We start from the raw sequence: 45398 nt of genomic DNA on the forward strand, positions 1-45398 counted from the left end.
TCCCAAGACTTCTCCCAATCGTGGTTCTCTCACAATCAGGAGCATCTAATATGGTACAAGTTCTCGTGCCAATTTCCGCATGGCAAGCAGCGGATGACGACGAGCGGCAGTATTACACTTACATCAACGAATCAGACTATCCAGGAGCGAATCGGTTTAACGTTGGCGATAAAGTTCAGATTAATCATGTTGACCTATTCAGTGAAAAGTATAGCCATACAGTTGAATTTGTGAACTTGGATTTATCTACTAAACAATGGATATATTATGTTGGGTTTGACCTTTCTTTTTCATCGTCTAATCCAAAAGTTCAGGCATGGCTTGAGGATATGAGTGATGACCCTCGTCACCGTGGGGGCTGGTTTTCTCAGGAATGGCTTACTGAAGTCTATAATACCACTGTACACTCGTACAATGCTGTCGCTTAAGGATTTACAAGACATCTCATAAGTCGCTAATCCCCATTAAGTAAAATGCACTTTTCTTAGACCACCCATAGACCAGTCAAGGTACAATAATGGGATGATATGGCAGTTTTAGCTTATCCCTGTAGCTCAAGTGGCAGAGGATGCCATTGGTAAGGTGTGAGAGAGGGTGTTCAAAAGAAGCCCGTGACGAGGATTGAACTCGTGACCTCACCCTTACCAAGGGTGTGCTCTACCACTGAGCTACACGGGCAGTTCATTGACTAAACTTTTAGTTCTAACTGCATGTTAGAAGAGGCGGTGATGGGCCGAGCTGGATTTGAACCAGCGTAGGCATAGCCAGCGGATTTACAGTCCGCCCCCATTAACCACTCGGGCATCGACCCTTTTGCTCACTGACTTCCTAATTTAGCATAAGGTTTAGTCAAAACACAACCCCCTGGGAAGTTTTTTTTTTGAGATGGAGGTTTATCGATCCAGGAAATTCTCATGAGATGCTGGTGAGCGGGGCGATCGCGCCCTTCCTGGTAAGCCTGGAATCCATCGGCGATCTTTGGGGGGTTTTGCTGTGCGTCCGGGACGGAGGGGACGATGGGGAAAGTCACTTTCATCATAAATTTCACCCACTAACTCTTCTAAGACATCTTCGAGAGTGACAAGTCCTACAGTTCCCCCATACTCATCCACAACGATCGCCAAATGAATCCGACTTTGGAGCATTTCCTTCAACAGATCGCTCACCCCTTTCACCTCAGGCACATAGACAGGCGAATCCATTCCGGCGGTCACTGGGGCTAAATTACGCTCTCCTGGGGGGAGATTTTTCAGGGTTTGGAGGGCGCGTTTGAGGTGAACTACGCCGAGGATTTGATCTTTTGACTCTTCCTGAACCGGAATTCGGGAAAACCCGGTTTCTAAACAGAGATTCACCAACTCTTGTAACGTGGCTTCATGGGAAATAGTACGCATATCGATGCGGGGTTTAACCACATCTTTCGCGGTCAATTCATCGAGCATCAAGGCTTTATTGAGCAACTCATGCTTATAGAAATCCAATTTTCCTTTACCGCCCAAAATCTCAATCATCAGTTGCAAATCTTGCAGGGAAGCGTCATCCTGGGTGGTATTACCCTGGAAAAAGCGAATTGCACTTTGGGCGATCCATTCCAGAAAATCAATAATGCCGATCGCCGATAAGGCGCGAGATAGCCAATAAATGGGTCGCACCACCGCCTTAAAAAAGGCCAACACATTATTGATCGCCAGGGACTTCGGCGTGATTTCGCCAAAAATTAGCACCAGAAAGGTAATGACTGCGGTTGCCACCCCTAACCCGGCATTGCCTAGCCAGAGGGCAAACAGGTTGCTGGTGAGGACAGCGGAAAAATTGTTAATCAGGTTATTGCCAACGAGGAGAGTGGTAATGAACCTTGTCCGTTGCTCTAGAACCAGGCGAAAAATCCCTTGGGGGTCTCCCTGCTCCTTAATTAGGGCGCGGAGTTTGAAATTATCGAGGGCAGTAATGGCTGTTTCTGAGCCAGAGAAGCAGGCTGAGAGGACTAACATGACCATTAAGACTGTTGCATCTAGCCAGATGGAGCCAAGCAAAGGGCCACTTTCAGCCGCTGCCAGCAGATGGGAAGTAAGAGGGTGGGGAATCACCAGAATGTTGGATAAGAAAGCAATACTTAATTATGGATGATTCATGATGCCATTCAAGGGGGATTTCGGCAACGTTTTTAAGTATTACATCGATCGCCGATAGAGTAACCAGACAAACAGAGGGGAACCCAGAAGAGCCGTGACTGCACCAACCGGTAATTCTACAGCGCCTAGCCGGGAGAGTAAGTCCGCGAAGGTTAGCACCCAAGCGCCTCCCAGAGCAGAGAGGGGAATAATCAAACGGTAATCATTACCACCGATCAGTAAGCGAATACCATGGGGGACAATGAGACCGACAAAACCGATTAACCCGGCAATACTGACGGCTCCAGCAGCCAGCAGGGTGGCAATAGAGCCGATGAGGAGACGCGATCGCCCCAAGGATACGCCTAATCCTACCGCTAAATCATCGCCTAAATTCAGGACATTGAGCGATCGGGCTAAGAGAATAGCGCCTATCAACGCCAAAATTAAATAGGGAGCCGCCACTTGTACTTCTGCCCATCCCCGACCATTCAAGCTGCCTACCAACCAATTGAGCGCTTGCTGAATGCGGCTATCTGCGGATAATAACAGCAATGTGGTCTGTACTGCCCCAAACAGGGAAGAGACCGCCACACCCCCTAAAATTAAGCGCTCTACGGAGATGCCATTCACACTGCGAGCCAACCCATAAACGAGAGTCGTGGTTAAAACCGCACCCAACCAAGCCCCTAAGGGTATCCAACTTTGGGCAACTCCCAACGTCACCATAGCAACGGAGACTAAACCTGCACCGGCAGAAATACCGAGTAAAAAAGGGGTAGCTAAGGGATTGCGTAACATGCCTTGCAATAAAGCGCCAGAGGTTCCCAAAGCCGATCCCACACAAACAGCAGCGACGACTCTGGGCAGTCGCAACTGCCAAATAATGGTTTGATTCACTGTATCTCCCTGATGCCAGAGGGCTTCCCAGAGTTCGGTTTGAGTCAGGGAAACAGCACCAAATGAGAGGGACAGAGCTAAGGTTAAGCCTAAGCCAACGGCGATCAGCAAGAGGATGGAGAAGACACGAATAGGAGTCACGAGCGTCAAGACTCAATCAAGAATGAGTAATATAACAATTGAACAATTGATGTTATCCCAGTATCGATGAATATCACCCGCAAATGGTCAGCCAAACAGCAAAAAGCTAGAGAAATCCTGATCCGGCTGAAGCGTTTGTATCCCGATGCCACCTGTACGTTAACTTATGAAACGCCGGTACAGTTGCTGGTAGCGACCATTTTATCCGCCCAATGCACGGATGAGCGCGTGAATCAAGTGACTCCAGAATTATTCCGACGCTATCCGGATGCCCCTGGGTTAGCAGATGCACCGTTAGAGGAATTGGAGGCTTTGGTGCGATCGACTGGATTCTATCGCAATAAAGCCAAAAATATTAAAGGCGCTTGTTATATGATTGTGCAAGATTTTGGGGGTAAAGTGCCTCAAAGAATGGAAGAATTGCTCAAACTGCCAGGGGTGGCTCGTAAAACGGCTAATGTTGTCCTCGCTCACGGTTTCGGCATTCATATGGGCGTAACTGTTGATACTCATGTCAAGCGTTTAAGCGATCGCCTAGGCTTAACCGAACACAAAGACCCCATTCGCATAGAGCGAGACTTAATGCGCCTCCTGCCCCAACCCGACTGGGAGAATTGGTCAATCCGCTTAATTTACCATGGTCGTGCCATTTGTCAGGCGAAAAAACCAGATTGTGGAAATTGTGTTTTAGCTGATGTATGTCGATTTAATCAAAATTGATCAAACTGATACCATTTCTTTATGAAATTGGGCTTAATAGTGCCTCGATTAAGTAGTCCCATCCAGTCAGAGAGGCGATCTTTGTACTCCTCCCATTTCAATCCTACATCATTTATCTAAACCTAGGAAATACCAAGATTACCAGGAAGTACAAAGTTAGCAGCTATGGGGCTACTAGGATTACCGCTATGTAACTTTAACTACTTCAATTGAAGTAGTTGGCCCGCCGGTAATAGTTCCAATAAAGTTAGCAGCAGTAAAGTCACCTGGGTTTAATCCTAGGAAGGTTGCTACAGCAATATCTCCATCAACTCCATCTGTAAAACCATTTAATTTATCCCGTTCAAGATACAGAAGAGTTCCACCCGTAATAGGTGTCAAGTTAAGGTGACCAACAAGAGAGTTAGTACTACTCAGATTAATTTGTCTGCCAAATACTATATCTTGTGGATCAACAGAGTCCCAATAATCGATAACTGAATAGGTCTGACGGACAATTTCAATCTCATCTTGATTGGGATCGAAGTCTGTAATGAAATCCGCTTCAGATGGACTAAGTGATGCAGGAAGATTGGCTAACTTATAGGGAAATAAAGAAAAGGGAAATCCGATATTCGGAGGATACTGAATTTGAGTATTGCCTGGGCCGAGAAGTTCTGCAAAATTGAAAACAAAGCGGTCTGTTCCATCTCCTCCACTTGAGCCATCAAAACCACTGAGAGTGTCGCTACCAAAACCTCCTTCAATGGTATCTTGGCCATTTCCACCAAGGATACTATCATTGCCATCAACACCCTCAATGAAGTCGTTGCCATCATCCCCACTAATGGTGTCATTACCATCACCAAATCCTCCAGAGAGATAATCATCATCACTCCCCCCTCGGATAGAGTCATCCAGAACGCCACCATAGAAGGTATCGTTACCTGCACCACCAGCTATAGTGCTACTTAAACCACCCGAAACAAAATCATTTCCATCTCCTGCATTGATGGTAGCAATGGTGAAGGCTTCAAATACGGCATTGTCATTACCTGCTCCAAAATCAATATAATGAGTACCTGCATTGGTAATAACAGAATCATCTCCGTCACCTGTCAAAATAGTATTGTTTCCACCAATAGCAAGAATGCTATCGTTGCCATTCCCACTATCAGCAAAATCATTACCCCCACCGATTGTAATTACATCATCTCCGTCTCCTCCTAAAACTGAATCATCACCTTGTCCTCCTGCTTCAATGGTATCGTTCCCACCGCCTCCGATAAGGGTATCTCCAACAGTATTAGCCCCTTGGTTTCCACCTTGGATACTGTCATTGCCTTCTCCACCGTCGTAGTAGTCTACTCCAGTCGCTCCTACCGCAGAACCCAAGCGACCAATAGTATCATTACCATATCCACCACGCACAGTGTCATTGCCTTGAACAGCATCATCACTGGCAGGAATGATGGAATTGACTAGACTCGCGTCAACGTCCAGGTAATCATCGCCGTTGCCTCCAAAGATACTATCGTCATCACGGCCACCGATAACCGTATCACTACCACCAACCGTATCATCAGTATAAACACCTCCAGTACCTGCAAAGATGCTGTCATTTCCATCTCCACCTTGAATCGTATCGCGACCCAATACTCCTCCAACCAACAGGTCGTTACCTGCTAGTCCATCAAGGTTGAGGTCAAAGTTTAGGATTACTCTGGCTAAGTTAGAGGTCTGGTTTGTGGTTGTATCTTTGACTGTGTAATCAAAGACCCCCGGATATAGGATATTGGGAATGAAAGAGATCGTGTCGCCAGATAAAGTAACAGAGTGACCGAATGGATTACTCACTTCCTCAACTACCAGGTTATTGTTCGGAGAGTCATTAGCTAAGATATCGGCCGTATTGATGGTGATGGGAACAGTATTACTTTGATTAGCTTGGTCAGGTAGAGAATCATCACCTGATGTTCCCGTTACTGTCGCTACCAAGCCGCTACTTAATGTATCTGAATTAGCCATTGGTGCAGTAGCCGGAGCCATTTGCAAGATTGCCTCCGCTAAAGCGAACATATTGACTCGCTGGTAACTAGCATTTGTACTGGTGACATTATCATCTTCATCAAAGGTAGTATCATCTCCATCATCCCCGTCAAAGATGGTATCGCCAGTGTCTTTGAGCATTTGTTCAAATTCATCAGGAGTTAGCAGCCTTCCTATAGTTTGCTGTGCCAACTGTTGTGCTAAAGCTACCATTCCTGCTACATGAGGCGCTGCTTGGGATGTACCTGATTGCGGATTGAATTGAGTTCCAGTAGGATTCGCTCCATGAACAAAACCTCCTGGCGCAAAAACCGTTGTCAGGTCAGGATGACGTTGGGAAAATGCTGTTATGTCATCGGGTTTGGCTGTATAACTAGCTGCCGCTTTATCATCTTGCAGTTCATCGAGTTCAATTGTACCATTTTCGTTTAGATCTTCATATAGCCCGATTGGACTATTATAAGTAGCATCGTAAACTGCTCCAATTGATAAGGAATTAGGATCGGCAGCAGGGTAACCTACTCCAGGCGTACTGTTATTTTCATAGAAATCGTTACCAGAAGAAGATACAACAATAATACCTTTATCTCTTAAAATCTTGAGTTTCTCATCAAGACCAAGATCGGGTAAAGTATCTCCTGGCTGATAGTTAGCACCAATGTCGGCTATGTCATCACCATTTGTATCAAGGGTTTGGCCAAGAGACATGTTGACACTAACAATCGGCTTAGTGTTAGCGTAGCTATCAGCATTTGCTATTACCCAGTTTAATGCCTTTTCCGTCATGCCAAAATTACCCTTGCCATCATCTCTAAAAACTTTGAGGTGAATAATATCCACTCCTGGAGCTACTCCAGGATAGGTACTGTCGGAAGAAGCGATAATACTGGATACATGGGAGCCGTGGCCGTCAACATCAGAAGCATCTGTATCGTTATCACCGAAATCTTCACTGTAAACAATCCGACCGCCAAAAGCGGGATGGTCTTTGTTGATTCCCGTGTCGAGAACAACAACAGTGTAACCGCTACCATCTATGGTGCTGCCATCTGGAGCTTTAAAGCGGTTATCTGCTCTGAACGTATCGACCTTCATCAGAGGGAGAGACTCAGATGTAGTAGTTTGAATGGGTACGTCTGATGCAGTTATGGTAATACCAGGAAGCTGAGGAGTGATGCGGGTATTGAGCAGGTAATTGGTAGGAGCATCGCTAGTTACGCGGAGACGGTATTGTCCTCCAGGGAGTTCTCCGGAGATGACGGAGGTGTTGTTGCTCAGTTGTCCGTTGAGGACGACGTTACCTTGTTCGTCTAAGACATCGACGGTGGCTAAGGCGGTAAGTCCGGTTAGGGATAACTCGAAGGTGTTGGTTGCACCGAGGCTGAATTTGTAGTAGTCGGCAACATCGCTACCGCCGACGCTTTGGGAGAAGGTTCGGGTATTGGAGGCGAGGGAGATGCTGCTGGCGGTTTCTAGGGTGTTGCCGGGATCGGTTTCTATGGAGGTAACTTCAGCCGCAGGTGGCAGGATGGAAAGGCTGGGTGCGGGAGCAGGAGAGGATGAGGGAATGTCGGGTAGGGAAGGCAGGGGTGAGGGAGTAGGGATATTGAGGAGGGTGCTGGTGAATTGGGATGACTCAAGACTGGTTGCATCGATACCTTGGAAGATGCCGATAATGGCTCCGGTGGCGCGATCGCTCACCACACTATCTTCTCCCTGTTGACTCACCTGTAGACTATCAAACGTTACTCCTGGAGCCAGTCCTACTCGATCCTGTCCTGGGGTGAAGTCAAGGATGACATCTTCTCCGCTACCTAAGACAAAGATATCTTGTCCGGGGCCGCCCACTAGGGTATTGTCGCCTAAGTCACCGTAGAGGATATCGTTGCCGCGATCGCCAGCCACCCAATCATTCCCCTGTCCACCCCGTACGCAGTCATCGCCTTGACCACCATGTACCGTATCATTGCCCAAATTTCCATTTGCATAATCTTCCTGTGGATTTCCGACGATCAAATCATCATCAAGTCCTCCCCAAATGCGATCGGCACCCGTGCCACCTAAAAGTACATCATTTCCCGGGTTACCGTAGAGTTCATCATTACCGGCATTACTGGCAATAATATCTGCACCTGCTAATCCCCAAATAATATCATTTTCTTGGGTTTCAACGATTAAATCATTCTCTGTTGTTCCGAAGCGAATCATCGGTATTGCCTCCTGATTAGGTTAATGAAAAGCCTTTGAAGTGTGAGGAATAGAGAAAAAAAGAGGGGAAATCAGATGGATTCTGATTTCATTTCCTCTTAGAGTTGTGTCTTTGTGTCTCTGCACTAATTGATTTATTCTAACGCAAAAAGTATCTTTAAATCAAATTTAATCTATTTTTTTATATATTTTCAAAGAACATAAATGCAATACATACAGGAAATTGAATCCCTAAAAACAAGTCAATTTTAGCCTTTATTATGGACTTCAGCTCGAGTCCTGTTCAACCCCTGTCATTGCCACCCGAAGGAAGCAATCATAAAGACGATCGAGGGTGTTGAGATTGCTTCCTTCAACTTCACTCCATTCTGGATAACCATAACTTGGATAAATGGGTCTTGAGTGTTAAGTTAACCGCGATGATACAGGAGTGACTAATAATGTGATATTTTGTCGTTGAATAACCTTTACTTCCTGACCGGTAAGCAAGGTGGTCTCTTCCGTGCAGGTGGCCGGCCACCATGACCCTCGGTAATATACGCGGCCCTTTCCATAGGGAGGGATGGGCTGGTCAACCACTCCTTCCCCTTCAAGAAAAACTACAGGGTCAGAGGTTGTCCAGTAGGGCAATAGGGGAGTCGCAACTTTAGGCGATGATGGTGCAAACACACCGCGAAGCGATTGCCACAGGTTAGCCCTAGGAGGGGGGGGTTGATGCCAATTCATGGACATATCTCCTATGTGAGTTTTTGTCACTTATAGTGACATAACTATTGATACTGAACTTTTCCCAACTTGTCAAGAGGTTTAGGTCTAGATTTACACAAAACGTTACAAATTCTTGTTCCAGGTAGAGGTAATGGCTGACTTCTACCTGGAACCTCGATCGCCCAATACTCTTGGCTAACTAACGGCCTTCCCCTTAGAGGGCTTGGGTTCGACATTAGTTGGAACAATGGGATCTTCAGCGATCGCGGCGTTTCTTGACCAAGCAGACTTGACCAATAACTGGCTAGATGAAGAGGCGATCGCCAAAAAAGTGAATAGGGGTAAACTTAACAAGATAAAGCTTTTCATCGGATTATGTTCAGCAACATTAAAGAACAAAGCTAAACCAAATCAGTTTTTGATTAGCCTTACTTTTACCGTGACTAATTTTGCATTTACCTACCAGATCAGCTAAGATCGCTAACAAGCTGATCTAAAATTGATCTTGACAAAAAACAATATCAATATGCAGACTCTTAGAGCTTCTAAAAATGGACTCACGCAAATCAAAAAGGCTAGAGACCAAAAAGGCTGGACTGTTGATAGTGATAAATGGCTTCAAGAAGCAACCAAAATTCTTGAGCCTAATCGTAAGGATGGCCATCCTTTTGCTGAAGGGATTTCTGAGGGAACGTGGAAACGTTTTCTTGCTGGAAAACGCTCCATTAATGCCAATGCCTTCCGCGCTTACTGCCAAGTTTTATCCCTGAATTGGGAAGAAGTGATTGATAAAACGAATTCTGAAGATCGGACAGGAATCTGGATACCCAACCTTCGTTGTCGGAGAGTCTGGGGTCGAGAAATTCTCACGACTGAAGTGCTCAATTATCTTAGAGATCCTCAACAGCCTTTGATTTTATCATTGAACGGCACAGCAGGCTATGGGAAAACAGAGGCTGCTTGTCAAATTGCCCAGACAGCCCTCGAACAGCATCTTTTTGCTGATGTTCTTTGGGTAACCGCTAGGCAAAGTGAATTTGTTGATGGAACCCTTAGCCAAACTAATCAGGACGACACTTTAACTTGGAACCAGTTTATTAATCAGATAGCCCATCAACTGAGCTGTACTCAGCAGAAAATTCAGGAAAAATTAAGAGAGAAAAAAACACTTATAGTGTTGGATAATGCTGAGACCTCAAATATTGAAGAAATCCTACCTCGGTTGGTCAAAATGCTTAATCCTAGTCGTGCTCTACTCACCAGTCGCATTGAAAAGAAAGTTCCCTATCTCGGATTAAAGCATGTCCCAGGATTAGAACAAAGATGGTCTTATGCCCTTTTGCAAGACGAGGCAAAAATCAATCATATTCCTGCTTTGTTAAACGCTAGTGAATGTAATTTACAAAGAATATATGAGTTATCTTGTGGTGCACCACTAGCCTTACATTTTATCGTCGGTCGTGTTTGGTATGATGAAGATTTAGAACCGGTTTTATCAGCCTTAGAAGAAGCGAGTGGAGAAGTGGAAAACTTCTATAAGTTTTCTCTCGAAACTGCATGGAAACATTTGAATAATTCAGCTAAAAATGTATTGCGTTATATGGGTCAACAAGCGGATGCTGGTATAACTTTAGATGAATTATTAGGGACTCAAAAAATCGAGCGGTCAGATTGGTGTGTAGCAAAACGGGAGCTAAAGCAGTGGTATTTGATTCAAAATGTCACAGATGTTGAAGGGAATCATCGCTATGATTTGCATCCTTGGGTGAGGAGAAGTTTGAGAAGTGGCTTAGTGGATAACTGGCAACCCGATTTACAAGACTTAGAAAATATTGCTCAATGGAAACTGGGTATCAATTGGTAAGGTTAATCTTTTATTTAAGGAGTAAAGAGATTTGTTGTCCATAGACATACATGTTTTAGAAGAAAGAAAGAACTTGTTTAATTTGCTCCGAAGTTTAGAGGAAAAGTGTTTACTAGAAAATGAAGATAGGGAACGAGCTTTTTCTGTTTTCATGAAGGTTTGGAATGCGCTGACAGATCCTTTGTTCGAGTATGGCTATTGGCATGATTTTAATGATTTTAGTAATGTGGTCATCAGAGTCGCACAAAAGCTGAACAAGGTGCCAGAAGAAGCACAGTCCCTGAATGAAATTGGATGGGTTAACATGGAATGGGGAAACTTTGAGATTGCAGAAAACAATTTTCTCCAAGCATTGCAAAGGTACGAATCCTTAAAAGATACTCAGAAGCAGTGTAGAACTTTACGTTATTTGGGCGTTTTGTATTCTCAAAAAGAAAAAATGGAAATGGCATTGAACTACTATGGAAATGCTTTGCGTATAGCGATTGAAGAACGAACAAAAATATCTCGAGAAGATCGAGATCGTTGGAATCTTTGGACTTGTTCAGAAGCAGAATTGCATAATCTCTTGGGTATATATTATCTCAATGAAAATGAGTTCGCTAGTAGCTGCCGAGAGCTGACTTTGTCAATAGAGCTTTTAGGTTCCATTGACGATCCGTATTACGACTATTACTTAACCGATCCTCTGATTAATTCGGGGCAATGGTATTTTGTGCAACAAGATTATGAGAATGCCAAAAAATATTATCAAGAGTCGATCGATCTGAGTACCAAGATTAATCGAACTGATACGATCGCCAGGGGTTTACTGGCTTTGGCCAAAGTGGCTGAAGGTGAAGGGGATAAGCTCCAGGCAATCGAATTGGCAACCAAGGCAGAACGGACGGCTGGTATTGAAATTCCTTTAACTAGAGAAGAGGCAGCCTGTTTTAAGGAGAAAATTTTGGCACAACAGATAGAACGATCTGCGATCGCGCAGAGAACAGGTGTTGGTAATGGGTAATAGGTAAAAAGATAGGATATGAATCAAGAAGAGTTTGAACAAGTCTACAGTAAATTAACCCATCGCCGTCAACAAGTCCTCAATGGTATTCTCTCCGGTGAGGCAGACGCGCAGATCGCTGAGGCTCTCGGCATTGGCGAACCCGCTATCCGCAAGCATGTGGAGCGCATTGTCGATCAATTCGGTTTAGCCAATTCTGAGTCACAGAACGGACAGCGCCGCTCCAAGCGCTCCGATCTAGTTTCCTTGGTGGCTCGATATAAGCCCGAACTGCTGAAAAACCGATTACCCAGTCAAAATAGAGAGGGCAACAGTATCCTAGATTTACTGCAAGAGATCCAGCCTATTGAGGCGATTCACAAGAATCTAGAACTGAAACTGCAACTCTGGCAAGACAGTAGTGACAGGAGCCAAAAGAAGCAAATCGGCGATCGCCTCAAAAATACCGGATACGACACCTATATGCAAGGCGACTTCCCAGGAACTGTATTCTACCTGCAATGGGCGCTCAAATTCGAGATCGACTCTCCCGCCGTCCACTACAACCTGGCTTCAGCCTACGAAAAACTCAGCGATTTTCCCAACGCCTACCATCACTATAATCGAGCAGCTCAAGCCCAAACTCATGCTGCCCATGCTGCCATCAGCAACCTCTCCCGCCTAGATATTTTGAGCCATAATCCGGATACTGCCATTGAACGCATTATCCCCATCCTTGACCAAGTGAAAAATCAAGCCGTTCTATCTACGCTCTATAAAAATTTGGGATGGGCTTACTTCCTGAAAAAAAAACTGTCCCAAGCCGAAACCTGGTTACGAAAATCTGTAGGATTAAATAGCGATCGCGCCGCTCCCCACTGTCTCCTGGCTCAAGTCCTCGAAGCCCAAGACAAACCCCTTGAAGCCAGCGAGTATTGGCAAAAATGCCGAGACTGTGACTCCCATCAAACCCGTTCTATCCATGCTCCCTGGCGATCGCCAGAACTTGACCTTTGGCAGCTAGAAGCTCGGCAACATCTAGACACCAACCTAGATACTCATTCCTTAATCCAAGGATTACACACAGACTCTGAATCTATCTCCCTACCCCACTAGGGCAATAAATAATGAACAATGAATAACGAACAATGAGTCAGGGAGATTGTGGCACAGATGAACATTCAGACACCAGACTGGGTAAAACACGCCGTTTTCTATCAAATTTTTCCCGATCGCCTCGCCAAAGGCAACCCACCCCCAGGCACTACTTATCCCCATCTCCCCCTCGAACCCTGGGACTCTCCCCCAACCGTGCAAGGTTATAAAGGGGGAAACCTTTGGGGTGTGATTGAAACCCTGGATTATTTACAAGATTTGGGCATTACAGCCATTTACTTTACCCCCATCTTTCAATCGGCTTGTAATCACCGTTACCATACCCATGACTATTATCAAGTCGATCCCATGCTGGGCGGAAATCCAGCCTTTTTTGCCCTTCTCGAAGCTGCCCATCAACGCCAGATTAAAATTGTCTTAGATGGAGTCTTTAATCATGCCAGTCGCGGCTTTTTTCACTTCAATGACATCCTAGAAAATGGCCCCCATTCCCCTTGGGTAGACTGGTTTAAAATCCAAGATTGGCCCCTATCCGCCTATGATGGCAGTAAACCGGCGAACTATATCGGTTGGGCAAATAATCGTGCCTTACCTGAATTTAATCACCAGAATCCAGACGTGCGAGAATATATTATGCAAATTGCCGAATATTGGATTCGCTTAGGAGTCGATGGTTGGCGATTAGATGTACCCTTTTGTATTAACGTGGAAGGCTTTTGGCAAGAATTTAGGCAACGAGTCAAGGCCATTAACCCAGAAGCCTATATTGTCGGCGAAATTTGGACAAATGCCCTGCAATGGCTGGATGGAACCCAGTTTGATGGAGTCATGAACTATTTATTTACTGCTCCAACGATCGCCTTTACTGCTGGCGATCGCGTCAATCTCGATCTGGTTCATCATTCTGCCTATGAACCCTATCCTGCCCTCAATGCTACCAGTTATGCCAGTAAAATCGAATCCCTCCTGCATCTCTATGACTGGGAAATTCAACTAGCACAACTCAATCTCCTCGATTCCCATGATACCGCCCGCTTAGTCACCATCGCTCAAGGCGATCGCCCCAGCGTTGAATTAGCCACTCTCCTGCTCATGACCTTCCCTGGAGCGCCTAGCATCTATTATGGCGACGAAATCGGATTAGAAGGAGCGATCGATCCGGACTGTCGGCGCAGTTTTCCCTCTCCAGAAGAGCGTGATAAAAGTATCCTAAGCTACCATCATAAACTCATCGCCCTCAGACACCAGTATCGCGCCCTACGAGTCGGAACCTATCACGTTATTTTTGCTCAAGGACTTGTTTATATCTTCGCCCGTCAAGAAACCGATCAAACCCTGATTATCGCCCTCAATGCAGGAGAAGAAGCGATTACCGTACGCTGCTTTCCCAGAAACTTAAATCACATCCCCAAAACCCTGGTTTATGGACAAGCAGAAATCGAATGGTTAGACAATGGCGATCTCCAGCTCCAACTCCCCCCTCGCCAAGGCTGTATACTTGCCCCCATAGACTGACACGAGGACGGGGTGGGCGTGGGGACACGGAGAATGAGAGGATTTCCTCTTCGGTCATTTTTGGAGATGGCAATCTCTCTATCCCCTATAGAGAGACGCATTTGGCGGTTTGATCGCAGATTCTAGGTCAAACACAATGTCTAGCCCCTTGCCTATTGCCTCTTGTCCTCTTAACCTTCCTTGAAGAGAGATTAATCTTAAGCTGTTACCCTAGGTGAGAATAGACGGTCTTAGCCAGCAATATTCTATGAACTCAAGTCTCTCTCGAACCAAAGTCGTTGCTACCATCGGCCCTGCCAGCAATAAGCTAGAAGTGCTGCGAGAATTAGTCCAAGCAGGAATGAGAGTTGCTCGTCTTAATTTCTCCCATGGAAGTTATGACGATCATGCTAAAGTCGTCTCGCGACTGCGACAAGTTTCCGAAGAATTAGATATTCCAGTTACCTTATTGCAAGATTTGCAAGGGCCCAAAATTCGGGTGGGACGATTTCCCGAAGGTGAACTAGAGCTAATTCCAGGAGCATCAGTTACCTTGGTTCCCGAAACTGAATATAACGGCCAAGAACAAACCATCCCCATTGATTATCCCTTTTTAGCCGAAGAAGCTCAATCGGGGGCACAAGTCTTGCTTGATGATGGTTTATTAGAACTCAAGATTATGTCCATCCAGGGCAACCAAGTAGAATGTAAGGTTATGGAAGGGGGTATCCTGAAAAATCGCAAAGGGGTGAATTTGCCCTCTTTAAGTCTGCGTTTGCCTTCCATGACGGAGAAAGATAAACAGGATTTAACCTTTGGGTTAGATCAAGGAATTGATTGGGTTTCCCTGAGTTTTGTTCGTAGTGCTGAGGATATTATCACGCTCAGAGAATTTCTGCATGAACATGAAGCTGACCATGTTCAGGTGATGGCTAAAATTGAAAAACCCCAAGCCGTTGAAAATTTAGAAGCCATTATGCAGCAATGTGATGGTTTGATGGTGGCACGGGGAGATTTAGGTGTAGAGATGAGTCCAGAGCGTGTCCCCAAGTTGCAAAAGCGGATTATCCAATTGTGTAATCAACAGGGAGTTCCGGTGATTACCGCCACCCAAATGTTGGATAGCATGATTCGCAATCCTCGGCCGACTCGTGCGGAAGCCTCGGATGTAGCCAATGCGATTATGGATGGTACGGATGCGGTAATGCTCTCAGGAGAATCTGCGGTGGGTGCATATCCGGTGAAAGCAGTGGAAATGTTGGTCAGAATTGCTCGGGATACCGAAAAGGAAGCTGAATTTGTTAATTATCCACCAGCAGAAATTGATGAAACCCATGCCTTAAGTGAGGCTCTGAATACGATTGATAAGATCCTGGATCTGCGCTGTATTGCCTGTTTTACGACGAGCGGTTATACCGCAACTCTAGCGGCAGCGGAACGTCCTAAAGCGCCTGTAGTCGCCTTTACTCCCCGCGATCGCGTTTATCATCGCTTAAACTTAGTCTGGGGAGTGAAACCCATGTTATTGGAGAATCCAGAAGATTCTTTGGAGCAGTTAATTGTCCAAATTAATGAGCAACTATTAGCTAAAAATTTAGCTGCTCCAGGGGATAAAATCTTGGTCTTAGGTGGCTCTCCCGTACAGAAAATTCGTGGGACTAATTTTATCAAGATTCACCGGATTCAGGGATGATTAAGTAAGGGTCACCCGTTAAGGCTGTAAGCCAGTTGTCTAACGGACAAGGGAACAGAGTATGAGCCTCCCCATCCCCCCACCTTGCTATTGTTCAAGATGAAAATAAAACAACCCCTCTCCCTAGGAAGAGGGGTTTGCGGAGAGGGAGACTTAACCCTTACAACGAAACCGGAATAAACCGATTGTTTAACTGCCCCGGAGTCGTGCGTTCCACAACACCCAGATATAACCCATTAAACAGAATTGCCGTATCCGATCCCGTCTGCAACAACTGGATATTCCCTTGATTGAGCCCATCGGTTAATCCAATCAGGTCCAATCCATTACCGAAGTCCCGAACTCGGTCAGCTTGGAAGACTGTAGTCACTGCGCCACTGGTTGATAAAACAAATATATCATTACTAGCGCCACCACTGAGTAAGTCTCTACCTGCTCCTCCTTCCAGGTAGTCATTTCCGAAATCTCCATTCAGGTTATCATTACCGGTACTACCACGCAGAGTGTCATTATCTTGACCACCAAAGAGGAAATCATTCCCGGCTGAACCCAAAAGAGAATCATTACCCTGATTACCGTTAATGAAATCATTGCCAGGACTACCAATCACAATATCATTGCCTTGCAGGGCAGAAATACTGCGGATATTTAACGCGCCCATGTCAATATTGTCATTACCGGGAGTTGCCCTTCCTGTTCCCGGTGAAGGAGAAGGTGCAGGACTCGGAGCAGGTGGTGGAGTTGGAGCAGGAGAGGGTGAGGGGAATCCTGGGAAAGTTGGGAAACTGGGGAAGGCGGGGAAACTGGGGAAACCCGGAGAGGGAGAAGGTGCAGGAGTTGGAGAAGGAGTTAAACCAGGGCGATTGGTATCGTTATCCAGAACGGTGAGTGTTACTGGGTTAATGGTTAAATTACCGTAATCTGTATCGGTAGAGGTAACTGAGAAGTTAATCCTGCTGCTGTGGTTTCCTTCCACAATGCGGTCATCAAAGCCAGTAATGCTAACCGTTTGCGCCTGATTAAAGTTATTTGGCGTAAACGTCAGCACTTGAGGGGTTACCAAGCTTTGTACATCCGGTTGAACGCTAATCACCACATTGGCACTCGGCCGACTTTGTAAAGAAGCGGTATATTGAATCGATGCCCCATCTTCACTGATTGTAGTTGAGCCACTGCTGGAATTAAAGTTCAAGCCAACTCGATCAATATCGTTATTAATCACCGCCACATTTTGTACGGGTACATTATTAAACCGTTGATCTGTACTAACCGTAGGCGTACTTAGAATCGTATAGGCTTGATTACCATCGACTATACCATCGGGAACCCCTCGAACTGTTATCCTTTGACGAACATTAAAGTTTTGGGCATTAAACACCAGGGAAGCATTTTCAGCAAAGGTTTGCCCATCCGCAGAAATCAAGCCTTCTCCTGTATCAGAGGTTCTAAAGTTAATCTGTACATTGGCCCGAGGCGCTTCACTAGTAGAGAGCACTACATCAAAAGTAGCCGTTGTTGCCTCTTCAGATGTCCTCAGACCCGTAACAGGGGTCACATTCACACCAAAGGTATCAATATCTAGGTTAAGGACATTAAATTCATTGGTTGTGGGTTGCCGTCCGCTATAGTTGGGGTCACTACTTTGGGCTGGGGAAACCGTCACCACGTAAGATTGGTTTCCGTCAATGATTGAATCAGGAACCCCAAGAATTTGTACGGTTTGCAGTTGAGTGGCATTTTGTGGCGTAAATGTCAGGCTTGCAGGAACTGCCCTCCCTTCTGTGGCATCACTAATTGTAATCGGGACAACTACATTGCTGGTAGGAATACTGCCTAATCGGGCAGAGAGATTAAACCCTGTACCATTTTCACTAGTCGTTCGTTCTCCACTGGGAACCGTTACAAAGATATCGGGTTGATCGTTATCTAAGATATTGGCAGTGAGGGTACTGCGCTGATTTTGCTCTTGGGTGAGAGGGGTATCATTGACCAGGATTGCGTTAGTGTTGTTAAACTGTCCATCTGGGCTAGTCACCGAGAGTTGCAATTGTCCCGTGTGGTTCCCTTCTTGAATCAGGTCATCAACTGCCCCCACGGTCACGGTTTGAGGATTACTCCAGAGATTTCGGGGATCGGTAGGACTGAAGGTGAGAGTAAAGGGAGTATTGCCTAAAGCATTGCCATTTGCACCAACGGTGAGTTGGGAATCTGGCGAGGCAACCACTTCCACTGTCGTATTCGGAGCTGGTTGTTGAGCCAATCGGATAGTGTAGGTATTAGTATTTCCATTTTCAGAGACGAGTAAACTCCTTGTCCTATTCGGTTGCTGGTTTTCCTCAACCAATACTCGGGTGTCGTTATCCGTGACATTGGCTGTCACTGAGGGAATGAAGATATTGTTATAGTTGGGGTCACCACTAAAGGTTTGGAAACTAATGGTACTCTGGTGCGCTCCTTCTACATCCCCATCATTAACAGCAATCACTTGTACCGCTTGGGGACGATTCCAGTTTTGTGGCGTGAACGTGACGGTATTGGGGGCAATGGTAGATTCGTTATCAGGAGTCAGAAGAATCGTAACGGGAGCAGTGGGGGGGGTTGCGAGTTCTAGGCCGATAAAATCAGTTACTCCACCTTCTACCAGGTCTATACTGCCTCCAAATTCAGTAACAATTACCCCTTCAAAGGAGAATTTTGTAACAAACGCATCGGGTTCATTAGCCACATTTAGAGTGCCAATTCGAGTTCTCGACCCAGGTACATTATTGGCAAAGAAGTCAATACTCCGTGCTGGACTAGGATCGCCAGTTTGATATCCAGGAGTTAAGACTTCAAATGTTCCGGGAGGGGGCAACTGGGGATTACGGTTAGCATTGAGATTACTAGAAACCGTTTGTCCAGTGGTATAAGCAGCACCTGCTGAATCTACTGCAATTCCATAGCCATAATCATCTCCATCTCCTCCATAAAATGAGGAGTAAATTACCCCAGAGGCATCCCGATTGAGTTTGGTTAAGAAAGCATCCGTTCGACCGCCAGCAAAATTTGGCTGTTCTGCATTTCTAATAGGAAAAGGATTAGCACTATTTTCTCTAGACGTGGTTGTACCGACAACATAAGCTTGTCCTGCTTGGTCTACACCAATACTCGACGCAGTTAGCGGTAAGAAAGCAACCCCTTCATTACCACTGCCGCCTAAGAATGTAGAGTAGGCTAAGGAACTGCCATTAGGATTAAACTTGGTGACAAAGGAATCAAACTGCCCTCCTTGATAGTTAGATTGGAACGTGGGTTGGGCAAAGTTGCGAATTTGTCCCGACTGGAGATTCTGGCCCGTAGGGAAGTCAGGGGAGGGAGTAATACCTGTCAGATAGGCTGCTCCAGCATTGTCCACCACAATACCACCGGCAACATCTCCGCCACCCCCACCAAGGTAGGAGAAATAGACTTGTTGGGTGGCATTGGCGTTAATTTTAGAGACAAATACATCACTAGAGCCCACTAAGTTCGTTTGATAAGCTCCGGAGGTCGCTAAACCAGTTGATTGGGTGGTTCCCGAAATATAGGCATTACCTGTACTGTCAATATCAATGCCAATGCCTTCTTCAAATCCAGGACCCCCCACATAGGTAAAATAAACTAACTGAGTCCCTGTCGCATTCACTTTAGCAATAAAGGCATCACTACCATTAGTGGCATTAGTATTTTGCTGGAACACTCCAGCGGTTCCCAGGCCAGTTGATGTAGTTTGTCCGGTAACATAGGCTGCTCCATTAGGATCTACAACAATGCTAGATCCTCGCTCAAAACCACTACCGCCGAGATAAGAAGCATAGTCAATCTGGGTTCCAGTCGGATTGAGTTTGAGAACAAAAGCGTCTTGGGAACCGCCAGCAAAGGCTTGGAAGGGTGTTGTAGTACGCCCTTGTTGTGATGGAAAGTCTGAAGATTCGGTTTCACCAACAATATAGGCATTCCCTGCCTGGTCTACAGCAATATCATTTGCTCGGTCTTTGTCTGCTCCTCCGATATAGGTAGAGTAAACTAAGCTGCCATCACTATTAATTTTGGAGATAAAGGCTTCTCGAACATCATTTCCAGGCCTAGGGTCGGGTAGGGGACGAGTAAAGGGGGCAAGAGTATCTTCAGATGGCTTTCTAGGAAAGTTAACAGAGAAGGTTTCCCCGGTAACGTAAGCCGCTCCAAACTGGTCTACGGTAATGGCATAACCCGCATCTTCCGCAGGGACAGGAGCGGTAACATTTGTTGCATTTGCAACAAATGTTCCATTTTGGAAGGTTACTGTAGCGATTTGTGTGTTGGTAATGGTAGTGGGAGGATTGGGGGGAACCCCTGGAATAGTCTGGGTTGTTGTTCGGGTTTCTAACCGGAAATCATTAAAGGGTTGGACATCTAGTGAAACGACTGAACTTCCACCCAAGTAGTTGGAGTATTCCAGGATGGGGTCAAGGACTAATTCATGGTTGGAGTCATAGCTGCCGACTTCAAAGCCAACTTGATTATTGCCGAGAAGTTTGTAGGCAACATCGACATCGATTTGCTGACCGTCAATAATTTGATAGGCGATGGGGGATTTCTCGGTTAGCTCTCCGGTGTCAGTAATCAGAGCAAGGGAGCCATCTTCGCGAATTTCAATATCATTGACGTTCTCGTATTCGATTACAACCGTGTCAACGCTTACACCGGGGGCAACATAGATATCCCGTTTAACTTGTCCGCTTTCACCAGAATATTTAACGTCAACACCTGCATAGACTTCTTCGTACCATACCCCCTCGAAGGTTGCGATGTTGGTGCGCCATTTCGAGGGGTCGTTGCCGATAAAGAAGTTGGCAATACCAGGGAGTTGCTCCCATCCCCTAATCTCGGCATTGGGGTTGGAGCCAACAAAGTTAGCTCGAATGACATCATCACCATTGGCAACAACGATTTCTTCTTGAGTAAAGAAAACTTCGCCCACGTCTCCATCCCGGACATGGAAGGATACGGAGTCATCCACTTGTCCATCATTCTGGATGAAGCTTAGGGGCCGTTGACTGGTGAACTCTGCCCTAGCTTCGGGAGAAACGGGCGCGTTAAGCGCTTGTGAAGCTAGGAGTACGTCGTCTTGTGCTGTTTGTGGAATGTTTGATGGCAGTTGACTATTAATTCCCATGTTGTCCTCACCCCATACCTCTTATACAGAACCAACTATAGCAAAGCTTACCCATTATTTTGATCTTTCTTGTCAATCCCATGAGTTTGTTTCGATCATAGCTTGGGGGTGGGGGGAATGGGAGGAAGAGGAAGAGGTGGATAGGGAAGTGGGTGAATGAGGGGATGCGGGGATAGACGATTACCCTAATTTTCAGTTTCTAACTTTTAATTTTTAATTGATCTAATGGATGATAGAGAGTAGATAATAAAATATTGATGGTTTAAGGGATAAATGCTTGTTGCGTTTGATTAAGTAAGTTTGAGTTGTTTTTTGGGTGGTTCTGGGCTTTTGTTTTTCTTAAGATTTAGAATTAACGAAGAGGCTGAAGTGGTCTTATGGATTTGGATCGGGGGGATCATGGGTTACAGGACTTTCAGTAAGGGAATCGAAGTAAAATTTTGTTATTATCGAGATTACAGCACCCTGTACTATAGGTTACAGGAAATTAAAAATAGCAAACCCTGAAGAAGTTTTTGTTAGGCTTTTATGACTTAAGAAGCTGCTTTCTTAGTATGAGTTCAAAAAACTATAAAAACAGTGAATTTTCGACATATTTTTTATTGGAAGCTGATGCAACATTCTTGGGGATTGACGGTAGAGTAAAGGTCGAATCTTCTAAATCGAAGGAATCAAACAAGGATTCACAAAGATTTACAAAGAAGTAACGTCAGATGAATTTAAGGAGATTAGATTATGGTTCAAACTCCGATTAAACCGATCGCCATTACCCCATCCGAAAGCAATAGCAGAGCGCCCCATCTACGTCCTCCTTACTACGGACTCGACGAACTCGGTTTTCGCAATATCCAACAGGTGTATCGAAATCTAGCAGTTCCCAAACTATTGGAACATGCCCTAGCCCGGAAAGAAGGGGTTTTGGCTGCCAACGGTGCATTTTGTGTAGAAACAGGCAAGTATACGGGGCGATCGCCCAATGACCGCTTTATCGTCGATGAACCCTTCATTCACGATGAAGTTCACTGGAACAAGGTCAATGTTGGTTTATCCCCCGAAAAATTTGACCTTCTCCACAAACGGGTTCTCGCTTACATTCAAGGCAAAGACCTCTACATCTTCGACGGTTATATTGGCTCAGATCCCAATTACCGGATGAGCGTGAGAATCATCAACGAACTAGCCTATCAAAATATGTTCGTGCATCAGATGTTCATCCGGCCCACCGCTCAAGAACTAGAAACTCATCACGCCGACTTCACGATTATTGCTGTTCCTGGTTTACAAGGCGATCCAGGTATTGACGGTATTAATAGTGAAGCTTTTATCGTTGTTAGTTTCGCGAAAAAACTAATCCTTGTAGGAGGTTCGTTTTACTCTGGCGAAATGAAAAAATCCGCCTTCTCCTTCATGAACTACTACATGACCAAGCGCGATGTGCTGCCGATGCACTGTAGTGCCAACATGGATGATGAAGGAAACACGGCTCTCTTCTTTGGTCTTTCCGGGACTGGAAAAACCACCCTTTCAGCCGATACCAGCCGTCGCCTGATCGGAGATGATGAACATGGATGGTCTTCTGATGGCATTTTCAACTTCGAGGGAGGATGCTATGCCAAAACCATTCGCCTATCACGAGAAAAAGAACCAGAAATTTGGGATGCCATGCGCTATGGTTCACTCCTAGAAAACGTTATCCTCGATGAAGAAACCCGTATTCCAGACTATGACGATGGGCGCTTAACCCAAAATACCCGTGGTGCTTACCCCATCAACTATATTCCCAACTGTGTAATTCCCGGTATTGGCGGCCCTCCTATAGCCGTCATCTTTTTAACTGCGGATGCATTTGGCGTATTGCCTCCCATTTCCAAGCTGACGACTGAGCAAGCCATTTATCATTTTATGTCTGGCTATACGAGCAAACTGGCAGGAACTGAACGGGGCATTACCGAACCCGAAGCCACCTTCTCCGCTTGTTTTGGGAAGCCATTCCTACCCCTGTCGGCTACGGTTTATGGGGAAATGCTGGCCAAACGTTTAGAAGAACATAAAGAGACCACCTCAGTGTATTTGATCAATACTGGATGGACGGGTGGCCCCTATGGCGTAGGTCAACGATTTGATATTCAAGATACCCGCTATATGGTTTGGGCTGCGTTGAATGGAAGTCTTAAGGATGTTAAGTTCAATCCCCACCCAATCTTTAAGATCTTGGTTCCAGAAAGCGTTCCCAATGTCGATCCGAAGATTCTGAATCCCAAAAATACCTGGAGCGATCCAGACGCTTACGATCGCCAAGCAACCCAGTTAGCCAAGAAGTTTATTGAGAACTTCAAACGCTTTAAGACTGCTGAACCCGAAATTATCGCAGCCGGGCCGAACCTTGATTAGAATCTAGGATCTGATGGGATAGGGAGATGGGGAAGATGGCCTCTTGCCTATTCCCTATTCCCTAATCAATGCTTAAAACATTCTTGCCATAGCCCAGGTTCAGAAGAGGAAGTGCCAAAGTAGATCGCGGAATGTTGTTTTCCTATCGATTTCGATTACAGGAGTCATGTCAATATGACAGTGAAAGTTGGTATTAATGGATTTGGTCGTATTGGGCGGCTAGTATTTCGGGTGGCAGTTGCCCATCCAGAAATTGAAGTGTGTGGCATTAATGACCTGGTTCCTCCAGAAAGTATTGCCTACTTACTCAAATACGATTCCACCCATGGGCCATTTAAGGGAACAGTCGAAGCCAAAGAAGGGGCGATCGTGGTCAATGGGAAAGAGATCCCTTGTTATTCGGTCAGAAACCCGGCTGAACTGCCTTGGGGCGATATCGGTGTGCAGTTCGTGGTTGAGGCTACTGGATTATTTACCGATTATGAAAAAGCTTCTGCCCACCTGCAAGCAGGCGCGAAACGAGTGGTTATTTCTGCACCGACTAAGGAAAAAGACCCCGACAAAGTCCCCACCCTATTAGTAGGAGTAAATCATCAGACTTACGACCCCTCCAAACATACGGTCGTTTCTAACGCCAGTTGTACCACCAACTGTCTAGCTCCCGTTGCTAAAGTCATTAATGATAACTTTGGCTTGGCAGAGGGCCTAATGACTACCGTTCACGCTATGACTGCGACCCAACCCACCGTTGACGGCCCCAGTCGTAAAGATTTACGCGGCGGACGTAGTGCTACCCAAAATATTATCCCCGCTTCTACTGGAGCGGCTAAAGCAGTTACCCTAGTGTTGCCCGAACTCAAAGGTAAGCTCACTGGGATGGCATTTCGGGTTCCGACTCCCGATGTTTCAGTCGTAGACTTAACCTTCAAGACCGAAAAAGCCACCAGCTACGCCGAAATCTGCGAAGCGATGAAGAAAGCTGCCGAAGGTGAAATGAAGGGTGTTTTGAAATACACAGACGATCCAGTCGTTTCGACAGACTTCACCTCCGATCCCCATTCGAGCATTTTTGATGCTGGTGCAGGTATCGAATTAAATGCTAACTTCTTCAAGATTGTTTCCTGGTATGACAATGAATGGGGTTATTCTAACCGGATGGTAGATTTAATCTTATCCATGGCAGCTAAAGAATAATTCACGGTTTTCCTTCTCTTTTCCTATTGATGCTGTATGGTATAGGGTGAGCGCGTCTCACCCTATTTTTTAGCACGTAGCGCTGGTAATAGGTAATTATTCAAACAGCTATTTTCTCCGGATTTATCAGATACTTTTAAAGAACCATGAGTTCATGTTTCTTGAGAGTTTCAATGGCAGAAGCTTTTCCTTCATTATCGCTAAACTCAACCTCAAAAACTTGGGGTTCGTACTTTTGCCTTGAAGCGTTGAAGATTTATATAGCGCTTCGCGCTAGGCAATAGGCAATAGCTTGTATAGCTTAGATTCTAAGGCTTCAAGCTGTACCTCATAGAAGAGAGAAACGCTATAAAATAAGTTACATTCCTCTCATCCAGATGTTACTCAAAGTCTAGAGAATCTCGCTGGGCTATACGAATTTCAAACAAGATACTCAGAGGCGGAACCGCTCTATCTTCAGGCTTTAGAAATTTCATTTGATCGACTAGGAGAGGAGCATCCAAAGAGCCAAACTTGTTTGCAGAAGTGGATGAAATTCTTGCAGAAAGTTTTAAAGGAAGGCCACAAAAAAGAGTTGTCTAACCCAAGAAGTTTACAAATTTTAGAGCAGATGAGAGAGGGTTTAGAATAGGGAATGGGATATAATAAACTCTTCGCTGTTGACATGGAGAGGAAACCAGAGTTATGAGCCAGAAACGGATAGGACTATTGTTTGGGGGATGTTCCGGGGAGCATGAAGTTTCGATTGTTTCGGCAAAGGCGATCGCCACAGCGCTGCAAACCGGAGAAAGTAGCGATCGCTACCAAGTCATTCCCTTCTATATCCGTAAAGATGGTTATTGGTATGCCCAAGAAACCGCGACTCAAGTCCTAGACTCTGGTACACCATTATCCACGGATACCCCGCCAGGAAGAAGTTTGTGGGAATTTCCCAAGCAAGTCAACGAAGTTGACGTTTGGTTTCCCATTTTACACGGCCCGAACGGAGAAGATGGTTCCATTCAAGGCTTGCTGCAACTGATGAAAGTGCCCTATGTGGGTTCTGGCATCGTCGGATCGGCGGTGAGTATGGATAAAATTGCGATGAAAATGGTGTTTGCCCAAGCGGGTTTAGCCCAAGTTAAATATAAGGCAGTGACTCGCGCTCAAGTTTGGTCAAATCCTTGTGTGTTTCCGAAACTCTGCGATGAGATCGAAGCGGAAATAGGGTATCCCTGTTTTGTGAAACCAGCAAATTTGGGGTCTTCAGTAGGTATTGCCAAAGTGCGATCGCGCCAAGAACTCGAAACCGCCTTAGATAACGCTGCTAGTTACGATCGCCGGATTATCATTGAAGCAGGAGTTACCGCTAGAGAAGTCGAATGTGCCGTACTGGGTAACGACTATCCTAAAGCCTCCGTCATTGGCGAAATTACCTTTGAGAGCGACTTCTACGACTACGAAACCAAATATACTGCCGGAAAAGCCGATTTGCTCATTCCCGCTGACTTACCCTCTGAAGTGAGCGATCGCATCCAAAATATGGCTATCCAAGCCTTCCAAGCCGTAGATGCCTCCGGATTATCTAGAGTAGACTTTTTCTATATCGAGTCTACCCAAGAAGTGCTAATCAACGAAATCAACACCCTGCCTGGATTTACCTCCACCAGCATGTACCCCCAACTCTGGGCTAATACGGGCACTCCCTTCCCAGAGTTGGTGCATCAGTTGATTGAATTTGCTCTAGAGAGGTAAATAGGGAATAGGCAATGGAGAATAGGCAATAGGACGTTATCCCTGTCTCTCCGCGTCTCCCTATCCCCGTGTCCCACCCATCTCCCTATCCCATCAGATCTATTTGCGCAAAATTGGGTAAGATGAGTTTCGGACACGAAGCGAGTCGGTCTGGTCAACGTATAGTCAGGGAAGCTATTTATGGTTCATCCGCGTAAATCCATTCATCGCTCTACTGGAAAGCAACGGTCAAACCGACTCCAGTTTATTCTGAAACCAATTCAAAACCATACCCTATTGGTGTGGAGCATTTTAGCCGTGCTGGTAATTGGTATCGGTTATGAAGCTTTGAGTATTCTACTCAATCCTGGGGAGATCGAACCCGAAGAGGCGATCGCAGAAGTCACAGAAGAGGCAGAATCTATAGAAGCGATCGAGGAACCAGGGGTTAACTCTACTGTATCCTGGCTCTGGTTAGGAGCGATCGCCTTGGGATCGGGAGGTCTCTTTGTCCTCTGGAAAAGCCTGCAAAATCCCAACGCCCATAAACGAGCATCTCTCAACCGTCGCCAACGTCGCGGAACCCCACTCTTATTAGAAAAACCCAAACCCTTGCGAGTCAAAGTTTCTCAGCGCCAACCTATCACTTCCTTTAGTCCAGACCAATTTACACCCCAAACAGCCTCTCTTGAGCCTCAAAACCCACCGGAAGTTATCTCAGAACTCACTTCACTTCCAAACCCACCCCAAAAACCCGTTACCTTTGACGTAAATCCTACGGCCAAATCCTTCCAGCATTCCTCTTTACAAGTGCCCAACTTTCCCAAACTCACCCCAGACATTCCACAGGGATCAGCCCCGAAAGCGGTTCGCAAGACTTCCCCCCAAGAGTATCCCGATCAAAATATTCGCAAATCCTCTTAGAAAATAGGGGATGGCTAATTACCGATTACCCATTACCCATTACCCCAGTAGTGCTATAGAAATTCCACCAACTTATTATTTTGATCGACTAAAATTTTAACCGGTGACTTAATTTCATCGGTAACTTCAAAGGCTAACAAAGTAATCATATCTCCAGGGTTAACCAAATGTGCAGCAGCGCCATTGATGCAGATCGCACCGGAGTCTGCTTCTCCTTCAATCACATAGGTTTCTAAACGATTACCATTAGTATTATCGACCACTAAAACCTTTTCTCCAGGCAGCAAATCGGCTTTCTCCATCAGAGTGCGATCGATAGTAATACTGCCGATATAGTTAAGATTGGCTTCAGTGACTGTCGCCCGATGAATTTTAGACTTTAACATGATCCGCATAATAGTTAGATGCTGTTACTTTTTCTTAAGGTGAATGACTATACAAGTCCCTGGATCAAATGATAAACTGCCAGTGAACTAAGGTAAAAAACAGTTTACCCATTACCCATTACCAATTACCAGCGCCTAGCGCTATGATGGACTATGAGCAAGGGCACGCTATTTGATAAAGTCTGGAACAACCACAAGGTTCGTACACTTCCTTCTGGACAAACTCAACTGTTTATTGGGCTGCATCTGATCCATGAAGTGACCAGTCCCCAAGCGTTTGCTATGCTGCGGGAGAGAAATTTACAAGTACTATTTCCCGATCGCACTGTTGCCACGGTCGATCATATCGTGCCCACAGATAACCAGGCTCGACCCTTCGCGGATACCTTGGCAGAAGAGATGATGCAAGCGTTAGAAACGAGTGTCCAAGAGCATGGGATTCGCTTCTATAATGTGGGTTCGGGTAACCAGGGCATTGTGCATGTGATCGCCCCCGAACAAGGGATGACGCAACCGGGAATGACGATCGCCTGTGGAGATAGCCATACCTCAACTCATGGAGCATTTGGGGCGATCTCCTTTGGGATTGGAACCAGCCAAGTGCGAGATGTGCTAGCCTCCCAAACCTTGGCTCTGGAGAAGCTCAAAGTGCGCCGCATTGAAGTCAATGGAAGCCTACGTCCGGGGGTTTATGCCAAAGATGCGATCCTTCACATTATCCGCAAATTGGGCGTGAAAGGGGGCGTAGGCTATGCCTATGAGTATGCCGGAACGACCCTAGAACAGATGTCGATGGAAGAGCGGATGACGATCTGCAATATGTCGATTGAAGGGGGGGCACGATGTGGCTATGTAAACCCCGATCAGGTGACGTTTGACTATCTGCAAGGACGGGAGTTTGCCCCCCAAGGAGAAAACTGGGATAAAGCGGTGCAATGGTGGCAAAGTATCCGCTCGGATGCCGATGCTGAGTATGATGATGTGGTGGTGTTCAACGCTGAAGAAATTCCCCCTACGGTGACTTGGGGGATTACACCTGGTCAAGGTATTGGTGTGGATGAAGTGGTTCCGACTCCAGAAAGTCTACCTGATAGCGATCGCCCTTTGGCCGAAGAAGCGTATCAATATATGCAACTCGAACCTGGAAAGGCGATCGCCGGAACCCCTATCGATGTCTGCTTTATCGGTAGTTGTACCAATGGTCGCCTCACTGACCTGCGAGAAGCCGCTAAATTTGCCCAAGGTCATCAAGTCGCCTCTCAAGTCAAAGCCTTTGTAGTTCCGGGATCGGAAGTCGTCAAGCAACAAGCCGAAGCAGAAGGCTTAGATAAAATCTTTACCGAAGCCGGGTTTGAATGGCGCAACGCCGGATGTTCCATGTGTTTAGCCATGAACCCCGATAAACTACAAGGGGATCAAATGAGCGCCTCTTCCTCAAACCGCAACTTTAAAGGTCGTCAGGGGTCTTCGTCTGGTCGCACCTTACTGATGAGTCCCGCGATGGTTGTCGCTGCGGCGATCTCCGGCCAAGTCTCCGATGTGCGAAAGTTGCTGTAAAATAACGTCAGTTTTGGTTAAGCGATCGTTGACTTGAGGGACTCTAAGTTGAGGGAAGGCTTTTTGGGTTGATGGCAATAGGCAATTAATCCAGCCAAGAGATTAATGAGAAAGCTAACAGGACTGCGATGACGGGTATGTTCGATCTGAGAAATATTTTTGAGTTGATCGATGATCGTCTCAATGATACTTCTGTGACGGAGCCAAACCTTATCCCATAAGGGCACAAGCCGATTCTTCATCTTTCTCTTCAAGGGAGTAATCAGTTGTAAACCAGTGGCTTGCCAAAGTTGTTGAGTCAATTTCTGAGAAATATAGCCTTTGTCACCAAAGATCTTACCGGTCAAGTTCTGAACCAGTTGCAGAACCGGTTTTCGGTCATCAATATTTCCCGGTGTCAGGGTAATATTGAGTAATTCACCGCGATCGTTAACTACCAAATGTAGCTTGAAGCCAAAGAAGCAGTCTACAGATGTGCTTTATTCGTGCAGCTTGCTCTAAAAATGTACGATGTTGAGAAATCCGTCGATTATGACAGACTTTCAGCTTAGTCGAATCGATAAAACTGATACCAGTAGGAGAGCCAAAGCAGTATTTCAGGTAAGCACACAAAGGGAACAGGGATGAAGGGAGTAATTGTACTGGCGCGGGAATAGCTCACCAGCCCAGGAAAATAGGGCTTCCAATAAGGTTGAACCAATTTTTGGTAAAAGTCTTTGAAGGTTCGATAGCCCATTTGATGAAAAGCGACAAGAATTGTCATTCGTTCGCTCAAGCCTAGACCGGACAGGCGATTTCTGGTTCTGACACCTGATTTTAGGAGGTGGGTATTCCACAGAGGTTCAAACATTTGGCAGAAGTCATCGACATGACAAAAAAGTTCTTCTAGACTAAGCATGGAGCAATGGAGGGGGTTTCTGGTTGGCACTTTTAGCCTACTCCCTTTGCTCCTCCCGATCCATTGCGGGCGTGATCGCCGCCCCGATCGCCTGCTTAACCAAAACTGACGTTAGATTAAGGTGCAAGTTGGATTCGCTAAATCCTAGGAGTGGGTCTATGTTATCGCAAGAATTGAAAGAACAAGCTTTGACCCTATCGCCGAGGGATCTTTATATCAAATCCAAAAACCATGCTACACATCATTCTCCCTGTCAATCATCTGTAGTGGCTATGAACCCCATCTCCAGTCCAATCTGTAAACATGTCCATTGGCCAGAAGAGCAAATTCAAACCTTTTGCCAGCAATGGTCTGTTACTGAACTATCTCTCTTTGGGTCTATCCTCCGAGAAGAGGACTTCCATCGAGATAGCGACATTGATCTGCTGATTGCCTTTTCTGCTGATGCCGACTGGAGTCTATTTGACCATATTCAAATGCAACAAGAATTAGAGGCCCTATTTAATCGTAAAGTTGATTTAATTAGTAAACGCGCTGTTTTACGCAGCCACAACCCCATCCGCCGCCAAGAAATTTTATCCACTGCCCAAGTGGTCTACTCTCAAGAGAGCTATGGCAGATAGAGACCGAGAAACGCTTTTCGATATTCAACGAGCGGCGGCAAAAATCAATCAATTTAAACAAGGCTTCAATCGACAAAGTTTTTTGGCAGATGATAGGACTCAATCCGCCATCGTTTTTCAACTGCTAATTATCGGTGAAGCAACTAAACGGTTATCGATATCTCTACGCCAAAAATATCCACAAATTCCTTGGTCATTGATGGCAGGGATGCGAGATAATTTAATCCATGAATATGATAATATTGATATTGAAGAAGTTTGGAGAACGGCTGAGAGTGATATTCCCAATCTCCTAATTGCTCTACAGCCTATTATTGACGAATTTTAAATTTATAGCAGATTGGATCAATCTTAATCCAATCATGATGGATCTATTGTAATGTCAGTTTTGGATAAGCCAGCAGCCGTGAAGTGGTGAAGTGGGTGGATCTTAGAAACCGGGTCTCTCGCTTCATACTGACTTTTTTCCGGTTCTTATCCAAAACTCAGGTTATGTTAGGGCAAGAATTGAAAGAACAAGCTTTGAAGCGATTGTTAGTGCCATTATTGAGTCTTTACAGAATTCGTCTCACAAAGCCTCCCAAATGAAAAGTCAACACAATGACCACGCACGATGTCTTGATGCCAAGCCTTCAATGTCCCTTCATCCATATCCTCTTGCATAAACCTGAAACACGATGTAGCTAAGTACTCAATCTCTTGTTCAAAAGCAATCCAATAACGATTTTCTTGTTCGGCAACAAATCCGGTAGTATTCGATCCAGCAAAGATATCAACCACCAGATCCCCAGGTTCGGTTAACAGACGAATAAAAAACTCTGGGAGTTTTCCTGGAAACCTGGCTGGGTGAGGTTTTAAACCAAGAGCTTTGCATCCTCTAAGATACTGACTGTTTGACTCAGAGTTGGGAATTTGCAGCAAATTAGAAGGGATGGCTCCTCCGTTATTTTTGCCAAAGCTCGTACTGATATCATGACCGGAGGGGCGCTTTTTAGGATCGTAAAACTTTTCCGGGTCTTCTAAGAGCTTTTTCATTCTTGGACTATATTCTGTCAAAACTTTGGTCACATCTGACTTAGGAAATTCCGATTTACTGAACCACCAAACCGTATTCACTGAATCTTTTGCTCTGATTTTTCTTTTGTTAACCCACTCAATCGGACTGGGAAGCTTTGACGGATTAAACCAGTAAAAATCTTCAGCCCCAAAAAAGCCTATCTCATCACAAAAATAAATAGGGATTCTGAAATTGTAGAGGCTCCTAACTGGCTTCCCCTTTTCATAAGCACCCCCTAAATCGAGAACAAAACTACCATCGCTTTTCAATTTTTGATAGACTAATCGCGCAAAATCAGCTAACCAATCAATATATTCACTCTGATTTTTATTTCCGTATTCTTTCTTTCTTTGAAGTGCAAAAGGCGGACTCGTCATTACCAAATTAACACTCTCATCAGGTAGCTTCTTCAGAAGTTCTAAAGAATCACCACAGAAGGCTGCACCCTTGTTTGTCCGATAGACTCGACAAGAGTCAAGGCTTTCAAGGTCTATAGGAAAATTAGTCTCTTGGCTAATCAATGCTAATCCTCTGGCATGATTCAGGTGGAAAAGACCTCAATAATCCAAAGATATCCTTAACCTATGTTAAAACTCATGGACGATTGATTTACGAGGCTTGATTAGCTTTTTTCAACCAAAGGTTCTTGCTGAGTCGTGCAGTGAATTCCCCCGCCTCCAGCGGCAATATTGTCGATGTTGAGTTGTACGATATCACGATCGCCGAACAACTCTTCCAACGTTTCCTTCGCCTTGCGATCTGCTTGGCGATCGCCAAATTCAGGGATAATCACCGCACCATTGACCACGTAAAAGTTAATATATCCGGCCGCAAAGTCATCCCAATCATATCCCTCTCTAATTTTTGTTGGCGCTTCCAGAACCACCACTTCTAGCTCATTTCCATCCGCATCTGTTTCTGATTCCAGGATCTCTAAATGCCGTTTGGTTACCTCATGGTCGGGAGAGTCTGGGTTGGGGTCGTACCCAGCAATCACGACTCCAGGACGAGCAAAACGAGCATAAAAATCTGTATGCCCATCCGTAATATCCGCCCCTCGAATACCGGGAAGCCATATAATTTTACGCAGTCCCAATAAGGCTTTTAATTCCATTTCGCAATCCTCTTTGCTCCAGCCTGGATTGCGATTATCGTTAATAATACAACTTTCGGTGATGATTGCATTGCCCTGACCATCAACTTCAATTCCCCCACCTTCAAACACCAGTTCCGTGTTGATGATGGGAACTCCGGCTTGTTGAGCAACAAATTCTGCAACTTGCGCATCGCGATCGTGGTATTGTTTATTGCCCCAACCATTAAAATTAAAATCAATCCCTGCTTTTTGACCCTCTTCATCGATGACAAAAACCGGGCCCGTATCTCTCATCCAGAGATCGTCTAATTCAGTAATGATTAATTCGACATCAGAACCACATTTCGCCAAAGCAACATCGTAATCTTCTTCTCGAACGATCATTTTCACCGGTTCATATTGGGCGATCGCTTTGGCAATTCTGGCTAGATCGTCCTGGACATAGCGAAAATCTTCCCGTCCCCAGATATCTGGGCTGGCACTAAACGCCATCCAAGTACATAAATGAGGTTCGCCTTCATCGGGCATGAAAAAAGAAGAATTGGAACTCATAGAAGGGGTAGGAGTAGGGGAAACTGGAGAACTGACTGCCGAACAACCGGTCATATTTTTTCCCAGGGCAATAGAACCAGATAGGGTTGCCATGAGTTGGAGAAAGAAGCGTCTTTTGATCATTTTGTATGAAGCGATCGCCATTTTGGGCGATCGCCAATAGACATCTTTACCGACAGGAGGACAACGGTTACAACAGTTCAAAGGAATGAACTTCTAACACCGGCCCAATCATCGCCAAGGTCATGACATCCTCACGAATTGAGCCTTCAACCTTAACCTGAAGTCCAGATTGTTTGATTTCATCGGGAGCATCCTTGAGTTCATAGGTCGTCCCATCGGTGACTAAGGCCCAAGTTCCTGGGCCCATGGGTTTATGTTCAATCACCCCATTGACAGTTAAACTCATGCGGTTTTTCCTTCTCCAGTCATGGCTAAACGAGCAAGGGCAAAACACAACAGTGCGTTTACCCCTAGGAACAGTTGAGCCACCCAACCCGATCCGAGCCAAAGCATTGCCGGGTCAGTAATAGCGCTGATGGCGAGGAAACTGGCAAATCCTAAGCTTATCCCGATCGCCAGCCATTTTCCAGAGGGATGTCCCAACAGCCCAATCACCAAGATTAGGGGAATCAAAACACTAGCGAAAATAGGGTTAAGTAAGGGACTCCCGCTAATCACATTGCCCCATTCAGCGATCGAACTGCCCATCATCCGGAACGGCCATTGGGGAATATCAAAGAGATACAATCCTCTGAGGAAAAATACGCCCGTGCTTCCAGCAACTAAACCCATGCTTAACGAACCACTCCAAGCAAAGGGGAAATAGTTCCGTAAGAGCCAAGCAAGGAGATAGGAACCGAGTACCATGGCAATTTTCGGCATTAAGGCGATCGCACCACCATCGATCCAGAAGCGAGGATTCAGATAGCCATTATCGCGCAGCCAACGGAAGAAGTCTTTGAACGTAATTTGACCTTTTACAGCTAGTTTAACCGCTGCACCTGCATCCAATTGACCTGCACCAAAATGATTGAGGGGGTCTTCTTCTACACTGCGAGAGGATTCTTTGAGGATTTTTAGCACATCTTCGGGGTCTTCTACACCTACCGACTTAATTAAAGCCGCAACTCCGGCCACATGGGGCGCAGCCATGCTAGTTCCTTGATAACCTTCAAAAACCGGTTTTCCAGTTTGGGGATCGATGGTATTTTGCAGAATCTTACCCGCTTCCGAACCTCCGGGAGCCGACAGGTCTACCCCAGCCCCAAAGTTAGAATAGGGAGCTTTGACTCCAGAGGGATCGAGGGCAGAAACCCCGATCGCATGGGGATAGCGAGCCGGATAACTGGCGGCATTTTGATTAGAATTTCCGGCCGCTGCGACGACAACTACATCTTTGTCATAGGCATAATCGATCGCTTCTTTGAGCAAATTACTTTCACCTGCTCCCCCCAAACTGAGGTTAATCACATCCGCCTCATGATCGGCTGCAAACTTAATCGCTTCGGCAATATCAGCTACCGTCCCACCACCACTTGCACTTAATACTTTCAGGGGCATTAACTTGGCTTCATAGGCGATTCCAGCCACTCCATATCCATTATTCGTCGATTGGGCAATCGTTCCCGCTACATGGGTTCCATGACCGGCATCATCATTGGCTTCGATGCGATCGTTTACAAAATCATAGCCTTGAGTAAATTTTGTATCCTTGAGATCCGGCACCTTCGTAATTCCGGTATCAATCACGGCCACTGTTATCCCATGGCCTTTCGTATCATCCCAAGCGGATTCCATATTGATGCTTCGCAGATTCCACTGTTTAGCATAATCCGGATCGTTGGGGATTTCAGTCGCTTGATAAATATAGTTGGGTTCAATACTTTCGGTATAGTCCTTAAGATTGCTTTCTTGCAGTTGCTCTAACAACAGGCGATCGCCCTCCAGCACATAAACATGATCCTGGAGAGAAAATTCACTATTGAGCCGAGGAACCGTACCATAGTCTTGGGTGAGGGTTTGCACCCATTCCGGGATTTGGTTAGCTCGCTCTTCGCGAAAATCAAGGATAATAGATTGATAGTTTCCTTGAGTGGCCAATCCTTCAGCCTTGAATAGGGCAAACCCTAATGTAAAAATAAATAAGCAGAGGAGTAGAAATTTTTTCATGGCTGACACCATCAATAATTGGGTGGTACTTAACAGCTCCAGCAGTAGAAGTTAGGTGAGCGCTCTTACAACCATAACTTATCCCCTTGGGGATTTGGGGCCCATCTTACCGGATCTTTAATGATTCTTTTCCTGTGGGCGTTTTGGTTGTCGCCAACATGAAAGCGAAGCTTTCCGGAGGAATCGCCCAAAAATCCTTTGAACTGAAACCAATGATGAACGAGAAAGATTATGGAACGAGGTTTACTCTGGTTACCTTTATTGACTGTATTTATTGGATTAACCTGGGCTGGGTGGCGAGAATATCAAAAATTACAAGTTTATGAAGACTGGGCTAAAGGATTTGAACGCTCTAAATATGATATTTATGCAGCCTTGGGACAAAAAGGAGACCAATTAACTTGGGGTCAACCGACAGCCTCCGGGCTAATCAACTGCCAAACTTTAGCTCTGAATGACCTACAAGACCTTCAACTTTGGGTTAATGGTGAAGTCGCGTCTAGGGATGAACCCCCCCAAGGAAAAACTGTTTTTTTAGCCTTACAAGTTAAAGGAAACACCGAACCTGTGAAAATCCCCTTCACAGATGCACAATTGGCCAAGGAATGGGGGAATTATTTAAATCAGGAGTGGTTGCAGCAAAAACAGGTTTAACTCTCTTGGGGTTATGAGGGGGGCAAACCCCCGATCTCCATGACCCAAAAGTTTATAAACTATCTCTGAAATCCTATTGCCTATTGCCTATTGCCAATTGCCAATTAAAGCAATGACCATTATTCAACCGATTTCTAAACAGGAATTAATCGAAAGACGCAAACAACTCCGCCAGAGACAACGGTTGAAGGTGCTGCAAACCCTTTGGCAAACGGTGGCTGTTGGGGCGATCGCCTATGGAGGAGGATGGTTACTGACTCAGCCCAATTGGGCGATCCGCGAGCCGGAACAAGTGATAATTACGGGCAATGAATTAGTCACCACAGAAGCCTTACGAGAGATTTTACCGATTCAGTATCCCCAATTGGTCTTTCGACTCCAACCGGATAAAATTGCCCAGACCTTGAAAGCAAAAGGACCCGTCGCTCAAGCACGAGTGACTCGGCAGTTGTTTCCCCTCAGATTAACCATTGAAGTCAGTGAACGGTTTCCCGTGGCGATCGCGATCGAGTCTCGACAAAGCCAAACTGTAGGCTTAATTGATGAACAAGGAATCTGGATGCCGATGGAGAACTACACCGAGTTAACGTCGTTTCCCCTTCCTACCCTAAAAATCATTGGCCCGCTCGTCCATTATCAGTCCTACTGGCCCCAAGCTTATACTGCACTCAAGGAATCTCCCGTTCAAATTACCGAGCTGAACTGGGAAGATCCCAAAAACCTAATCCTCACCACGGAACTAGGACAAGTGCATCTGGGAGTCTATACGCCCCAATTCTCTAAGCAATTGCAAGTTCTCGATCAAATGCGACAGCTCCCTCAACAGCTCGATCCTCGGCAAATGAACTATATCGATCTGAGAAATCCAGACGCTCCCTCAATTGAGATGAAATCTTCATCAACTCCATTTAACCCTAAATTTTAGGTGAAGACTTAACGTTTTTTCTGGAGAATTCTGATAAACTTCTGGTAGCGATTCCCCCTTTCCCTGGTCAGTTCATGAATGTGAGCGTCTGAACCAATGATGACAAGCTATGATCGCATGGTATGCTGAATGAGCCAAGACCCTGGCTTGAGGTTCAACGAAAGGGATACAACCCCCATCAGCAAAATGTTATGGGTGAGGGACAGAGTTCTTGGGTGCAATTTATGTCTACCCAAGTGGCGATGTGATTCCTTAACCCTCTTGATACTATACATTTATTGATATTTATTGTGTAAAGCAACTGCCCATGACACCTCCCAATCAGATGCTGGGGAATGTCCCCCTCAACTCTAATCGCGATAGTCAATCTAATGCTTCGACGGCAGTCGATTCAGGGAATCCGTTTAAGAATGCTGGAGTCTCGTCTTCTAATTTTAAAGGGCATCAACAGATGGTAAGTGATGAGGATCAACACCAAAATATTATCCCCAGTAGTGTGGCCAAAATAAAAGTGATTGGTGTCGGGGGGGGCGGCGGTAATGCGGTCAACCGCATGGTCATTAATGAAGTGTCAGGGGTTGAGTTTTGGTCAATTAATACGGATGCTCAAGCGTTGGTCAGTTCAGCCGCCCTGAATCGACTGCAAATTGGTCAAAAGTTAACCCGTGGATTGGGTGCAGGAGGAAATCCGGCGATCGGACAAAAGGCCGCGGAAGAATCCCGTGATGAACTAGCGACGGCTCTAGAAGGCTCGGATTTGGTGTTTATTACGTCTGGCATGGGAGGCGGTACGGGTACAGGTGCTTCGGCTGTGGTGGCAGAAGTAGCCAAGGAGGTCGGGGCACTAACTGTGGGTGTGGTGACTCGCCCCTTTATGTTTGAAGGTCGGCGACGCATGAGTCAAGCGGAGCAGGGGATTGAAGCCCTAAAGAGTCGGGTGGATACCTTGATTATTATCCCGAATGATAAGTTGTTGTCGGTGGTTTCGGAACAAATGCCGATGCAGGAAGCGTTTACGGTAGCCGATGATATTCTGCGTCAAGGGGTACAAGGAATTGCAGATATTATTACAGTTCCGGGGTTGGTGAATGTGGATTTTGCGGATGTCAGAGCGGTGATGGCGGATGCAGGATCGGCGCTGATGGGTATTGGTGGAGGCTCTGGGAAGTCGAGAGCGAGAGAGGCGGCGATCTCCGCTATCTCCTCTCCTTTACTCGAGTCTTCCATTGATGGCGCGAAAGGCGTGGTGCTCAATATTACGGGCGGTAGTGACCTGACCTTATTTGAAGTGAATGCGGCGGCTGAAGTGATTTACGAAGCAGTTGATCCCAATGCCAATATTATTTTTGGAGCGGTAATTGATGAGAGACTGCAAGGGGAAATCCGAATTACGGTGATTGCAACTGGCTTTACGGGAGAATCCCAGCCGTCTAACACGGTACAACAGCAGCGCCCCAATCCCAATGTCTATCAATCCTCGTTTACCTCTACTCCTGCCCCTGCTGCTGCTCCTCCTCCGGATTCCTCTCCTGTGAATCCCCAAGCTCAACCGAAAGGGTTGGATATTCCTGATTTCCTCCAACGTCGCCGTCCACCGAGAAACTAAAAGGGAAAGTTGATGAACTCTAACATCCCGGTTGTACTAACGATCGCCGGATCGGATAGTGGAGGAGGTGCAGGTATTCAGGCTGATTTACGCACTTTGGCGTTTCACTGTGTCCATGGTGCGTCAGCTCTCACCTGTGTCACAGCCCAAAATACCTTAGCCGTTAACCGGGTGGATGCTTTGGCTCCAGAAGCAGTGGTTGCTCAACTGGAGGCAGTGGTTGGGGATATTGGGGTTCAGGCAGTGAAGACGGGGATGTTACTGAATGCTGAAATTATGCAGGCGGTGAGCAATAGCCTGCGATCGCTAGATCTACGTCCCCTCGTGGTCGATCCGGTTATGGTTTCCCGTAGTGGCGACCGGCTGATCGATCATCAAGCTGTGGAAACTTTGCAACAGGAACTGATCCCCCAAGCGACTGTGGTCACTCCAAACCGCTATGAAGCCCAGCTGCTAACCGGTGTAGAAATCAACTCTATAGAGAACATGAAGGAAGCAGCCGAAACCCTGAAGTGGCAGTCTGGAGTGCAGGCAGTTTTGATTAAAGGAGGTGGAATGACTGGAGAATTACGGGGGGTAGATGTGCTACTTGACGATTGGGAAATCACAGTGCTGGAAACCGAATGTATCGATACCTCTAATACCCATGGAACGGGATGTACCCTTTCGGCGGCGATCGCTGCTAATCTAGCCACAGGGCATTCGGTCTCAGATGCTGTCCGTCAAGCGAAAAACTACGTTACCGCAGCCCTGAAATGGAGTTTAGATATCGGTCAGGGAACTGGCCCGGTGGGTCATTTCTTTCCTCTTTGCCTGAATTAATACAGCACAAAGCACTCTGGGTGGGGGAATGGGGAGAGTAAACAAAAAAACTCAATCTAGCAAGTGAGCTATTTTGGCTATCTTTAAAAACTTCTATTTTCTTGGGTTGGGTCGATTATGAATTTACCATCAGGAGGCAGTTTTCTATCTCCTTTGCTGCTATATAAGTGTGGAATACTCAATACCTTGTACAAAACATAGACTTTTGCCTATCTATTATCGCTAATCAAAAAACGCCTTTGGAGTAATGCCAAAGGCGTAACCATTTAATTCAATTTTTCCTTCCCAACACAGCAAATTGCTAGGTGAGTATGCCCTCTGTCTTACATCGGATGAAAAAGTAAGTCGGGGTAAAAACGGTTAAATTCGATTAAAATTCCAGCCGTGACTGTTAGCAATAACATAATCAAAACTGGAGCTGTGGACAGATACTTAAGTAAACCTTCCATGTGAAGACTCCAAAACAAAACACAGACTTAGAACTCGATTCTTAACGGGGTGAAACCGTAATTTCGTTATCGTTGGCGAACATTTCTCCGCTCATCATGTCTTTGGCTGCGACCAGAGGCCAAGCAAAGCCAGAGATCATTAATTTAATCGCTAGAGGAACATCGATAACCACTTCTTTCTCTTCAGCATTTTTCTCGCCACGGATAGTCATTAGGTAAGCACGACCTACCCAACCAATCCAACCGGCAATATAAAGAAAGAGTAAGCTGGGGATAATGAAGTCTCCAGCATGGTCGAGACGACCATCAACCACCAGGTGGGGAAGGCCATCGTCACCACAGAGGGCTTCAGAATAGCGCTCAAATCGTTTGGCCCCAGATTGGGGATCATCGGTGGTGGCTCTAGCTGCTTTAGCCCGTTGCAGAAAAGCGGGAGATTCACTACAGGGAACCAAGTTTGCTAAATCCGCAGAAGCGGGGGGAACAAAGCCCAGCCACAAACAACACATTAAAACTAGAACAAGCAATCGTCGCATGGAAGTGTTTCCTTTTGTTACGAAGTGCAAAAATTATGTTACAAAGAAACCAAAGGCTCTATGAAAGCCAATCATACTGGACTTGAGAGACTCAGTAAAGATTAAGCTTCAAAAAGTCTCTAAAATTGGCTATTCTGAACCCTAAATTCCTATGGAGGGTTCAAAATAGCTTTTTCCCTGAGAACAAGGTAGCAGGCAATGGCAACGATTCTAGCTATTGAAACAAGTTGTGACGAAACTTCTGTAGCAATTGTAAAAAATTGTAACGTTCTGAGTAATTTTGTCGCTTCACAGATGGCCGAGCATGGCCAGTATGGGGGAGTTGTGCCAGAAGTGGCCTCTCGCCGTCATCTAGAAACGGTGAATGAGGCGATCGCCGCAGCCCTAGAAGAGGCTGAACTGTCTTGGTCAGAAATTGATGCGATCGCCGCCACTTGTGCCCCAGGTTTAGTCGGAGCCTTATTAGTAGGCCTTACGGCAGCTAAAACCCTAGCCCTGCTGCACAACAAACCCTTTATTGGCGTTCACCACCTCGAAGGCCATATCTACGCCTCCTATCTCACCAACCCCGACTTAAAACCCCCTTTCCTCTGTCTGCTCGTTTCTGGAGGTCACACCAGCGTGATCCAGGTTCACGAATGCGGCCAGTATACGACCCTGGGAAGAACCCGCGATGATGCGGCTGGAGAAGCCTTTGATAAAGTCGCCCGTTTGTTGGGACTCGGCTATCCTGGAGGCCCCATTATTGACCAATTGGCTAAAACAGGTAATCCGCAAGCTTTTTCCCTACCAGAAGGCAGAATTTCCTTACCCAAAGGAGGATATCATCCCTATGACTGTAGCTTCAGTGGGTTAAAAACGGCGGTGATGCGCCTGGTGAATCAACTCAAGGCTTCCGATCCTAATTTACCCATTGCTGACCTAGCGGCGAGTTTCCAAGAAACAGTCGCTAAAGCACTGACGAAACGGGCAGTTAAAGCTGCTCTTGACTATAATTTATCGACGATCGCCATTGGTGGAGGAGTGGCGGCAAATCGGGGATTACGCCAACTCCTCAAGAGTGCTGGAGAGGAGCATAATCTAGAGGTGCTATTTCCACCGATGAAATATTGTACTGATAATGCGGCAATGATTGCGTGTGCAGCGGCTGCCCATTGGGAAGTCGGCGATCGCTCTCCCTTAACTTTAGGGGTACAGTCGCGGATGGATTTATCTAAACTCCAAACCCTCTATACCGCTACTCGGTAGGGAATGGGAAATAGGCCATCTTCCTCAACCTTAACTCGCCATGCGATCGCCAACTTCCTCAGTCTGAATCAAGCGATCAATCTGCTCCACGACCTGATCGGTCGCTTCCAGCATTGAAAAATGCCCACAATTGGGAATTTCCACCACATTGTCAGATCCAGAGCGAAACAATTGATGAAAACTGGCTAAATGTCTCACATAGCGAGGTTCCATCACCTTATCCTCAGCTCCGGCAATAAAATAAACGGGCTGTTGCAGATGAACCACCAACTGGGGTAAACGGTGAACTTGCTCCTCTGTAGTCGAGTCTAACAAAGCGCCTAATGCAGCTTCATATTGGGCGCTGACAAAATCAACTAACCGTTGTTTTCCCCAACCTCTCGATAGAGGTTGAGACACCTGAGAGCGAGTAAAGAGCCAATCGAGCAAAGGCATATCCGCCAACCACCGAGGCCGCCTTTTTACCAATTGGGCCCCAGCAGAGCGGAATCGCTCAAACTCCTCTTTTAAGTAAATACCGCCCCCAGAATTGAGGCAAATCACCCCTTCAATGCGATCGCCCAACTGAGAAGCCGCCCATAGGCACACCGTACCCCCCAGGGAATGGCCCATCAGCCAAGCCTTCTCAATCTCCAATTGATCCAGAAGAATACCCAAATCCTTTGCATAATCGCTGGGAGTATATCCCAAAATTAGTTCACCCTCATATATCGGTGAACGAGGTCTAGTATCTGATTCACCAAAGCCACGCAAATCATAGGCCAAACATTGATAGTGCGATCGCAGTTGATCAACCAAAGGCCGCCAATAGGCCCGACTCAACAACCAGCCATGAACAAACACCAACGTTGGCTTTGCCGGTTTAGGTGCAGTTAATTCATAAGTATGGGAAACGCCAAGGATATCGATTTTTGCCATATTCCTATCCTATCTTGAACCGTGTCCTTGTGAGGCAAAAGGCAATAGGTGTTGGTTAGTTAAGGTTCTAAGCTAATTCAGATCGCCCAATAACCGCTGCTTCACACTTTCAGCAATCTTCTGACCCAGATATTCCGGAATCAAGCTTTCATTGGGCCCAAGCAAGTAGAGAATTAGGCGAGTGCGTCCCCTCCAAACCAAAAGATTGGCATTAACCACCAATAAATCCTCTTGCCAAATAGCATACATAACCTTGTAAAACAATCCTGGCTGATTATCCGCTTCAATCAGTAAGGCAGGTAGATGGAACACCGGATCGACATAAAACTCCGTATCCACCTGTTCTAATCCCGCATCTAGGTTAAACTCGACTGCCAACATTTCCTCCACTTCAAAATGGCCCGCTAAGGCCTCCTGAATGGCTCGACAGACATTTTCCGCCGTTTTCTCCAGCAGTGCCTTTCCTCCTCTAGAGACCACCAACTTGATGAACACCAGCATCGGGGCATGAATTTGACCATAGAGACTGAGGCTATGAATCGTTAATCCATAAGCGGCCAGAACCCCAAAAATGTCACTCAAGAGGAAGGACTGATTACGATAAGCAAAGTGGAGAGCGCTTTTGGCATTCTCAGACCGTACTTCAATCACAGCTTTCTGGGTTTTGTAGAGTTGATAGGCCAGCTTCAGGTTTTGCAGTTGGATGTCAGAACTGACAAACTGTTCATAAAATTGGGGGAACGCCCGGTTAAAGCGTTTGAGCAGTTCTAAGGTAGAGGATTTTAAACCCTGAGCCATAATAGAAGGAAAAGATTATGGGAGATATACTAAGCTAATATTGTTTATTTAACTTTGACTACTTCAATCACACCTGCATGGGTTTTTGGAAAAGCTTGTTTAGCAGCTCGGATACTCCGATAACAACCAGTCCAGTGAAAGCACTGGAAGATTTTGCTACGCTGGATATTAAGAGCGATTCGGGCAAAATCTCCCGTATTGTGTTTAGCACAAATCGGAACATCGACCTATATGAACTCGAAGAGCTATGTGATGCGGTGGGTTGGTCTCGCCGTCCTTTGCGGAAAGTCAAAAAAGCGATCGAACACAGCTTTCTGGTCATTTCGATGTGGGACTTACGAGGCAACCATCGTCGCTTGATTGGCTTTGCTAGAGCAACCTCGGATCATGCCTTTAATGCGACTCTCTGGGATGTCGTCGTTCATCCAACCTTCCAAGGTAAAGGTCTGGGCAAAGCCTTGATGAAACATACGATTAAGAAACTCCGCAGTGAAGATATTAGCAACATTACCTTGTTTGCTGATCCTCATGTGGTTGAATTTTACCGCAGCCTGGGTTTTCTCCAAGATCCAGAAGGCATTAAAGGGATGTTTTGGTATCCAAACTAAGAAGGGGAGGCCATAGGCACTATAGCAATAGGCAATGCAAGAACACCCGGTTTTCAACTTAGACTGAATGAATGCGGTCTGGAAAATAAATCTTCCCATTGCACTGACTCTAGCCAAACCTCACTTTTATGGGTTATAATGCAATTGTGTTTATCCGGGATGTAGCGCAGCTTGGTAGCGCGCCTGCTTTGGGAGCAGGATGTCGCAGGTTCAAATCCTGTCATCCCGATTCATCAATATCTTTGGCTTCTAGACTTTGAACCTGCAACACCCACTACCCCAAGGGAGCGCTCAACACACATTCAACACAAAATCACCATAGCACCTCCAAAAGTAAGGGGCAAGAAATAGGTTAAATGGGTTAGATAGTAATTAGAGTTTTCTATAGAATCCATAGAGAAATCCAAGGGGGTTCCCAAGCCTAAGAATATCCTCCCAATTTCAGACGCAACTGCTATCACCCGGTGAATCACCGGGTGTTCAGAGATAAGAGGGTAACCTCACCCCTCGAAACCACCCTCAATCACAGTGACACTAATCATGCATATAATGAAGTGAGAGAAGCAAAGAAATCAGTTGACCACCTAGCGAGTGATAAAGCGCACTCAAAGAGTTGGACACTTCAAGGACTTTACTTTGCCCTACCTTCTGCACTTAATTGCTCTTGAGCTGGAATCCTTATAAGGATACCAAATTCGTTTTGTGTTGTCTTGAGCTTATTCTAGGTACAGAAAAGTCCCTGAAAAATCTCAGTGAGAGTGACCAGAAGCCATTCCTACTGGTATCAATTGTCAAGCCAGGTCAGTCAACAATTGGGACGAGATTATCTGGATGTTCCCTGCTGCTGTAGCCAAAGTGTTCCCAGAAGACTCCCCACTCTCCATCCTCTCCTGGAAGAAGGGTCAAGACACCCTCATTAAATAGTTCCATGTCAAGGCTTTTGTTCTTGACTTTCATCCCCAAGTGAAGTTCTGGAGGCGAACCACTGGAGGCATTTTCCTGTTGGCGAAAAAGTCCAGAATCATCACCACTATCACCACTTTCTTGATATATAGCAAAGAAAGGGAGAGTTAGGACAATATCTTAAAAGCTTCTATGATGGCATCATAAAGGGATTCACACTGGTT

Annotated in this window: 38 protein-coding genes, 3 tRNA genes and 1 pseudogene; 23 read left to right on the forward strand and 19 right to left on the reverse strand. The window is 45.9% G+C overall.

Annotation, left to right across the window (positions count from 1 at the left end):
• On the forward strand, positions 1 to 428 hold a 428-nt coding region (locus tag J7529_RS17050), incomplete at its 5' end, for a hypothetical protein (protein WP_318729974.1).
• A gap of 178 nt (positions 429 to 606) precedes the next feature.
• On the opposite strand, the gene J7529_RS17055 is transcribed toward J7529_RS17050, so the two are convergent.
• The 4 genes from J7529_RS17055 to J7529_RS17070 form a co-directional block, all read right to left on the reverse strand.
• Positions 607 to 678: transfer RNA gene (locus J7529_RS17055), tRNA-Thr, on the reverse strand.
• 51 nt (positions 679 to 729) lie between these two features.
• Positions 730 to 811, reverse strand: a tRNA-Tyr gene (locus J7529_RS17060).
• Between the two features lie 82 nt (positions 812 to 893).
• Entirely contained in the window at positions 894 to 2087 is a 1194-nt protein-coding gene (locus J7529_RS17065; RefSeq protein ID WP_318729975.1) for a hemolysin family protein, read from the reverse strand.
• 84 nt (positions 2088 to 2171) lie between these two features.
• Entirely contained in the window at positions 2172 to 3161 is a 990-nt protein-coding gene (locus tag J7529_RS17070; RefSeq protein WP_413038910.1) for a FecCD family ABC transporter permease, read from the reverse strand.
• A gap of 57 nt (positions 3162 to 3218) precedes the next feature.
• Here J7529_RS17070 and nth point away from each other — a divergent pair, with 57 nt between their 5' ends.
• Complete coding sequence (nth, locus tag J7529_RS17075) at positions 3219 to 3872, forward strand: endonuclease III (protein ID WP_318729976.1); 654 nt, start codon at positions 3219 to 3221, stop codon at positions 3870 to 3872.
• 186 nt (positions 3873 to 4058) lie between these two features.
• Here the strand turns inward: nth and J7529_RS17080 are convergent, their stop codons facing one another.
• The 3 genes from J7529_RS17080 to J7529_RS17090 form a co-directional block, all read right to left on the reverse strand.
• Positions 4059 to 8108, reverse strand: a complete 4050-nt coding sequence (locus J7529_RS17080; protein WP_318729977.1) for a S8 family serine peptidase — start codon at positions 8106 to 8108, stop codon at positions 4059 to 4061.
• 405 nt (positions 8109 to 8513) lie between these two features.
• Complete coding sequence (locus tag J7529_RS17085; RefSeq protein ID WP_318729978.1) at positions 8514 to 8834, reverse strand: NfeD family protein; 321 nt, start codon at positions 8832 to 8834, stop codon at positions 8514 to 8516.
• Positions 8835 to 9011: 177 nt separating this feature from the next.
• Positions 9012 to 9185: a hypothetical protein gene (locus J7529_RS17090; protein ID WP_318729979.1), complete on the reverse strand. Its 174-nt coding sequence runs from the start codon at positions 9183 to 9185 to the stop codon at positions 9012 to 9014.
• A 157-nt stretch (positions 9186 to 9342) separates the two neighbouring features.
• On the opposite strand from J7529_RS17090, the gene J7529_RS17095 reads away from it, so the two are divergent.
• From J7529_RS17095 to pyk, 5 genes are all read left to right on the forward strand, one after another.
• On the forward strand, positions 9343 to 10680 hold the full coding sequence (locus J7529_RS17095) for an NB-ARC domain-containing protein (RefSeq protein ID WP_318729980.1): 1338 nt from the start codon (positions 9343 to 9345) through the stop codon (positions 10678 to 10680).
• 151 nt (positions 10681 to 10831) lie between these two features.
• Positions 10832 to 11686, forward strand: coding sequence for a tetratricopeptide repeat protein (locus J7529_RS17100; protein WP_318729981.1), 855 nt, complete (start codon positions 10832 to 10834; stop codon positions 11684 to 11686).
• An 18-nt stretch (positions 11687 to 11704) separates the two neighbouring features.
• Complete coding sequence (locus J7529_RS17105; RefSeq protein ID WP_318729982.1) at positions 11705 to 12781, forward strand: LuxR C-terminal-related transcriptional regulator; 1077 nt, start codon at positions 11705 to 11707, stop codon at positions 12779 to 12781.
• Positions 12782 to 12838: 57 nt separating this feature from the next.
• Entirely contained in the window at positions 12839 to 14296 is a 1458-nt protein-coding gene (locus tag J7529_RS17110) for a glycoside hydrolase family 13 protein (RefSeq protein ID WP_318729983.1), read from the forward strand.
• Positions 14297 to 14543: 247 nt separating this feature from the next.
• The gene (gene pyk / locus J7529_RS17115) at positions 14544 to 15968 is read left to right on the forward strand and encodes a pyruvate kinase (RefSeq protein WP_318729984.1); all 1425 of its coding nucleotides are present in this window, start codon (positions 14544 to 14546) and stop codon (positions 15966 to 15968) included.
• Positions 15969 to 16128: 160 nt separating this feature from the next.
• Here pyk and J7529_RS17120 read toward each other — a convergent pair whose 3' ends face one another.
• Entirely contained in the window at positions 16129 to 21144 is a 5016-nt protein-coding gene (locus tag J7529_RS17120; protein ID WP_318729985.1) for an SBBP repeat-containing protein, read from the reverse strand.
• 735 nt (positions 21145 to 21879) lie between these two features.
• On the opposite strand from J7529_RS17120, the gene pckA reads away from it, so the two are divergent.
• On the forward strand, positions 21880 to 23535 hold the full coding sequence (gene pckA, locus J7529_RS17125; RefSeq protein ID WP_318729986.1) for a phosphoenolpyruvate carboxykinase (ATP): 1656 nt from the start codon (positions 21880 to 21882) through the stop codon (positions 23533 to 23535).
• Positions 23536 to 23709: 174 nt separating this feature from the next.
• A complete protein-coding gene (gene gap / locus J7529_RS17130; RefSeq protein ID WP_271936537.1) occupies positions 23710 to 24729 on the forward strand; it encodes a type I glyceraldehyde-3-phosphate dehydrogenase in 1020 nt (339 codons plus the stop codon).
• A 136-nt stretch (positions 24730 to 24865) separates the two neighbouring features.
• Here the strand turns inward: gap and J7529_RS24780 are convergent, their stop codons facing one another.
• Positions 24866 to 24985 carry a DUF4926 domain-containing protein gene (locus tag J7529_RS24780; RefSeq protein ID WP_413038911.1) on the reverse strand — a complete coding sequence of 40 codons (120 nt, stop codon included), beginning with the start codon at positions 24983 to 24985 and terminating at the stop codon, positions 24866 to 24868.
• Positions 24986 to 25413: 428 nt separating this feature from the next.
• Here J7529_RS24780 and J7529_RS17135 point away from each other — a divergent pair, with 428 nt between their 5' ends.
• Both J7529_RS17135 and J7529_RS17140 read left to right on the forward strand, forming a co-directional pair.
• Entirely contained in the window at positions 25414 to 26463 is a 1050-nt protein-coding gene (locus tag J7529_RS17135; protein WP_318729987.1) for a D-alanine--D-alanine ligase family protein, read from the forward strand.
• A gap of 180 nt (positions 26464 to 26643) precedes the next feature.
• Positions 26644 to 27366 (forward strand): hypothetical protein, encoded by a 723-nt coding sequence (locus tag J7529_RS17140; protein WP_318729988.1) that lies wholly within the window; start codon positions 26644 to 26646, stop codon positions 27364 to 27366.
• Between the two features lie 53 nt (positions 27367 to 27419).
• Here J7529_RS17140 and panD read toward each other — a convergent pair whose 3' ends face one another.
• Complete coding sequence (gene panD / locus J7529_RS17145) at positions 27420 to 27752, reverse strand: aspartate 1-decarboxylase (RefSeq protein ID WP_271936524.1); 333 nt, start codon at positions 27750 to 27752, stop codon at positions 27420 to 27422.
• Positions 27753 to 27905: 153 nt separating this feature from the next.
• Here panD and leuC point away from each other — a divergent pair, with 153 nt between their 5' ends.
• Positions 27906 to 29309 carry a 3-isopropylmalate dehydratase large subunit gene (gene leuC, locus J7529_RS17150; protein WP_318729989.1) on the forward strand — a complete coding sequence of 468 codons (1404 nt, stop codon included), beginning with the start codon at positions 27906 to 27908 and terminating at the stop codon, positions 29307 to 29309.
• 17 nt (positions 29310 to 29326) lie between these two features.
• Here the strand turns inward: leuC and J7529_RS17155 are convergent.
• Positions 29327 to 30207, reverse strand: a pseudogene (locus tag J7529_RS17155) (IS982 family transposase).
• Positions 30208 to 30365: 158 nt separating this feature from the next.
• Between J7529_RS17155 and J7529_RS17160 the strand changes: the two are divergent.
• Both J7529_RS17160 and J7529_RS17165 read left to right on the forward strand, forming a co-directional pair.
• On the forward strand, positions 30366 to 30830 hold the full coding sequence (locus tag J7529_RS17160) for a nucleotidyltransferase family protein (protein WP_318729990.1): 465 nt from the start codon (positions 30366 to 30368) through the stop codon (positions 30828 to 30830).
• On the forward strand, positions 30820 to 31158 hold the full coding sequence (locus J7529_RS17165; RefSeq protein ID WP_271936518.1) for a DUF86 domain-containing protein: 339 nt from the start codon (positions 30820 to 30822) through the stop codon (positions 31156 to 31158). The genes J7529_RS17160 and J7529_RS17165 overlap by 11 nt, the downstream gene beginning before the upstream one ends.
• 215 nt (positions 31159 to 31373) lie before the next feature.
• On the opposite strand, the gene J7529_RS17170 is transcribed toward J7529_RS17165, so the two are convergent.
• Positions 31374 to 32408, reverse strand: a complete 1035-nt coding sequence (locus J7529_RS17170) for a site-specific DNA-methyltransferase (RefSeq protein WP_318729991.1) — start codon at positions 32406 to 32408, stop codon at positions 31374 to 31376.
• Here J7529_RS17170 and J7529_RS24785 point away from each other — a divergent pair.
• Positions 32408 to 32509 carry a hypothetical protein gene (locus J7529_RS24785; RefSeq protein ID WP_278002959.1) on the forward strand — a complete coding sequence of 34 codons (102 nt, stop codon included), beginning with the start codon at positions 32408 to 32410 and terminating at the stop codon, positions 32507 to 32509. The genes J7529_RS17170 and J7529_RS24785 overlap by 1 nt on opposite strands.
• Here the strand turns inward: J7529_RS24785 and J7529_RS17175 are convergent, their stop codons facing one another.
• Positions 32510 to 33589 carry an agmatine deiminase family protein gene (locus J7529_RS17175; protein WP_413038912.1) on the reverse strand — a complete coding sequence of 360 codons (1080 nt, stop codon included), beginning with the start codon at positions 33587 to 33589 and terminating at the stop codon, positions 32510 to 32512. It abuts the gene before it with no gap.
• Between J7529_RS17175 and J7529_RS17180 the strand changes: the two genes are divergently transcribed.
• Positions 33510 to 33698 carry a hypothetical protein gene (locus J7529_RS17180; protein WP_318729993.1) on the forward strand — a complete coding sequence of 63 codons (189 nt, stop codon included), beginning with the start codon at positions 33510 to 33512 and terminating at the stop codon, positions 33696 to 33698. The two genes, J7529_RS17175 and J7529_RS17180, sit on opposite strands and share 80 nt — an antisense overlap.
• A gap of 27 nt (positions 33699 to 33725) precedes the next feature.
• Here J7529_RS17180 and J7529_RS17185 read toward each other — a convergent pair whose 3' ends face one another.
• The gene (locus tag J7529_RS17185) at positions 33726 to 33944 is read right to left on the reverse strand and encodes a hypothetical protein (protein ID WP_271936510.1); all 219 of its coding nucleotides are present in this window, start codon (positions 33942 to 33944) and stop codon (positions 33726 to 33728) included.
• Positions 33941 to 35707 (reverse strand): S8 family peptidase, encoded by a 1767-nt coding sequence (locus J7529_RS17190; RefSeq protein ID WP_318729994.1) that lies wholly within the window; start codon positions 35705 to 35707, stop codon positions 33941 to 33943. The genes J7529_RS17185 and J7529_RS17190 overlap by 4 nt, the downstream gene beginning before the upstream one ends.
• Before the next feature lie 231 nt (positions 35708 to 35938).
• Here J7529_RS17190 and J7529_RS17195 point away from each other — a divergent pair, with 231 nt between their 5' ends.
• The 4 genes from J7529_RS17195 (at position 35939) to thiD (ending at position 39714) form a co-directional block, all read left to right on the forward strand.
• Complete coding sequence (locus J7529_RS17195) at positions 35939 to 36361, forward strand: hypothetical protein (RefSeq protein ID WP_318729995.1); 423 nt, start codon at positions 35939 to 35941, stop codon at positions 36359 to 36361.
• 112 nt (positions 36362 to 36473) lie between these two features.
• Positions 36474 to 37286 carry a cell division protein FtsQ/DivIB gene (locus J7529_RS17200; protein ID WP_318729996.1) on the forward strand — a complete coding sequence of 271 codons (813 nt, stop codon included), beginning with the start codon at positions 36474 to 36476 and terminating at the stop codon, positions 37284 to 37286.
• A gap of 307 nt (positions 37287 to 37593) precedes the next feature.
• Complete coding sequence (gene ftsZ / locus J7529_RS17205) at positions 37594 to 38892, forward strand: cell division protein FtsZ (protein ID WP_271936503.1); 1299 nt, start codon at positions 37594 to 37596, stop codon at positions 38890 to 38892.
• Between the two features lie 12 nt (positions 38893 to 38904).
• Positions 38905 to 39714, forward strand: coding sequence for a bifunctional hydroxymethylpyrimidine kinase/phosphomethylpyrimidine kinase (gene thiD / locus J7529_RS17210; protein ID WP_318729997.1), 810 nt, complete (start codon positions 38905 to 38907; stop codon positions 39712 to 39714).
• A 323-nt stretch (positions 39715 to 40037) separates the two neighbouring features.
• Here the strand turns inward: thiD and psaJ are convergent, their stop codons facing one another.
• Complete coding sequence (gene psaJ / locus J7529_RS17215) at positions 40038 to 40163, reverse strand: photosystem I reaction center subunit IX (RefSeq protein WP_271936499.1); 126 nt, start codon at positions 40161 to 40163, stop codon at positions 40038 to 40040.
• A gap of 41 nt (positions 40164 to 40204) precedes the next feature.
• The gene (locus J7529_RS17220) at positions 40205 to 40699 is read right to left on the reverse strand and encodes a Photosystem I reaction center subunit III (RefSeq protein WP_318729998.1); all 495 of its coding nucleotides are present in this window, start codon (positions 40697 to 40699) and stop codon (positions 40205 to 40207) included.
• Positions 40700 to 40897: 198 nt separating this feature from the next.
• Here J7529_RS17220 and tsaD point away from each other — a divergent pair, with 198 nt between their 5' ends.
• A complete protein-coding gene (gene tsaD, locus J7529_RS17225; protein ID WP_318729999.1) occupies positions 40898 to 41947 on the forward strand; it encodes a tRNA (adenosine(37)-N6)-threonylcarbamoyltransferase complex transferase subunit TsaD in 1050 nt (349 codons plus the stop codon).
• A 30-nt stretch (positions 41948 to 41977) separates the two neighbouring features.
• Here tsaD and J7529_RS17230 read toward each other — a convergent pair whose 3' ends face one another.
• Positions 41978 to 42865, reverse strand: coding sequence for an alpha/beta fold hydrolase (locus tag J7529_RS17230; RefSeq protein WP_271936495.1), 888 nt, complete (start codon positions 42863 to 42865; stop codon positions 41978 to 41980).
• Positions 42866 to 42937: 72 nt separating this feature from the next.
• Positions 42938 to 43663, reverse strand: a complete 726-nt coding sequence (locus J7529_RS17235; protein WP_318730000.1) for a hypothetical protein — start codon at positions 43661 to 43663, stop codon at positions 42938 to 42940.
• A 77-nt stretch (positions 43664 to 43740) separates the two neighbouring features.
• Here J7529_RS17235 and J7529_RS17240 point away from each other — a divergent pair, with 77 nt between their 5' ends.
• On the forward strand, positions 43741 to 44271 hold the full coding sequence (locus J7529_RS17240) for a GNAT family N-acetyltransferase (RefSeq protein ID WP_271936490.1): 531 nt from the start codon (positions 43741 to 43743) through the stop codon (positions 44269 to 44271).
• Positions 44272 to 44426: 155 nt separating this feature from the next.
• A tRNA-Pro gene (locus J7529_RS17245) sits at positions 44427 to 44500 on the forward strand.
• Positions 44501 to 45398 lie beyond the last annotated feature (898 nt).

The organism is Roseofilum sp. Guam (assembly GCF_017746735.1).
In the GTDB taxonomy this organism is placed as follows: domain Bacteria; phylum Cyanobacteriota; class Cyanobacteriia; order Cyanobacteriales; family Desertifilaceae; genus Roseofilum; species Roseofilum reptotaenium.

Bases quoted from the DNA above. Each gene is read 5' to 3' on its own strand.
- J7529_RS17190 (WP_318729994.1), bottom strand. From the start codon at position 35,707: ATGAAAAAATTTCTACTCCTCTGCTTATTTATTTTTACATTAGGGTTT.
- J7529_RS17160 (WP_318729990.1), top strand. From the start codon at position 30,366: ATGTTATCGCAAGAATTGAAAGAACAAGCTTTGACCCTATCGCCGAGG.
- J7529_RS17165 (WP_271936518.1), top strand. From the start codon at position 30,820: ATGGCAGATAGAGACCGAGAAACGCTTTTCGATATTCAACGAGCGGCG.
- psaJ (WP_271936499.1), bottom strand. From the start codon at position 40,163: ATGGAAGGTTTACTTAAGTATCTGTCCACAGCTCCAGTTTTGATTATG.
- J7529_RS17110 (WP_318729983.1), top strand. From the start codon at position 12,839: ATGAACATTCAGACACCAGACTGGGTAAAACACGCCGTTTTCTATCAA.
- J7529_RS17095 (WP_318729980.1), top strand. From the start codon at position 9,343: ATGCAGACTCTTAGAGCTTCTAAAAATGGACTCACGCAAATCAAAAAG.
- J7529_RS17135 (WP_318729987.1), top strand. From the start codon at position 25,414: ATGAGCCAGAAACGGATAGGACTATTGTTTGGGGGATGTTCCGGGGAG.
- J7529_RS17090 (WP_318729979.1), bottom strand. From the start codon at position 9,185: ATGAAAAGCTTTATCTTGTTAAGTTTACCCCTATTCACTTTTTTGGCG.
- J7529_RS17085 (WP_318729978.1), bottom strand. From the start codon at position 8,834: ATGAATTGGCATCAACCCCCCCCTCCTAGGGCTAACCTGTGGCAATCG.
- J7529_RS17235 (WP_318730000.1), bottom strand. From the start codon at position 43,663: ATGGCTCAGGGTTTAAAATCCTCTACCTTAGAACTGCTCAAACGCTTT.
- J7529_RS17195 (WP_318729995.1), top strand. From the start codon at position 35,939: ATGGAACGAGGTTTACTCTGGTTACCTTTATTGACTGTATTTATTGGA.
- J7529_RS17185 (WP_271936510.1), bottom strand. From the start codon at position 33,944: ATGAGTTTAACTGTCAATGGGGTGATTGAACATAAACCCATGGGCCCA.
- J7529_RS17240 (WP_271936490.1), top strand. From the start codon at position 43,741: ATGGGTTTTTGGAAAAGCTTGTTTAGCAGCTCGGATACTCCGATAACA.
- pckA (WP_318729986.1), top strand. From the start codon at position 21,880: ATGGTTCAAACTCCGATTAAACCGATCGCCATTACCCCATCCGAAAGC.
- J7529_RS17200 (WP_318729996.1), top strand. From the start codon at position 36,474: ATGACCATTATTCAACCGATTTCTAAACAGGAATTAATCGAAAGACGC.
- J7529_RS17220 (WP_318729998.1), bottom strand. From the start codon at position 40,699: ATGCGACGATTGCTTGTTCTAGTTTTAATGTGTTGTTTGTGGCTGGGC.
- J7529_RS17175 (WP_413038912.1), bottom strand. From the start codon at position 33,589: ATGACCGGTTGTTCGGCAGTCAGTTCTCCAGTTTCCCCTACTCCTACC.
- thiD (WP_318729997.1), top strand. From the start codon at position 38,905: ATGAACTCTAACATCCCGGTTGTACTAACGATCGCCGGATCGGATAGT.
- nth (WP_318729976.1), top strand. From the start codon at position 3,219: ATGAATATCACCCGCAAATGGTCAGCCAAACAGCAAAAAGCTAGAGAA.
- J7529_RS17120 (WP_318729985.1), bottom strand. From the start codon at position 21,144: ATGGGAATTAATAGTCAACTGCCATCAAACATTCCACAAACAGCACAA.
- panD (WP_271936524.1), bottom strand. From the start codon at position 27,752: ATGTTAAAGTCTAAAATTCATCGGGCGACAGTCACTGAAGCCAATCTT.
- J7529_RS24785 (WP_278002959.1), top strand. From the start codon at position 32,408: ATGCTAATCCTCTGGCATGATTCAGGTGGAAAAGACCTCAATAATCCA.
- J7529_RS17105 (WP_318729982.1), top strand. From the start codon at position 11,705: ATGAATCAAGAAGAGTTTGAACAAGTCTACAGTAAATTAACCCATCGC.
- tsaD (WP_318729999.1), top strand. From the start codon at position 40,898: ATGGCAACGATTCTAGCTATTGAAACAAGTTGTGACGAAACTTCTGTA.
- leuC (WP_318729989.1), top strand. From the start codon at position 27,906: ATGAGCAAGGGCACGCTATTTGATAAAGTCTGGAACAACCACAAGGTT.
- J7529_RS17100 (WP_318729981.1), top strand. From the start codon at position 10,832: ATGAAGGTTTGGAATGCGCTGACAGATCCTTTGTTCGAGTATGGCTAT.
- pyk (WP_318729984.1), top strand. From the start codon at position 14,544: ATGAACTCAAGTCTCTCTCGAACCAAAGTCGTTGCTACCATCGGCCCT.
- J7529_RS17180 (WP_318729993.1), top strand. From the start codon at position 33,510: ATGAAAAAAGAAGAATTGGAACTCATAGAAGGGGTAGGAGTAGGGGAA.
- ftsZ (WP_271936503.1), top strand. From the start codon at position 37,594: ATGACACCTCCCAATCAGATGCTGGGGAATGTCCCCCTCAACTCTAAT.
- J7529_RS17140 (WP_318729988.1), top strand. From the start codon at position 26,644: ATGGTTCATCCGCGTAAATCCATTCATCGCTCTACTGGAAAGCAACGG.
- gap (WP_271936537.1), top strand. From the start codon at position 23,710: ATGACAGTGAAAGTTGGTATTAATGGATTTGGTCGTATTGGGCGGCTA.
- J7529_RS17080 (WP_318729977.1), bottom strand. From the start codon at position 8,108: ATGATTCGCTTCGGAACAACAGAGAATGATTTAATCGTTGAAACCCAA.
- J7529_RS17230 (WP_271936495.1), bottom strand. From the start codon at position 42,865: ATGGCAAAAATCGATATCCTTGGCGTTTCCCATACTTATGAATTAACT.